At 56.7% G+C, this 55,792-nt stretch carries 39 protein-coding genes, 1 tRNA gene and 1 other RNA gene; 20 read left to right on the top strand and 21 right to left on the bottom strand.

Annotated features, from left to right (window positions below):
* On the top strand, positions 1-220 hold a 220-nt coding region (locus tag Q0X47_RS05995), incomplete at its 5' end, for a hypothetical protein (RefSeq protein ID WP_297723879.1).
* 322 nt (positions 221-542) lie between these two features.
* Complete coding sequence (locus tag Q0X47_RS05990; RefSeq protein ID WP_297723877.1) at positions 543-803, top strand: CopG family transcriptional regulator; 261 nt, start codon at positions 543-545, stop codon at positions 801-803.
* A 278-nt stretch (positions 804-1,081) separates the two neighbouring features.
* Here Q0X47_RS05990 and Q0X47_RS05985 read toward each other — a convergent pair whose 3' ends face one another.
* Together Q0X47_RS05985 and Q0X47_RS05980 are read right to left on the bottom strand one after the other, a co-directional pair.
* Positions 1,082-1,567: a prolyl-tRNA synthetase associated domain-containing protein gene (locus tag Q0X47_RS05985; protein WP_297723875.1), complete on the bottom strand. Its 486-nt coding sequence runs from the start codon at positions 1,565-1,567 to the stop codon at positions 1,082-1,084.
* Positions 1,568-1,657: 90 nt separating this feature from the next.
* Complete coding sequence (locus Q0X47_RS05980) at positions 1,658-1,843, bottom strand: hydrolase (RefSeq protein WP_297723873.1); 186 nt, start codon at positions 1,841-1,843, stop codon at positions 1,658-1,660.
* Between the two features lie 748 nt (positions 1,844-2,591).
* Here Q0X47_RS05980 and Q0X47_RS05975 point away from each other — a divergent pair.
* The 3 genes from Q0X47_RS05975 to Q0X47_RS05965 all read left to right on the top strand — a co-directional run bounded on the left by Q0X47_RS05975 (position 2,592) and on the right by Q0X47_RS05965 (position 19,454).
* Positions 2,592-17,732: a VaFE repeat-containing surface-anchored protein gene (locus Q0X47_RS05975; protein ID WP_297723872.1), complete on the top strand. Its 15,141-nt coding sequence runs from the start codon at positions 2,592-2,594 to the stop codon at positions 17,730-17,732.
* Positions 17,733-17,997: 265 nt separating this feature from the next.
* A complete protein-coding gene (locus Q0X47_RS05970; protein WP_297723870.1) occupies positions 17,998-18,603 on the top strand; it encodes a type IV toxin-antitoxin system AbiEi family antitoxin domain-containing protein in 606 nt (201 codons plus the stop codon).
* Positions 18,600-19,454, top strand: a complete 855-nt coding sequence (locus tag Q0X47_RS05965) for a nucleotidyl transferase AbiEii/AbiGii toxin family protein (RefSeq protein ID WP_297723869.1) — start codon at positions 18,600-18,602, stop codon at positions 19,452-19,454. The genes Q0X47_RS05970 and Q0X47_RS05965 overlap by 4 nt, the downstream gene beginning before the upstream one ends.
* Positions 19,455-19,738: 284 nt before the next feature.
* Here Q0X47_RS05965 and Q0X47_RS05960 read toward each other — a convergent pair whose 3' ends face one another.
* Both Q0X47_RS05960 and Q0X47_RS05955 read right to left on the bottom strand, forming a co-directional pair.
* On the bottom strand, positions 19,739-20,641 hold the full coding sequence (locus Q0X47_RS05960; protein ID WP_297723868.1) for a rhomboid family intramembrane serine protease: 903 nt from the start codon (positions 20,639-20,641) through the stop codon (positions 19,739-19,741).
* A 47-nt stretch (positions 20,642-20,688) separates the two neighbouring features.
* Positions 20,689-21,210, bottom strand: a complete 522-nt coding sequence (locus tag Q0X47_RS05955) for a peptidylprolyl isomerase (protein WP_296180250.1) — start codon at positions 21,208-21,210, stop codon at positions 20,689-20,691.
* 189 nt (positions 21,211-21,399) lie between these two features.
* Between Q0X47_RS05955 and Q0X47_RS05950 the strand changes: the two genes are divergently transcribed.
* On the top strand, positions 21,400-21,831 hold the full coding sequence (locus Q0X47_RS05950) for an acyltransferase (protein ID WP_296180247.1): 432 nt from the start codon (positions 21,400-21,402) through the stop codon (positions 21,829-21,831).
* A 139-nt stretch (positions 21,832-21,970) separates the two neighbouring features.
* On the opposite strand, the gene Q0X47_RS05945 is transcribed toward Q0X47_RS05950, so the two are convergent.
* Positions 21,971-22,243 (bottom strand): cell division protein CrgA, encoded by a 273-nt coding sequence (locus tag Q0X47_RS05945; RefSeq protein WP_297723867.1) that lies wholly within the window; start codon positions 22,241-22,243, stop codon positions 21,971-21,973.
* 113 nt (positions 22,244-22,356) lie between these two features.
* Between Q0X47_RS05945 and Q0X47_RS05940 the strand changes: the two genes are divergently transcribed.
* Genes Q0X47_RS05940 through galE form a run of 3 tightly spaced genes read left to right on the top strand, consistent with a single transcriptional unit; the run spans position 22,357 to position 25,079 of the window.
* Positions 22,357-23,826 carry a class E sortase gene (locus Q0X47_RS05940; protein WP_297723865.1) on the top strand — a complete coding sequence of 490 codons (1,470 nt, stop codon included), beginning with the start codon at positions 22,357-22,359 and terminating at the stop codon, positions 23,824-23,826.
* 17 nt (positions 23,827-23,843) lie between these two features.
* Positions 23,844-23,999 (top strand): hypothetical protein, encoded by a 156-nt coding sequence (locus Q0X47_RS05935; protein ID WP_282922427.1) that lies wholly within the window; start codon positions 23,844-23,846, stop codon positions 23,997-23,999.
* Positions 24,000-24,053: 54 nt separating this feature from the next.
* Positions 24,054-25,079, top strand: coding sequence for a UDP-glucose 4-epimerase GalE (gene galE / locus Q0X47_RS05930; protein ID WP_297723863.1), 1,026 nt, complete (start codon positions 24,054-24,056; stop codon positions 25,077-25,079).
* A 132-nt stretch (positions 25,080-25,211) separates the two neighbouring features.
* On the opposite strand, the gene Q0X47_RS05925 is transcribed toward galE, so the two are convergent.
* Together Q0X47_RS05925 and Q0X47_RS05920 are read right to left on the bottom strand one after the other, a co-directional pair.
* Positions 25,212-25,409 carry a hypothetical protein gene (locus Q0X47_RS05925; protein WP_297723861.1) on the bottom strand — a complete coding sequence of 66 codons (198 nt, stop codon included), beginning with the start codon at positions 25,407-25,409 and terminating at the stop codon, positions 25,212-25,214.
* A gap of 30 nt (positions 25,410-25,439) precedes the next feature.
* Positions 25,440-26,906: an NAD(P)/FAD-dependent oxidoreductase gene (locus Q0X47_RS05920; protein WP_297723859.1), complete on the bottom strand. Its 1,467-nt coding sequence runs from the start codon at positions 26,904-26,906 to the stop codon at positions 25,440-25,442.
* 236 nt (positions 26,907-27,142) lie between these two features.
* On the opposite strand from Q0X47_RS05920, the gene Q0X47_RS05915 reads away from it, so the two are divergent.
* From Q0X47_RS05915 to Q0X47_RS05880, 8 genes are all read left to right on the top strand, one after another.
* Positions 27,143-27,955, top strand: a complete 813-nt coding sequence (locus Q0X47_RS05915) for a hypothetical protein (RefSeq protein WP_297723857.1) — start codon at positions 27,143-27,145, stop codon at positions 27,953-27,955.
* A gap of 5 nt (positions 27,956-27,960) precedes the next feature.
* Positions 27,961-28,056, top strand: an RNA gene (gene ffs, locus Q0X47_RS05910) — signal recognition particle sRNA small type.
* A gap of 86 nt (positions 28,057-28,142) precedes the next feature.
* Complete coding sequence (locus tag Q0X47_RS05905; RefSeq protein WP_297723881.1) at positions 28,143-29,882, top strand: OmpA family protein; 1,740 nt, start codon at positions 28,143-28,145, stop codon at positions 29,880-29,882.
* Positions 29,883-30,067: 185 nt separating this feature from the next.
* The gene (locus Q0X47_RS05900) at positions 30,068-32,386 is read left to right on the top strand and encodes a DNA polymerase III subunit gamma and tau (protein WP_297723856.1); all 2,319 of its coding nucleotides are present in this window, start codon (positions 30,068-30,070) and stop codon (positions 32,384-32,386) included.
* The gene (recR, locus tag Q0X47_RS05895; protein WP_297723854.1) at positions 32,386-32,988 is read left to right on the top strand and encodes a recombination mediator RecR; all 603 of its coding nucleotides are present in this window, start codon (positions 32,386-32,388) and stop codon (positions 32,986-32,988) included. Before Q0X47_RS05900 ends, recR begins: the two co-directional genes overlap by 1 nt.
* 211 nt (positions 32,989-33,199) lie before the next feature.
* Positions 33,200-34,534, top strand: a complete 1,335-nt coding sequence (locus Q0X47_RS05890) for an aspartate kinase (RefSeq protein WP_297723852.1) — start codon at positions 33,200-33,202, stop codon at positions 34,532-34,534.
* Positions 34,531-35,580: an aspartate-semialdehyde dehydrogenase gene (locus Q0X47_RS05885; protein ID WP_297723850.1), complete on the top strand. Its 1,050-nt coding sequence runs from the start codon at positions 34,531-34,533 to the stop codon at positions 35,578-35,580. Before Q0X47_RS05890 ends, Q0X47_RS05885 begins: the two co-directional genes overlap by 4 nt.
* A gap of 82 nt (positions 35,581-35,662) precedes the next feature.
* Positions 35,663-36,022 (top strand): thioredoxin domain-containing protein, encoded by a 360-nt coding sequence (locus Q0X47_RS05880; protein ID WP_297723848.1) that lies wholly within the window; start codon positions 35,663-35,665, stop codon positions 36,020-36,022.
* A gap of 95 nt (positions 36,023-36,117) precedes the next feature.
* Here the strand turns inward: Q0X47_RS05880 and Q0X47_RS05875 are convergent, their stop codons facing one another.
* Positions 36,118-37,452, bottom strand: a complete 1,335-nt coding sequence (locus Q0X47_RS05875; protein ID WP_297723846.1) for a hypothetical protein — start codon at positions 37,450-37,452, stop codon at positions 36,118-36,120.
* A gap of 299 nt (positions 37,453-37,751) precedes the next feature.
* On the opposite strand from Q0X47_RS05875, the gene Q0X47_RS05870 reads away from it, so the two are divergent.
* The gene (locus Q0X47_RS05870; protein ID WP_297723845.1) at positions 37,752-38,762 is read left to right on the top strand and encodes a hypothetical protein; all 1,011 of its coding nucleotides are present in this window, start codon (positions 37,752-37,754) and stop codon (positions 38,760-38,762) included.
* Between the two features lie 45 nt (positions 38,763-38,807).
* Here Q0X47_RS05870 and pknB read toward each other — a convergent pair whose 3' ends face one another.
* The 13 genes from pknB to Q0X47_RS05805 form a co-directional block, all read right to left on the bottom strand.
* Positions 38,808-40,658 (bottom strand): Stk1 family PASTA domain-containing Ser/Thr kinase, encoded by a 1,851-nt coding sequence (pknB, locus tag Q0X47_RS05865; protein WP_297723843.1) that lies wholly within the window; start codon positions 40,656-40,658, stop codon positions 38,808-38,810.
* Positions 40,645-42,123, bottom strand: a complete 1,479-nt coding sequence (locus Q0X47_RS05860; RefSeq protein ID WP_297723841.1) for a serine/threonine protein kinase — start codon at positions 42,121-42,123, stop codon at positions 40,645-40,647. Before Q0X47_RS05860 ends, pknB begins: the two co-directional genes overlap by 14 nt.
* The gene (locus Q0X47_RS05855) at positions 42,120-43,580 is read right to left on the bottom strand and encodes a penicillin-binding protein 2 (protein ID WP_297723839.1); all 1,461 of its coding nucleotides are present in this window, start codon (positions 43,578-43,580) and stop codon (positions 42,120-42,122) included. The genes Q0X47_RS05860 and Q0X47_RS05855 overlap by 4 nt, the downstream gene beginning before the upstream one ends.
* Complete coding sequence (locus Q0X47_RS05850) at positions 43,577-45,067, bottom strand: FtsW/RodA/SpoVE family cell cycle protein (RefSeq protein ID WP_297723837.1); 1,491 nt, start codon at positions 45,065-45,067, stop codon at positions 43,577-43,579. The genes Q0X47_RS05855 and Q0X47_RS05850 overlap by 4 nt, the downstream gene beginning before the upstream one ends.
* Complete coding sequence (locus Q0X47_RS05845; RefSeq protein ID WP_297723836.1) at positions 45,067-46,389, bottom strand: PP2C family serine/threonine-protein phosphatase; 1,323 nt, start codon at positions 46,387-46,389, stop codon at positions 45,067-45,069. Before Q0X47_RS05845 ends, Q0X47_RS05850 begins: the two co-directional genes overlap by 1 nt.
* On the bottom strand, positions 46,389-46,853 hold the full coding sequence (locus Q0X47_RS05840; RefSeq protein WP_297723834.1) for an FHA domain-containing protein: 465 nt from the start codon (positions 46,851-46,853) through the stop codon (positions 46,389-46,391). The genes Q0X47_RS05845 and Q0X47_RS05840 overlap by 1 nt, the downstream gene beginning before the upstream one ends.
* Before the next feature lie 16 nt (positions 46,854-46,869).
* On the bottom strand, positions 46,870-47,718 hold the full coding sequence (locus tag Q0X47_RS05835; protein WP_297723832.1) for an FhaA domain-containing protein: 849 nt from the start codon (positions 47,716-47,718) through the stop codon (positions 46,870-46,872).
* A 100-nt stretch (positions 47,719-47,818) separates the two neighbouring features.
* Positions 47,819-48,592 (bottom strand): methionine ABC transporter permease, encoded by a 774-nt coding sequence (locus Q0X47_RS05830; protein ID WP_297723830.1) that lies wholly within the window; start codon positions 48,590-48,592, stop codon positions 47,819-47,821.
* A 1-nt stretch (position 48,593) separates the two neighbouring features.
* The gene (locus Q0X47_RS05825; RefSeq protein ID WP_297723828.1) at positions 48,594-49,643 is read right to left on the bottom strand and encodes a methionine ABC transporter ATP-binding protein; all 1,050 of its coding nucleotides are present in this window, start codon (positions 49,641-49,643) and stop codon (positions 48,594-48,596) included.
* A 162-nt stretch (positions 49,644-49,805) separates the two neighbouring features.
* Positions 49,806-49,878, bottom strand: a tRNA-Arg gene (locus Q0X47_RS05820).
* Between the two features lie 116 nt (positions 49,879-49,994).
* Positions 49,995-50,741, bottom strand: a complete 747-nt coding sequence (locus tag Q0X47_RS05815; RefSeq protein WP_297723826.1) for a sulfite exporter TauE/SafE family protein — start codon at positions 50,739-50,741, stop codon at positions 49,995-49,997.
* A 141-nt stretch (positions 50,742-50,882) separates the two neighbouring features.
* The gene (locus Q0X47_RS05810) at positions 50,883-52,304 is read right to left on the bottom strand and encodes a gluconokinase (protein ID WP_297723824.1); all 1,422 of its coding nucleotides are present in this window, start codon (positions 52,302-52,304) and stop codon (positions 50,883-50,885) included.
* A 74-nt stretch (positions 52,305-52,378) separates the two neighbouring features.
* Positions 52,379-53,344: a phosphoglycerate dehydrogenase gene (locus Q0X47_RS05805; protein WP_297723822.1), complete on the bottom strand. Its 966-nt coding sequence runs from the start codon at positions 53,342-53,344 to the stop codon at positions 52,379-52,381.
* A 294-nt stretch (positions 53,345-53,638) separates the two neighbouring features.
* On the opposite strand from Q0X47_RS05805, the gene Q0X47_RS05800 reads away from it, so the two are divergent.
* On the top strand, positions 53,639-55,045 hold the full coding sequence (locus tag Q0X47_RS05800; RefSeq protein ID WP_297723820.1) for a GntP family permease: 1,407 nt from the start codon (positions 53,639-53,641) through the stop codon (positions 55,043-55,045).
* Positions 55,046-55,065: 20 nt separating this feature from the next.
* Positions 55,066-55,792: SDR family NAD(P)-dependent oxidoreductase (locus Q0X47_RS05795; protein ID WP_297723818.1), on the top strand; the 727-nt coding region annotated here is incomplete at its 3' end.

The raw sequence follows: 55,792 nt of genomic DNA, 5'->3' as shown, positions 1-55,792 counted from the left end.
CGAGATCCTGAGATGTCTCGTGGGCTCGGAGATGTGTATAAGAGACAGACCCGAACCCGCTATCTTGCGCAAATTCGCGGGGTATGCGGGGGGTACGCACTGGTATGTGCTGACGATGTCACAAGCGCGGTGGGTTGCGTTGGGACTTTCACAAGCGGGGTGGTTACAGCGTGGTGGCTGCGCCTGGGCTGGTGACATCACAAGTAACGCCTTACCGTGAAAATGCCTTGCACACTTATGAAATACATAATACGATATATATGTCGTACATAATAGTGGGCAGGAAATGCAGTGGAGATATACATAAACGCCCGGATTGCCCAACGCCACCCCGACATAACACCGGCGATGGTGCGCGAAGCCTGGAACACAACGTTGAGATGTATCCCCCGAGAGACCGACCCTGTGCAATGGGTGGGTGTAGGAATCGCTGATGGAAAACTCATTGAGTACATCGCGATTGAGAATGATAACGAAACTTGGCATGTGTTCCACGCTATGAGAGCAACCAGGAAAACATTGAGAGAGGTAGGGCTGGAAAAATGAATTGGACTGCAGCAAACGGTACGACCTACAGCGATGAACAAATCGAGCAATGGGCCACCGCCCAAGAGACCGAACCCGAGTACACGGGCTCGCATCTCGCTCCCTCCAAGCCCGGCAGGCCCGTTACAGTCGGAAAAAACGCCCAACCTTTCACAATTCGGTTGGACGAAGCCCGGAGAAACAAAATAACCGCCTTGGCCAAAAAATTGAACACCACTCCCAGCGGTCTGGTGCGCGACCTCATCGACGCTATGTAACCAGAGCCACCTCGTGCCGGGGTGTGCTGACGATGTCACAAGCGCGGTGGGTTGCGTTGGGACTTTCACAAGCGGGGTGGTTACAGCGTGGTGGCTGCGCCTGGGCTGGTGACGTAACAACGGGCTGGGCGCCCGCGTCGGCGGCCCGACTCGGCAAATAAAGTCCGCCAACTAGCGTGAACCTGCGTCACCTGGTGTGGACGGCCCGGCCAACCGTTCCAACTCGGCAAATAAAGTCCGCCAGCCGACTAAACCAAGCCGCGAACCCAGCGTGGGGATTACACCTCCACCAGATGATATGCAATCCCCAGCTCGTCATAGAGCCGGAGGAAATCCTGGGTTCCCATAAACAGGGTGGCGCGGTTGTCGCCCGGATGGAAGGTGAAAATTTCCTCCTGCATCATGGCTTTGTCCAGGTAGAGCTCGACCGAACGGTGGCCGGGATCAATCATTCCGAGGGGTGAAACGACTCCCGGCTCCAGGCCGAGGGTCTGAGCCAGCAGCTCTCCAGACCCGAACGACAGGCGGCTTTCCCCGACTTCGCCGGCAAAACCTTTCAGGTCAATCTGTTTAAACTCGTCTGTAATTAAAAGGTACGTGCGTGTCTTTTTTCGGTTGGTCAGGAACAGGCTCTTGGTGCGCACGCCTTCGTGGCCCTCGATATATTCGTCCGCCAACTCGATTGTCGTGGCCGGCGGGTGTTCCACCAGCTTGTATTCGACGTCGTGTTCCTGCAGGGTTTCCAGTATTTTGCTGCGTTCCATAGGTTCCTCCGTCTGGTGTTATGCCTGGTGAGAGGGCGAAAAAAATGACCCACCGGTTTGCGGCGGGTCTAAAGGCTTTTGCTCACTGTTCTAATCAGCGCTGACCTCTACCATGACCTGTTCGTAGTCGCCGTAGGAGATCTCTACGGGCTGTACTTGAGTGTTTCCGGTCAGTTTGGATTCGTGGTCGGCAGCCTGAGCAGGCAACAGGGTGCTCAAAGCCACCACCATGGCGAGCGCCACCGCGGCCATCATGCCCTTCTTTTGTGTCTGCATGGTTCCTCCAAATTCAATCCCGGCGGACCGTTGATTACCGGAAAGTCCAGCGTCAACGCCGCTACATACACAACTATACCCGATTTTCAGGAAATTACAAGTTGTTTTTCTAAATTCTTTCACCGGGATTTTTCGGGGATTCTTGTGGGTTTCTGGCCATATCAGAGGGTTTTCCCGTTTCATTATCTGAAACTGGGGCCTCGTGTAGGCTTAAGGAATCCTGGAAATGTCTGGTCGGGTTTGGGGGTCGCGGTGGCGGGGTTGTGGGATCCGGTGTTAGAGGTGTTTTCACAAGGTCGGTGCCGCCGCGCGGGTGCTCTGGGTCCGTTTTCGGGAGCAAAAGCGCCGGTGGGAGGCTTCATTCTCAGGTTCGAATTCGATTTTTAAGTTTATTTTCAGGTTCGCGAGAAAAACTGCGGAGATTTGCAGAAAACCGCCGTTTTTACTGTTTATTTGCAGTTTTGGAACCCCGGTTCGAGGTGACAAACTCAGCTTTGGATTCTTAGAGGGCGCTGAAAACTGCCGCTAATTTTCGCGAAATTTGCCCGGTTAAGCTGAGTTTTCCTAAAGCAATACTGGGGTTTACCGAACGACTCTGGAGTGATAGTCAGATTGTCAGCACAATCCTGGAAGTACTCTTGGAGATAGCTGGGAAACCTGGTATTCTTATCACTGTATATAAGCAGGTGAAGTGTCCCCAAAAACGGGTCAGACCGAAGAAATGGCTAACAAATGGAGGTATTTGAGCATGAGTGCTATAGCCAAGAAACCGCGGCAAAACCAGCCCGGAAAGCCCACTTTGGTGAGCTTTAAGCAACAGAGTAAAAAGAGCCGGAACTGGACCGCGGGGGTTATAGCTTCGGCTATCGCCGTGGCGTGGGCCGTTGGCGGCTTGGTTATGCCCTCCCTGGCGGCGACTCCGAGCGCCCAGGCTTCGGTTCATCCCACGGTGACCGTTTCACCGAATGCACAAATAGATATGCAGAAGGATAAAAGTAAACGGTTCATACTTGCTTACACTGGTCACTTGTTCTCGACCAAAGACCCGAAGGAAGCGGCGGAGCACTACGGCGAGACCGCCCAGGTCGGGGATTTCACGGCTCAGTACCTGCCCAAGGAATGTATTACCAAGGCCGATCGCATTTCGACTTGGGGCATACAGAAGGGCACCCCACAGTGGGATCGTGGCGATGGTCTGGAACAGGTAGCTCCTGACCGAGGCAAACTTTATGAGACGCCACTTGGCAAGGACATCGAAAAAGGTTTTGGTGCGTGGGTTATCTTCCCCGGTGGCTCCTCCACCACGCTGCCTTTTAATGCTTCTGGATCTTCCAACCAGGCGGCTACCTCCAGCCGTTCCGCTGTTTCCTCTGTTGACCCTGCTGCAGAGGAAGATACTCTCACTCTGAGCTTAGATCCAGTCGAAGGCGAGACGGCTGATACCGGCGCGACTCAGGCGCGTATTTTTGCTCAGACTTCCGACCCCTCCGGCGACCCGGCTACCTCCACCGAGTCCACCGGTTCGGCCACTACTCCGCAGCTGCCTGCCAGCCCTGAGGAATCCTCCCCAGCTCTAGAACTTTCTCCGGAATCTCCCGCGCCGGCTGCCGTAGGAGCGGACCGGGGTGCGAACCCTACTCCCACCCAGACGGCTACTTCCGGCGCGGTTCCTTTCGCTTACAAATTTGAGCCCAAGATGAAAGAAATTAAGCTCAAGTTTGATCCCAGCGTTGATAAAGACACCGCGATTGCCGCCTTTAATAAACAGGTTGATGACGCTAAAACCGATGTATTGAATCAACTTGACCAGTTTGTGGCTGCACATAACATCGACGCTGCCACCAAGGCAAAAATGGTGGATAACCTCGACGCCCAGTTCGACAAGCTACGTAAACAGGGTTTGGCTTGGTTCGAGGAACAGTACAGCAAGACACCCAGTGTCTCTAAGTTCCCCGGCATTCAGGCTTGTGAAGAAAACGGACCTATCGTCCCGCTCGGTTCCTTTGTCTTGGTTAAGGACTGGACGGCACACGTGAGACATGGTCAGACAGATGTTTGGAAATGGGCGAAAAAGTTCTTCAATGGTCAAGGTACAAAACAGCAGGATATTGAATTCCTGACTATTTACCCCAGCGACAAAACCAACTCATTTTCTGTAAACGGCGTTCCCAGTTTCTGTGTTGAACCCTTCTATGGATCTCCCGGCGGGCCCGCTAATGTTTATACTGACCCATCAAAATCAACAATCTATTGGGCAAAGGAACATCCCGAAAAGGCAGAAACGATTAAGGCTCTTGCCTGGCACTTTGCCAAGAATGGCCAACAACATTGGGGCAAATACCAGAACGCAATTTGGATGGTTATTTTTGGTATAACCGATAATGGCCGCGCCTGGGATGCGGACAGTAAGCAATGGGGTAATGCCGCTGATACCGATGTTAAGACGTTGATTCAGCAAGCTAAGGCGGCGTATGAGAATCGCCAGGATCCAAACGTAGTCAAGGCCTTGGAAACCATGCACCTCGACCAGGAGTCCCTGGAACCGGCTAATGACGGCACGTCCCTATTGACCGTGAAGTTGAAAGAATACGACCCAAACTCGGCTGCAGGTAAGGCTATTGGCGACAAGGTTTTCCTCAAGGTTGAGGGTGCTACAGATCAAAACGGTAAAGCCATCACCCAGATTAGCTTGAAGGACGCGGTCAATGGGGTGACCCTGAAGATTGCTAACCAGAAAGCGTTTAAGATCTCTTTCGCAGGTTCGGTTGAGAACGTCGAGGATCCTTACTTCGTTGATGCCCCGACAGGGGCTACCCAAGGTCAGGTAGCGGTTTTGACCAAGACCATCACTGTCTCCGGGGAACTGGAAGTGTCATGGACCTTTGTTCAAGAGCCGAAGCCTTCCATTTCCACCATCGCGAAGGTGAATGGCGCTGACTCGATGCCCGGTGGCGCGGAAACCGCCACGTTCTCCAAGGCAGATGAAGTCATCACCCTTACCGATGATGTGAAGTATAAAAACATTCCCGCCGATACCGGTTCGATTGCTAAGTACCTGATTGGCACCCTTAAGAAAGTTAGTGGCGGAGTCGCCACCACGGTATTCACCCAAACTGCCGACGCCAAGTTTAGCGGTGAGGGTATCGTGACAGGTCTGTTCGAACATAAGGTAAAGGCCTCTGAGGTTAAGCACGGGGATTACTTCTATTACGAAGAAGTCTTGGCGACTTCCGACCCGAAGTACGCCGGCGGTGGACAAGTTAATTCTGCCTATGGCAAGCTCAACATCATCGCCCAGCACGTTGGCGAGAACGCGGATCAGACCGTTAAAATCGTTAAGAACAAGGCCCAGCTGACCCTGTCAAAGGAAGTAGAAGGTCCTACCGATAAGGCCGAAGGCAACGTGACTTTCCGCGTCAGCTGTGACGACGGTACTACCGCGACCCTCTACGCTCCGGCTCGGGGTGGCGTGGCTAACACAAGCCCCGCTTGGGCAGGGTATCTAGCCAGCCCGATTGAGGTAACCCCCGGTACTACCTGCACCGTGGAGGAAACCTACCTGCCGGCTCCGGTCGATTTGGCTAGCGACCCGCGCTGGGTTGGGGGCAATGCTGAGATGGTAGGTAGCCCCGTGCCGGTCAACCTGAACGGCAAGACTATTGGCTCGAAAGCCAAGTTTAAGATGGGCGACGCTGGTGACATCAACCTGGCGGTGACCAACACCTATCAGGAACCAACCGGTGGCTTTAAAGTCTTTAAGTACGTCAACAGTGAGGGCAAGTTCGACGCCTACGCTGCAGCGAACGCTAACGGCGGCAAGTTCCACTTCACCTACACCTGTGATAAAGGTGTGGGCGGAAGTTTCGAGCTTCCCGAGGATTCTTCATCTGACGCGGATGGCAATCCGTGGAGCCACGATGTAAAGGACTTGCCGATTGGCGCCCGATGCAAAGTGACCGAAACGAAGCCGATGCCTCCCAGCGGCTATGACGTCACGATTTCCGCTGCGGACGCTTTGGTTAAACCTGTCCAGTCCAACACGGTGGCGCTCCGTCCGATTCGTAGCGATTTCACCAACCAGGTGTCGTTTATGAACCTGTACCTGCCCGCTGATGCATCCTTCAGCCTGCGGAAGATTGCCAGGTTTACCGATGGCAAGCTCATCAACGATGACTTTGTGTTGCATTACTCATGCTCGGATGAGTCTGGCAAGACCAAGCCAGTATCCGATGACGTGCCGGTGGCTGGTAACGGAGAAGCTGTCTCAGTCAAGGGTGTTAAACCCGGTATGACCTGTACCATCACCGAGCCGCGGAAACCCGCTATCGCAAAAGCCAATTTTAAGGATTTGTCTTTCGACCTCAGTGGTGCACAATACGATGTCAACAACTCTAAGCTCCTAAAATTTGACGTTCCACGCAACCCGAACGCGGTCGTGCTGGTGACAGCGACGAACGTTTACGAACAGAAGATGGGTTCGTTCAAGCTGACCAAGAAGGTCAAGGCTGACGGTGCGAACCCGCTGAAGGAATTCAAGTTCACTGTCACCTGTGGTCATGATGTGTCTAAATTCTCCCTGAAGGCTGGCGATACTTGGACCTCGTCCCAGTACCCGGTGGACACCGAGTGCACGATTCACGAAGACGACCCGTCCACCTCGGCTGCTACCAGCAAGGTCGAATATAAGGGTGCCACTTCGGCGAGTGGAAACGACGCTGTGGTAAAAATCAAGGAAGGCGCCGAGCCGAAAGTGGAGGTTGTGGCCACCAACACGGTTACGGCAAACTACGGCAAGTTCTCTGTCACCAAGACTGTTGACGGCGACGCCAAGGCTACCGCCACCGATTTCGCTTTTGATTACAAGTGTGACGATGATGCTAAGACCAAAGGTACCCTGAACGTGAAAGCTGGGGAAACCAAGCCCGTTGACAAGGACATCTTGGTCGGCACCACCTGCTACATCAAGGAAAATCCGGTAAAGATTGACGGTGTCACTGTCACCCCGTCTTGGGTGACGGACCTCGCCAACGCCACCGGCACTAACGCTGGCTTCAAGCAGTTCACCATTCCCAAACAAGAGAATGGCGAGGCTCAGGTGTTAAAGCTGGAAGCCAAGAACGAGCTGGAATACGACAAGGCGAGCTTCACCATTAAAAAGGTCGTCCAGGGCGGAGCTATCTTCGCACCCGATGCCACCTTTAAGTTCACCTACAGCTGTACAGCCCCGAACGGTAAGACCTACACTCAGGCCAAGCCGTTTGGCTCCCAGGCAAAGGCTGACTTCATCGAAGTAGAACCCGGTCAGGAATCGGCAGCGATTGTGGTGCCGAAGGACTCCAAGTGTTCCGTGGCTGAGCCGCAGGCTCAACTGGACGCCACCAACAAACAGCTGGTGAACAACCCGAACACGAACCCGTTGAAGTACGTGTCTACCTCGTTCGTTCCGGCAGGTAAAGATCTGGCGTCCGGTGAACAGACCGTGACCACGACTTTCCAGTTCGCTGCCACCAACGTTTACACCGAAAAGATGACCGGCTTTAAGTTCTATAAGGCCGCCCTCACCGGTAACAACACTGGCAACCACACCGAACAGTTCTTCTTCAACTACTCCTGCCAGACCCCGGCCGGAGCGGTTAAGAACGGTGTCGGTTACGACCTGAAAGCCGGCAGCGACCCGATTAAGGTCGAGAAACTCCCCGTAGGCACCAAGTGTGTCGTGTGGGAGAAACCGGCAGTGGCTCAGGCGAATGAAAAGGTCACGACCAAGTGGACAGTCGACTCAGCTGACCCGGTTGAAGGCAAGGAAGTCAAGCCTTTCGATACCAACGCGAAAGCCCAGCCCAACGGCGTGGCGTTCACCGTGGATAAGGAAGACGAAGCGCTGATGATTGGCGCCACCAACGACTTCACGGTGCCCGACACCAAGCTGGTGGTCAAAAAGACCGTCGTGGCTGGTGAGAACACCAACGTTGGCTCTAAGACGGTCAAGCTCTCAGCGACTTGTAACTACCCGACTGATCACAAAGACCACGTCATCATGGACGGCAAGACCTTTAAGGACGGCGACAGTGCCGAGTTCACCACTGATGTGAACGGTGCGAAGATTCCGGTCGGTGCGACCTGTACCATCACCGAATCTGACGCCAGCGCGAAGGTGGCCGGACACATCTGGACCGTGGAGATGAAAGAAGGTCAGAAAGTCCTTTCCGACAAGGCGACCGGCACGGTCACTTTGGATACCGAACAGGGCCGGACCGTTGAGGTAATCAACACTTACGAGCGCGAGCTGGGCAAGTTCAAGATTATCAAGAAGGTTGATGCCGCCAAGAACATCACGGTGAAGGAGTCCTACGACTTCAGCTACACCTGTGCTGACCCGAACGATGCCACTCAAAAGGTGACAGGCAAGGTGACTGGTGTCACCGATAAGGGCCACAAGTCCTCAGAGAACATCCCTGTCGGCTACAAGTGCCACATCACCGAGGATCAGGCCGGTGCAAAGACTGAGCAAGGCTCGACCCTGTCGGCTACCCTGTCGAAGAACGACTTTGTAGTCGAAAAGGACAATGTGGTTGACGTCACGGTGACCAACACCTACTCTGACGCGAACGGCAAGTTCAGCGTCAAGAAGGTGATTGACGCCGACTCCACCGCTTCGATTGTGAACGGTAAGTACAACTTCGAATACTGGTGTGTGACCTCGGACGGATCCGAGGTCGGGACGGCTGCTGCTCCTAACAAGTTCAGCATCAAGGCAGGTCAAACCTGGACTTCCGGGGATATTCCGACCGGTTCCAAGTGCTCCATCCGCGAGATTGCCCCGAGCGGTACCACCACTGGCATAGCTGCCGAAGTGTCCTGGTCCTTGAATGAATCTACGACTATTAAGGGCGTAGAGCCGACTCCTTACACTGCTGTCGGCGCTGAGGGTAACTTCGTGTTCGGTGCGGACGGCTCTACCGCCGGCAAGTTCACTATCGGCAAGGACGGTTCCACTACCGGCTTGACTGCTACGAACAAGCTGACGCACAAAGACGTCGAGCTGGTGTTAAAGAAGATTGCCGTTTCTAAACCTCACGGTGATTACAACGGTACGCACACTGTCGAGCACTTCAACGCACAGCAAAATACCGGATATAAGTTCATGACACGAGAATCCGTGTTTATGAAGGTTACCTGCGATGGCAAGCCTGTCAGTGATGACCAGCATAAAGACGGCGTTTGGGAGGTTCCCGCTAACGGCGATTCTGTAACTTTGCCGGTGAAGGTTCCTTACGGTGCTAAGTGTACTGTGGCCGAGTTGGATAAGAATTTCAACGACTACAATATGTTCTATTACCAGGGCTGGAACCACGATGTCGACATGAAAGCGACTTTCGATGAAGCCGGTGTTGAACCGGTCGAGGGTCACTACTCCTTCGACATGGTGCAAGATAATAAAGACAAGGCTGCCATAAGCTTTGAAGCGAAGGCAACAACTCAAGTCAGCGTCACCATGACGAACAAGTGGGACTGCTTCTATAACGTGGACACCACCTTAGTTCAAGAAGGTGTAGATGGTAAGCGAGAAGAAGGTAAGCCCCTTGAACTCAATATTAAGCAGACTGACAAGTACGTCACTCTTTCCGATACGGTAAAGGCCAGTAACCTACCCGCTGGTCACTACGTAGCGGTGGGTCGCCTGTTCGACACCTCCAAGGGTAAAGTCAAGAGCTTTAATGGTGGAGACCACATTACCTGGATAGATAAGAATGGCGTGAAGCAGCAGTACATGTGGCAGGAGTTCGATATTACGAACCAAAGTGCCGGTTACGGGACACAAACGTTCAAGTTTGACACTGCACACAATTCTGCCTACACGATTTCTGTGGATACCCTAAAGAAGTATCCCAAGGGTATTTCTGTGGCGGTAATGGTTTACCGTGATCCGAATTACCTGAATGACGGTGTACTCAATGTTTGCAACTCTAACTGCAACATGATTGCCGCTGAGCTTGATTTGCCAGGCAACCAGACCGTAATTCCCCAGTGGAGCCCCGAGATGAAGACCTCGGCGACCACGGCTAATGGGCAAAAGCTCTTGTCTGTTGTTGACAAGGCGACCAATAAGATAACCGATAAGGTTTGGGTCAAGAACGCCAAGGCTGAGGACGGTGTCGACTACGAACTCTACGGACGCGTAGTGTTGTCAACTGACCATTCTCAGGTAGTCGGTGAAGGTCGCGCGGATGCGAATGGTCTGACCAAGGGCGGTGTTGATGAATGGGTCGTAGGCAAGAACGGCAATATCGTTATTGACCAGACCAAGTTGCAAGAAGCCGTCGCTAGTGTCGACAACGGTGAACCGGTGTTCTATGTTCAGCAATACTTGGTTCCGAAGGGAACTCCGGCTGACCAAGTTGAGGCAAAGGCTATTGCCAAGCACGATGCTGATGTGATTTGCCAGCGCCTGTTCACCCCGTCAGTAAAGACCAACGCCACTGTCGGTAAGGCTGGCGGCACCCAAGCGGTTGGCCCCAAGACCACAGGGACTGTCAAGGTCGTCGATAAGGTCGAATACAAGAACCTCAATGGCGGCGCCAAGTACACCGTAACCGGTACCCTGCACTATCAGGCTAACGCTACGTTGGCTGACGGTACTCAGGTCACTAAGGAAGCTGAAGTACCAGGTGTCACGGTGAAGCCTGTCACCATTGACTTGACTCGAGAGTCCACGGATAAAACCTTCAGCGGCAGCGTCGACGTGACCTTTGAGGTTCCGGCTAAGGCTCTGCAAGGCCAAACTGTGGTGGTCTTTGAAGACCTCAAGAATGGCGATGTCGTCGTAGCGACTCACGCCGAGATTACCGATGAGGCTCAGACGGTTTACAGCCCGTCAATCGGTACGACCGCGAATGTGAAGGATGGTGCTCCTACCACCCAGAACATTAACGGTAAGGATGTCACGCGCAACGCGACTGTGGACATGACTAACGCCAAGCCGGTAACGGATTCCAAGACCAAGGAACTCTCCGGCGTAGTCGTGAACGATAAGGTTGCCTACAACTCCATCGCTCCGGGCAAGTACGTCATGTACGGCCAGCTGATGAAGATTAACGGCAATAACACCACGCAGGTTCAGACCACGTTCCAGACGCTGAGCATCGCCAAGGGTGCTCCCGCCAACGGCACGATGGATCTCACCTTCCCAGGTGTGAAGGTCGTGAGTGGTGAGAAGTACGTAGTGTTCGAGAAACTCTACAAGGCGAGCGACTTCGACCAGACGGCCGGAAAGCCCACCAACCCGGGGGCTACCGTTGCTGAACACGCTAACCCGGAGGACGAGGCTCAGACCGTTTACGTCCCCGGCGTCACTACTGACGCGAAGGACGGCGACGGCGACAAGTACGTCGATCCGACTCAGCCCATCAAGATCATTGATACCGTCACCGGTTCCGGCCTGATTCCGGGCAAGGAATACACCATCGACGGTGAGTTGATGATGGCCGACGCGAACGGCAATCCGGTTCACACCGGTGTGTTCAACAAGGACGGAGACGTCAAGGTTGTCGCCGACGCGAATGGCAAGTTCGCGAAGGATCTCACTTTCGAGATGAGCGTGGAGAAGGCCAAGGAGCTGGGTCTGTGGGTTGACGAAAACGGCCAGCCTACCCCGACGGGCAAGGACCTGGTGGTCTTTGAAAACCTGAAACTGAACGGCAAGCCCGTGGCTATCCACCACGACATCACCGATGAGGCTCAGACGGTTCACTCCGGCGGGATGGGTACCTCCGCGAAGGACTCCGACGGGAACCAGACCATGATTCCTGGTCAGAAGAACGCGGTCATCACCGATACCGTGACGTTCACCGGCAAGTTCGAGCCGAAGCACAACTACACCCTGGTTGGTGAGCTGCACTACGTCACCACTGACGCTAACGGTGTCAAGACTGACGCCGGCAAGGTGCCGGGTGTGACTGTAAAGCCGGTGCCGGTCACCTCTGACGCGAATGGCATCATTGGCAAGCAGACCATGAAGTTCACGGTTCCTGCTGACAGCATCGTAGAGGGCAAGGACCTGGTGGTCTTTGAAACCCTGCACGATGGCGACGCCAAGGGCAAGGTTGTGGTCAAGCACGCTAACCCGAAGGACCCGGCACAGACCATCAACGTGGTAAAGAACTCCATTACCACCACCGCTTATGATGGCGGCAAGGACGGTGAGGGTTCGGATACGAGCGATAAGAACCTCGACAATTCGCACGCCAAGGTCGTGATTTACGACTTGGTCGATTACGAGGGTCTGCAGGTAGGCAAGGAATACTCCGTTACCGGTGCCCTGCACTATCAGGCTGACGCCACTTTGGCTGACGGCACCCAGGTCAAGGCCGGGGATGCGATTGACGCCAAGCACGTCACGGTCACACCCGCGAAGTTCGTGGCTAAGACCCCGTCCTCGAAGGACAAGGGTGCTGTGAAGGCCATTGTGAAGTTCGAGGTGGACAAGGCCGCTCTGGCTACCGCCCCGGTGGTTGTGTTCGAAGACCTGATGGATGGTGACGTTACCGTTGCTACCCACCACGACATCAACGATGACTCGCAGGTTGTTTACAACCCGTCCTTGGCTACCGCCGCAACTGTGAATGGTGCCAAGCTGGTTCAACTCCAGAAGGATCAGAAGGACGTTACCGTTGACGACAAGGTGACCATTACGAACGCCGCTCCGGGTACTTACATCCTGAAGGGCAAGCTGATGGCTGAGGACGGCAAGACCGTCGTCGCGACCAGCGATGTTCCGAACGTCGAAGTCACTAAGGGCACGACTGATAAGAATGTGACCTTCACGATTCCGGCTGACAAGGTCAAGGCCGGCGCGAAGTTCGTGGTCTATGAGGAACTCGTGGACGCCAAGGGCGAAGTCGTCGCGGACCACAAGGATATGGCCTCTGAGGATCAGACCGTGCGGGTTGGCTCTCTGGAGACGACCGCTACCGATAAGGCTGACGGCGACAAGGTCGCTGATAACACCAAGGCAGTCACCATTGTTGACAAGGTTGACTACTCCGGTTTGAATCTGGATGCCAAGTACGCCGATGGTACGCCCAAGGCCTACCTGCTGTCCGGTCAGTTGATGGATAAGGAAACCAAGAAGCCTGTGCCTGGATTGGCTCCGGTGGAGCGAGTCATTGGCCCGGCAAACTCGGTTTACCGTGCGGATGGTCAGGCAGACCGTCCGGTCGAGAAGGTTATTACCTCCGGTACTGGCGTTGAGCTCCTGGAGTTCGAGGTTCCGGCGAACTTGATTCTGGGTAAGCCGGTCGTGGTCTTTGAGACCGTGTACCAAGAGGGCAAGGAATACCTGATCCACCACGACATCAACGATGACTCGCAGACTGTCTGGGCTCCGAAGCTCGCCACTAAGGCCAGAGCTGAGGGCGAACGTGGTCTGGTCCTCGCTGACGCTAAGTCGACGGTCAAGGACACCGTGACCTTCACCGGTATGAAGGTTGACGAAACCTACGTGGTCGTTGGCGAACTGTGGAACAAGACTCAAAACAAGTCCACCGGTATCAAGGTGACCTCTAAGTCGTTCAAGGCTGAAAAGGCAACCTGGACCGAGGACGACTTCATGACCTTCGAGATTCCGGCCGGTACTGTGGCCGAGAACGACGAGCTGGTCGTGTTTGAGACCCTGTACCTCGGCGATAAGGCAGACGGTCCGGCTGAGTCTACTCACGAAGACCCGAACGACCCGGCACAGACTGTTGGCTCCAGCGTGAAGCCCGACATTAAGACGGTGCTGAGCGTGGACGGCGAACGTGCTTGGGAGAAGAATCCGACTATCCCGACCATTCCGGTCGACTCGAAGCAGCTGGTTGATACGGTCAGCTACGTTGGTTTGACTCCGAATGCTCCCTACACCTTGAATGCGACCCTGATGGAAATCGGTCTGGACGGTAAGGTCAGCGATACCGGTATCACCGGCACCGCCACCTTCACCCCGACTGCGGCCAACGGCACGCAAAAGGTCGGTTACAACTCGTTCGACAAGGGCATCTTGAAGCCTGGATACAAGTATGTGGCTTACGAGACCCTGATTCGCAACGATAAGCCGAACGAACCTCCGTTGAAGCACGAGGATCCGAAAGATGGTAATCAGACGGTAAAGACCTCCTACAACCCGAGTATTGAAACCGACCTGACTCAGGACGGCACCCAGGTCATCGCGACCGATGCGGCTCTGGATCTGCAGGATAAGGTGCAGATGAAGGGTCTCATCAAGGGTGAGAAGTACGTGTTGGTTTCCCGCCTGGTGTACAACGCCGGTCAGCCTAACGAAACAGTTTTGGCAGATGGCCTAGAGAGGTTCACTGCTGAGAATGTGGACGTGAAGAAGGACATCAAGTTCAATGTGACGACCGATCAGCTGAAGGCTCCGATGAAAGCGGCCAAGGATGCTGGCAGCGAGTTGAAGCTGGTGGCGTACGAATACCTGACACGCGAATCCCTCGTGACAGGTGATGACGAAACCATCAAGGCTAACGTTGGCACCATCAAGTGGGATACTAACCACGCAGACCCGAACGATGGTCGCCAGACTGTGACGGTTGTGGACGTGCCACATATCGGCACCAAGCTGGAATACGAAGGCCAGAAGTTTGTTTGGGAAGGCGATAACGTCAAGCTGACGGACTTCGTCGAGTACTACAACTTGCTGCCTGAGACCGAGTACACCCTTAGCGGTGAACTCAAGGGTATCGCGGCTAACGGTACGGTCAGTGACACCGGTGTGGTTGGTACGGGCAAGTTCACCACCCCGAAGGCAACGAACGGCGCTACTCGCGTGAGCGGAACTATCAAGGATGGGACAGCCGCTACTGTCGAGTTCACCGTACCGTTGAGCGTCTTGAAGGCTAACGATAAGTTGGTAGCTTTCGAATCGCTGCAGCTGAAGGGCAAGCTCGTCGCGGAACACAAGAATCCGAAGGATGAGAACCAGACCGTGACGGTCAAGCATCCTGGCGTGGGCACCCTTGCCAGTGTTGACGACAACAAGTCAAACCTGACGGTTTGGGAAGGCGTCAACAAGGAAGGCAAGAAGGCTCCCGAAACCTACACGGTTCACGACGTAATCCGCATGGCGAACGTCGAGGAAGGCAAGACCTACGCTCTGGACGGTCAGGTCTACAGCAAGATTGCCTACGATGCGGGCAACACTGGTTCCTTGGCTACTAACGCGAAGACCGTAAAGGTCACCGCGAGCATGGCTGTGGACCCGAACGCTGACGAAATAGCCAAGTACGGTAAGGATGTCAAGGTTTACGAAACGACCATGGACATCACCGTCAAGGCTGCGGACATTAAGTCCGATGGCGACAAGCTGGTCGTGTTCGAGCAGCTCTGGGCGGAAGGCACGTATGAAAATGCTGACGGCGGCAAGGTGACCCCGAAGGGTGACCATAAGCCGGTGGCTACGCACAACGACATTACTGCTGATTCTCAGTCCATCACCGTGAACCGCCCTGAGTTCGGGTCCCTGACCCTGACCAAGGCTGTGACCGGATGGGATGAGAACACCGCGAATGTCGAACGCACCAACGCGAAGTACGTGTTCACGGTTACCTGTACCGAAAAGGGTTTGAATGACACGATTACCCTGCACGAAGGTGAATCAGCAACCATCGACGGTATTCCCGTGGGTGACAAGTGCACCATCAGCGAGAATGTCCAGAATGCTGAAGAGCAAGCCGGACTGAAGGACACCGTGAAGTTCACCGAGGCCAACGGCGTGACCGTTGAGTCCACGAAGAACGGCGAGGGTACAGTGATCGTCGGCGGCACGCCGAACGGTAAAAACCGCGTTGCAAACGTGACAGTGACCGCTGAAAACGTGTTCACCAACGAAGTCACCATCGGTACGCACACCACTGGTAAGTTCGGTAAGAAGGCCAGCAATGGCGACACGATTACCGACCTGGTGAGCTACCAGAACCTGCAGGGCGGCAAGTACCTGCTGCACACCTACTTCGTCGAATACGACAAGGCGGGCCAGGCTCACAAGATTGACTACGTCCCCTCTGAGGTGCGCGAAGTCACTGTTGAGGGCGGCTACGTCAAGGGTGGTCACAACGGTGCTTGGACCATCGATGTGAAGGTTCCGACCGAGCTGATTCAGGAACATAAGACGGTCGTCTTGTGGGAAGATCTGTATCGGATGCCGAAGGACGTTGATGCCTTTACAGCCAAGCTGGTTGGACTGCAGACCGGTGAGACGGCTTCGGGCTTGATTGCCTTCCACCATGAAGAGAATCTCGCTTCGGGTGCTGGCACTCAGTGGCTCGAGGTTTCCACCCACTTCGGTGGATTCCAGGTCACCAAGGTAATCAAGACGGCTGCGGATCTGCCCGCTGACGTGGTGGGTAAGATTCCGACAACCTGGAACTTTACCTACAAGGCTAAACTGCCGAAGGATAAGACCGCCAAGCAAGGAACTGCTCTGGAGGGTAGCTTCAACCTGACGGTTGACCCGAAGGATCCGAGCAAGGCTGTCAGCCCGCGGTTCGACGGCTTCCCGATGGGTACTGAGATAACCATTACGGAAACCGACGCCAAGGCGCAGATTCCGACCCAGGCAAAGTGGACGGTTGAGTGGAAGTCTGAAGGCTGGACTGATGGTTCCGAAGGTACCACCAAGACCTTCACCATCACCCCGGCTGCCACTGTGAGCGTCACCGCTCTCAACGAGTTCAGCTTGGTCACGCCGACCTTGGCGACCGTGGCTCGGACCGCTGATGATGGCAAGATGCTCAAGCCGAGTGAGGACACGGCTGTGGTTGATACCGTCACCTACACCAACCTGGTGGAAGGACGCGACTACTGGCTCAAGACCGAACTGGTTTACGTCGATGACACGGCTGACCCGAACGACAACAAGCCGGTGCTGGGTGCCGACGGCAACCCGCTGGTGAAGTGGACGAAGGTCACGGCTGAAACCGACAACAGCGAGTGGGTCGTTGACAAGGACAAGCCGATGGTGGTTCCTGCCGACGCTAACCCGGATGCTGACGTGGTATTCTTCGAATCTCTCTACGAGATGACGAAGGACGGCGCAGAGCCCAAGGCCAACGACAAGCCGATTGTGGAACACCGCGACAACGCTGATCCGAAACAGATCATCACTCGTCGTCCGACTCTGGACCTCCAGACCACGGCTGAGCTGTCCGGCGGCAAGGCGATTACCGCTGGTGAGGGCGCGACCGTGAACGACACGGTGACCTACAACGGCTTGAAGGCTGGTGCTGATTACACCTTGGTTGGTACCTTGGTCAAGAAGTCCGACGGCTCCATCGTTGGTTCGCCTGTGACCGTGGCCGGCTTGAAGGCAGAGGCTGACGGCTCCGGCAGCTGGAAGATGTCGATTCCGCTAACCGCGAAGGATACGCAAGGCTTGAGCAACGGCGAGAAGCTGGTCGTCTTTGAGAAGGCCTACGCTGGTAACCTGCCCAAGGCTGGTACGGCTCCGGCTGGCACCTACACCCCGGTTCTGGTTCACGAAGATCTCGAGGATGTTTCGCAGACCGTGAATGTGGTGAAGCCGACGACTCCGCCGCCGCCGTACACGCCTGGCACGCCAAGTACGCCTCCGGTAGAGTCCAAGACCACGACTCCGCCGCCGCCGGTGAAGTCTGAGACCACGACTCCGCCGCCGAGCACTCCGAGCAACCCGCCGAGTATCCCGGTTGCCCCGGCAACCACCCTGCCTCCGATGCACCCGAAGGTTCCACCAACATTGGCTCGGACCGGTGCGCAAGCAGCAATCTTCGGTGGCTTGTCCATCCTGATGATTGCGGCAGGTGCAGGGATTGGTCTGCTGGCAGCACGGCGCAAGCGCCAGTCTGACGCGCAGTAGGCGACATAAGCCCTAGGCTACTGAAACGGCGAGGTCTCACGACCTCGCCGTTTCAGCTTGTGTGCGGTTCTAAATCGGCGCTATACCTGCCGGAGTTGTGGCTAAAAGGGGGGAAATAGCGCCGTAGCTGCCAATAATGGCAGCTACGGCGCTATTTCCCCCTTATAAATCTGTTTCGGGGGGGCAATTATTAGCTAGATCGCTATCTTTGATTTTTGGACACAAATAAGGTATGTTTTGTGTCTAATAATCAAAAGGAGCGGCCTTGGGAAAAAGCAATGAGATAGTTCGGTTTATCGAGAGTGCCGGGGGTGTGGTCAGTGCGGCGCAGATTAAGAGCGCGGGCTTTCTGCCGGGTTCGATTTCTCATGCGTTGAAGTCTGGGGCTATAGACAGGCTTACGAGGGGTGTCTACTGTTTGCCCGAGGTTTTTGGTGACGAGTTTGCTGCCGTCTCATACCGGTGGAGGAAGTGTGTCATTTCGCATGGATGCGCGCTGTACCTCGCGGGTCTCTCCGACAGGATGCCTTACGCGCTTGATGTCACCGTACCGCACGGCTACAACCCGCGCGGTCTTACCGGCGAGCATCCCGACGTGAGGATTTACAGGGTCAATCCGGACGTTTACGAGCTGGGTATCACGGAGGTGAAGTCTCCCGGTGGTGCTATGGTGCGGGCGTACTGCGCGGAGCGGGCGGTGGCTGACCTAATCTCGCAGAGGTCCTCTGAGGGTGCCGATCCGCAACTCGTACGTGACGCGGTGGCGGGCTATTTCAAGAGACGTGATGCCGACCTTGAGGGTCTCGCGCGGATGTGCTGCGCGCTTGGAGTTGAGGATGCGTTCAGGATGTATCTGGAGGTGCTCAGATGATGAGAAGCGATACAAGCCTCAAGGGCAAAATCAAGGAGATGGCGAAGAAAGCCAACCTAAAACCACAGGAGCTTTTGCAGATGTACCTGTTCGAGCGCCTGCTGATTCGGCTCGAACAGAGCGACTACGCACAGATATTCGTCTTAAAGGGAGGCCTGCTCATCTCGTCAATGACGGGCATTTCCCAGAGAACGACCATGGACATGGACACCACGGTGATTGGCATGGACATGGACGAGCGGACAGTGAGTGAAGCCGTCTGCGCCATCTGTGCTATCGACGATGGCGATGGTATGGAGTTCTCCTTTGAACGAATCGAGCCAATACGTGAGGACGACGAGTACGCCAATTGGCGTGTCCATCTTCGTGTCAGACACGGCAAGATAGACGTGCCAATGAAGCTAGACATAACCACAGGTGACGAGATAGTCCCGGGACACGTCGAGTACCGCTACCCGCTCATGTTCGAGGAGGGGGTCGTGCGGGTGCTCACCTACCCACTCGAAACAGTGCTCGCAGAAAAACTGGAGACAGTGGTGTCCCGCGGAATCGCGAATACGCGCGGCCGCGATTTCTATGACATCCACACGCTGTTTCGTCTCAGGTCGGAAGACATCGATCAGAAATCTCTCCACCAGGCAGTCGCCGCCACCGCAACCAAGCGCGGCACAATCAACAGAATGGCCGGTTACTCGGCAGTCCTAAAGGAAGTCAGGGAATCCGACATCATGCGGGGAATCTGGAACTCATACGTCTCAGGGTCTCCCTATGCGGCAGGACTCGAGTTCGAAAATGCTATCGATTCGGCCCTTAAGCTCGCGAGATTCGCAGGGCTGGATGAGATGCGTTAGGAAAATATGCCAAGAATCAACAAAAATTGTACGAGTCAGGTTGAATCGGCGCTGTTGATGATGAACGGCGATAGCCTACGCTTGCCTCGGAATGACAGCTTGCTGAGACCCAGGTTTGTAGATGGCCCGCGAACTGGGTTTTTGTCCGCTGATGTAATGTTTTATGCCCCGATGTATCCGCCTCTACCAGCCGGAGTTGTGGCTAAACAGTGAAAATAGCGCCGTAGCTGCCAATAATGGCAGCTACGGCGCTATTTCCCCCCTATAAATCTGTTTTCGGGGGATTATTTTAAGAAACTGTAGATAGCCTCGTAGTTGAAATGGTAAAAAGCCCAGTTGCTCACTAACAGCACGGCGAAAACTCCGCCGTAAACCGCGAGGTCACGCAGCCGTGTGGTCGTGTTGGTCACTCGGCGCACCACGGGAGCGGCCGGAGCAGCCGGGGAATCCGCCCCGTCAGGAACCTTCGACCCGTCTGGCGCCGTGGCGTCGGAAGTCTCCTGGGCGTCCGGCGCATCCGGTGAACTGAGAGCGGTGCCTGGATTCTGCAGTGTCTCGGGCGCGTTGGCAGCAAAGTGAGTGTCTTCCGAGCCCGTGCCCCGAACTGCTACGTAGGTCGCGTTACGCAGTACCCAGCCGGTGTAGGCTCCCAGCACCAGACCCACCGCCAAGCCCCCCAGATGGGCCACCCAGGCGACGTTAGGAACCATGAACCCGATGACAAAGTTCAGCCCGATTAAGGTCGCCATTTCCGTCCAGGGCAGGCGCAGCACCTTTTGAATCGCCAGGACCATACCAAAGAACCCAAAGACCGCCCCGGACGCGCCCACCGTGGGGGTGATCCAGGCGTTCGGGTCGACAAAAACGGTCAGGCATTGCGCCATGAGCGCCCCGAAAGCGCTGATACCAAACGCAAGAGCCAGTTTCACGTGACCCACGACCGGTTCCAGCGCCCTGCCGACCACCAGCAAAGCCCAGGTGTTAAACGCAAGGTGAAACGGTGAGGGCACCGAATGCAGGAACGCCGCGGTGATGAAACGCCACGGCTCAAACAGGCCCAGGAGCGGCAGGAAAGCAAAGTTCTGAATGACTCCGGGAATAAACAGCTCGGCAACCCAGACGATGATTAAGGCAATACAAAGCCCCCAAGTCACGTAAGGCTTAGGGGCTGTTGCGGTGTTTTTCATGACTTAACAGTACATTCAAAACCACCGGAGTATCGGGTCAAACGGGTTTACTCCGTGATGTCGATGGACTCAATCATGACGTCCTCCAGGGGACGATCCGAGCGGTCCGTTTGGGTCGCGGCGATTTTGTCCACGACAGCGCGGGACGCATCGTCCAGGACGCGGCCAAAAATCGTGTGCTTGCCGTTGAGCCAAGTGGTCGGGGCGACCGTGATAAAGAACTGGGAACCGTTGGTGCCCTGACCGCCGCGCGTGCCGGCGTTAGCCATCGCCAACAGGTAAGGTTCGGTGAATCCCAAGGCCGGGTCGATTTCGTCGTCAAATACGTAGCCCGGGCCGCCTGTGCCGGTGCCGATGGGATCCCCGCCTTGAATCATGAAACCAGAGATGACCCGGTGAAACACCGTACCGTTGTAGAGCGGGTCCGTGGAGGTTTCCCCGGTAATCGGGTGAGTCCATTGACGCGCACCGGTCGCCAGGTCGGTGAAGTTCTTTACCGTGACCGGCGCGGATTGCGGATAAAGTTCCAGGCTGATGTCGCCTGCAGAAGTGTGAATTGTTGCTTGCATAGTTCTATCTTTTCATGCGCGCGGCCCAGGCGCAAAGCAATTTCAGGCACCCTCAACGCTAGCGGCGAGGCCCCGCTGTGAGCCGGTCAGGAAAAATGAACAGGCCTATTTCCTGCAAAAATTTCAAATAAGAGGCAAAATAGTACCAACCGTGTCCGTTCGGCTCGGTGTGAGTGAAAGAAGGATCCAATGCTGGATAACTTGTCGAAATGCATCGATATGGACTGCATGAAGCGAGCCGGGGAAGACATGGCACTGAATGCTGCTGAGGTTGCTGGAAAGGCTCGTGGAGCCGTCGGGGACTTTGGCACTAAGGTGAAAACAGACCTCCTGCCGCGGGCGCAAGCCGTAAACGAGGCAGTGTCGAGGGCGGTTGCCGGTGACGGTACTATTGCCGAAAAAGTTTCCAAAGCTAGTGAAGGAGTCAAGTCAGCTATGAACCCCAAAAAGAAGTGCCCGATTCGTCACCCCTGGTTGGCGACTATTCTGTTGACCGGAGCCGCCGCGGTGGCTGGGTTTATTTTGTACAGTCGCACCCGTCCTGTCGAGGATCCCTGGGCTGAGGAATCCTGGGAGGACATCGACGACGATGACTTGGTCGTTGTTGCCGACGACAAGTAAAAACAAACTTCAAAAAACCGACCGGCGGCTGATGTTGCCGGTCGGTTTTTTTGCACTCCCCCGAATTTGCTTTCGCTGTTACTGTTATTGCTCGGAAAACGAGCTGACGAGCAATAAAAAATTAAGCAGAAAAAAAGCCCTATTTCCACCACATCAGCATGATGAAACCGATCATGATGACGCCGAATCCCACCGCGATGTTCCAGTTGCCCAGCCCCAACAGATTAATCCCCGCAGTTTGCGCCAGGATATAGTGCAACACAATCCACAGCAGACCCACGCCCATAATAATCAGGGCCGCCGGAGCGTACCAGCTGGGGGAGCGTTTCATATCCTCAGTCCACGAGGGACGCAACTCGCTGTCAGACTTAACTACTTTCGAGGCGCGCTTGCGCTTTTTGGATTCGGGCACAATGACTCCTTGTGACAAAAGATTGCTTAACAGGTTAATGATAACCGTAAGCCAAAACCTTTGGAAATTGGTAAAATTTGGACGTTGGTTTATCCGCGCGTCAAGGGGTTGGAATGAGTGAAGAGCGTCCCGTACCACAGCGGTTTCCCTCGCGCCGCCAGCGCCGCGAGTCTCAGGAACCGTCTGCCGCACCGCTGTCGCCCGCGCCACTGTCTCGCGCGTCGAGCCAGCCTCCAGCGGCCCAGCCCCCCGCGGTTCAGCCTCCCATGGCGCAGCCTGCCGGGGTCCCTCCTTACGGGGCGCAGCCGTCCGCCCGACCGCCCCAGGTGTCTCCACAAGGGGTCACAAGGGCGGTTCCACCTGCAGGTTTCCAATCTGTTGCCGAAACTTCCGGTGCGGCTCGACCCGCGTTGCCCCAGCCTAACCGTCCGGTTCCTCCCGGCGTACCGGCGCGCAATGTGGCGAACCCGCCGATTCCGGGCTTAGCGAACCCCCCGGTGCCGAGCCTAGCGAATCACCAAGTACCCGGCACGGCGAACCCGGCGGTCCCCGCTTTTGCCCCCGCGCCTTCGCGCCCCCCGGCGGCCGCGACACGACCCGCAAACCCCGCGCTCACCCCTGGTGAACCCCCGGCAAAACCACAAACCCGCCCGCAAACCTCGAACCGTCCCCCGGAACAGGCCGCCGAGACAACTGAGCTCACCGAACCAATCGAGTCAGACGAAACAGCCGCGCCGGCAAAACGCCGGCGCACCCCCGTATCGGTCCTGGTGATGAGCGGGATTGGACAAACCATGCTGACGGTCGGGGTTGTTCTGGGACTGTTCGTTGTGTGGCAGCTCTACGTGACGACCTGGCAGGTACAAGGCGCGACGGCGGCCGCGGTACAGTCTTTCCAAAGCTCCACCGCGAACGACGCGACCGCCACGACCGAAGTACAGCGCACCGACCCGCCTCCTGGCGTCACCATTCCCGCGGTAGGCCAGACTTTTGCCACCCTGCACGTGCCGCGCTGGGACTCAATGGTTATCCCCATCATGCAGGGCACGAACGAAGCTGTGCTGGACACGGGCTATGCCGGACACTACACGGACACCCAAGGGCCGGGAGAGCTCGGCAACTTCGCCTTGGCCGCCCACCGGCGCTCTTACGGAAACTCGTTCCGCCGTGTCCATGAGCTGCAAACCGGCGACCCGCTGGTGGTCGAAACCTCCCAAGCCTGGCTGGTTTACCAGGTCACGTCAACCGAAATAGTCCTGCCATCACAAGGAGACGTGATTTACCCGGTTCCTCACGAAGCGAAAGACACCGTCCCGCATGAACGGCTCATGACCCTCACGACTTGCCACCCCGAATATGGCAACACCCAGCGATTCATCGTGTACTCCAAGTTTTCCTACTGGGTGCCGCGCACGCAGGGCCGGCCTTTCGCGCTCAAAGGGTTGGAGGCAATGAAACAGGCTGGTCAGGGCACCGCCCCGGAGGGTCCACAAGACGGGACCAATGCCCCGGCGGCTGACCCGAACGCGACTGCCAAGCCCGGCGACGCCAGCCCCGCGCCGGCTGAGGGCTTGGTCGGGTAGACAGAGAGGAAACCAGAATGTACAAATGGCTGTTTGCCGTGATGCCTGGCCCGAAGTGGCTGCGCTGCATCGAGATGGCGATTTTGGTGCTGGCGGTGGTGGCCGCGCTGTTCCAGTGGGGATTCCCTTGGGCGGTAGAGACTTTCAACCTCAACCCGAACACCGTGAACTAGCGCCTCAACCCGCCAACGCAGCGGGGACCCTTGTGAAAAAACGAAAGGAAAAAAATGAGCAATAAAACCATTCTGGTGGCCGGGGGAGCCGGATACATCGGTACACACACGCTGATTTGCCTCTATGAGGCGGGATACCGTGCGGTCTGCGTCGATAACCTGTATAACTCCAGCGCGGAAGCGATGACGCGCGTCTCAGAAATCGTGGGGGAAACAATCCCGTTCTATCAGCAAGACGTGCGTGACCTTGATGCTTTGCAACGTATTTTTGCGGCTCACCAGATTGACGGGGTCATTAACTTTGCCGGGCTTAAGGCCGTGGGTGAATCGGTGGCCAAGCCGGTGGAATACTACGACAACAACCTCAACGCGACCCTGTGCCTGGTGCGAGCCATGCGGGACCACGACTGTCACCTGATGATTTTTTCCTCTTCCGCCACCGTGTACGGAGCCGACGGGGTGTCCCCACTGAAAGAGACCATGCCGACCGGCACCGCGACGAACCCTTACGGTTGGTCCAAGCTGATGAACGAAATCATGCTGCGTGACGTGTGCCATGCCGACCCCGAGTTTTCCGCCGTGCTGCTACGCTACTTTAACCCCATCGGGGCGCATCCCTCCGGCCGGATTGGCGAGGATCCTAAGGGCATTCCGAACAATGTCATGCCCTACATCACCCAGGTCGCCGTCGGTAAGCTCGAAAAACTGCACGTGTTTGGCGACGACTACGACACTCCGGACGGAACCGGGGTGCGCGACTATATTCACGTCATGGACCTCGGGCGCGGGCATGTGGCCGCCATTGATTATGGGCTGAAACATCGGGGCGCGAAGGCGATAAACCTGGGTACCTCACAGGGGTATTCGGTGCTGGAGTTGCTGCATGCGATGGAGCGAGCCTGCGGCAAACCTATCCCTTACGTCATTGACGGGCGCCGACCGGGAGACATCGACACGGTTTACGCCGACGCGAGTTTGGCGCGGGAACTGCTGGGCTGGGAGGCCCGCCTAGGTTTGGACGATATGTGCCGAGATTCGTGGAATTGGCAGTCGCAAAACCCGAACGGCTACGCCGGCTGATGCGTTTTTCGGCCAGCTACTAAGAATGCTTGGGTGACTTGGTTGACTCGGGTGGCGTGGTTGACGTGTTTGACGTGCGGCGTGTTCGTCGGTTGAATCGTGTTGCTTCCGGGAAGAACTCGGAGGTATTTTTCAGTCCTGGGGACCGAACTTGGCAATCGTCACCAGGCGCAAAATCCGCCAGTTAAAGCTCGCAAAAGAAAACAGCTGGAGGAACGGGTTTTGGCGGCGACGCAAAGTCGCCGGGGAAGGGTTCGGGGCCGCCGCAATCCGTTCGGCGGTGGCCGGGCATAGTTCCTCAATCGTGGGAGACGCGCTAAAGTCAGTCATTATGAAAATCCTCTCTACGTGGGTCGGGGGCTACTCGGGGATAATCCACCAAAACGGCTTCCACTTCGCTTTATAGATAAAGCCCACGTGGAGCAGGAACTTGGTCCAATGCCCGAACAGGCCGATGCGTCCGAAACTCAGTTTGGGGTGGCGTCCGGCATTATCCGGGTACTTGTCATAGTTGGGCACGATGGGGAACATTACCATTGCGGCCGCGGAGCCTTTCTTAAAACCGGTGCCGGTCGAGGCTACGCAAGCCGCCCCCAACACCGCCATCGAGGCTTCATGCAGTTTCGCCTCGGGACCTTGGTTAATCAAGTCAACTATGCTCATGGCGACTTCTTTGCCAATTGAGCCCGACGGCATTCCGGTACGTGGCGGCGCCGGGGTGATGTTGGTGCCGTTGGGAGTCTGGTGCGGTTTAGAAATCCCGTGCGGGGGTGCAAAAGCAATTCCGGCGGCAAAAATGTTTTTATACAGCGGGGACTGGTAAGTCTTGGGCCAATCCTCGTGGGACCACTGCGCGGAGCTCTTCTTCGAATAGTCCGCGTCCACCTTCATGAATCCAGCCGGGTTGAACATTTCGGGAATCAACGTCCCGTCAGGTTTCTTGGCCTCCAGCGCGACCCCGGTAAACGGCGGGAGCAGCATGGCGAAATCAAAGGACAACTCGTGCATATTGCCGTCATAATCCTCGTAAGTCAGAGCGTGTGGGCGCACTTCGCGAACCCCCGCGCCGGTGATGGCTTTCACCCCGCGTTCCCGAAACAGCGATTCCGTCCACAACTGGGAGTCGGTAGAGTAGCCGTTGTCCTTAAACCGCATGCCGGCCATCCCAAAGTCGCCGAGCTTTTCCTCGTTGGTGAGGTAAACGACCTCGGTCTGGTCCCGAACCCCCGCTTGACGCAGGTCATATTCAGTGTTGAAACAGTACTCAAAAGCGGCGCCCTGGCAGGTACACCCGCCGTTGCCGGTTCCAATCACGAATCGCTTGGGCGTCCCGGTCTCTTTAATCTCTTGGACGATTTTCTGAAACTCGACCCCGGCCTGTTCGGCGTGGTCAGGAGTGCAAACCGAATACGTGTTGCCGCAATCCGGGCCCAAACCCGGAGTGGCGGCAAAGTTCAGCTTCGGGCCGGTCGCGTTGATGAGGTAGTCATAATGCACCAAAGCTCGCCGACCTTTGTTTTTGCCCCCCGTAAACTCTATCTCGACCTGGGGCTGCGCATCATCGCCGCGACCCTCGGGATAGATAACTTTCGCGGCCGCCTGATGAAAAATGACCCCCTTGCGCCTATAGAGCGGGGCGAGGGGGAACACCACTTCCTTCTTCTTCATTTTTCCGGTGCCCACCCAAATATTGGAGGGAACCCAGTTCCAGTTGGCGCGCGGGGAAATGACCACGACTTCATGATTGCGCCGCGACAACTTGCGACGCAGATGCATGGCGGCGGTATGACCGGAAATACCCGCACCTAACACGACAACTCTTGCCATAGTAATAACTTCCTTAATCTGTTGCGGTCCCTCAGCAGTGCCTCAGAAAATCGTTGAGCGGGCGGTAAGTCCGCGCCGAAAGCGGGACGTCCGACACTGCACGACCAAGGCTTATTATAGCTTGAAAATCAGTGTGGATTTACCGGCTTCGCCCCCGCTTGTGGTTTAGACTTGAAATTCAGAGAATCCCGAAGGTAAACCGGGGAAAACCGTGAGCAGCTGATGAGGAGCGAACCATGAGTGTGGCGGGTGAAAACGCTTTGGGCCTATCCAACGGTGAGGGCGGCACAAAAGTCTTTACCATTGGACCGACCTGGCGGGCTGTGGGCTTTGAGATGACCACTGAGCAACGAGCCGACGAAATTTTGGCCCAAGCGGCTGACCAATGCACCCCGGTGGTGGGGGACATGGAAAACGGCACGTTCCAATACGTGGATCGTTCCGGCGCGGTCGCCGTGTTTGACGTGGTTGCGGAAAAGATTGCGGATATCCACCAGGATTTCAACGCCAGCGCCGCAGTGGACGCGCGCTGGGTCGAGATGGCAGACCGTTTTGCTTTGGTTGACATAGTTGACGCACAAGGGGGGACGGAGCGTTCTGTGGGCAAGGCGTGCGTGGCGATGCGAGCCGGGCTGGGGCACGAGCCCGGACGTGCCAACGCCGGTAAACTGGGGATTTCCGCCCTAGCGCAGCGGGTCGAACTGTACGAAAACGTGGGGAGTTACGCGGCGAGTCAGACCGCCAAAATTTTCGGCGCGGCTCTAGAGGGACCGCAGCGCGCCCCGGAAGACACCCTGCCGACCTTTATTTCGACCGGGGCTGTTTCCGTTTTGCAAAAGCAGGGTGCACACGCCGGAGCCGTGCTGGCTGCGAAAGTTACAGCCGCAGAGATGCATTCCAACACCCTGACGGGGGAAAACTTCTGGGTTTTGGAGGTTGCGGCGGGATTCCCCCTCAGCGTGTGCGTGGCTGAAGGCGACATTGCGGGACGTCCCCGCCCCGGAATGGTCGTGGCTGGAGAATTCCTAATTCTGGCGGCCGCCAAGTAGAATAGTCTTGTTCCCCGCGTGACGGCATAGTCTGAACCTCCCCAGGGTCGGAAGACAGCAAGGATAAGGGCTCCCTGTCGGGTGCGCGGGGAACGTTTATTTTCCCGGCATCCGCGGATACTTTTACATGAAATTAACCGGTTGAAAACCGGGATTATACTTTAGCTTGTTAATCTGCAAATTGAGTGTGACTACTACGGAAAGCTGGCGATTCATGGTGAAACGTGGTTTGAGGACGCTGGTGGCGGCGACCTTCGTGGCGGCGCTGGCGTTGACGGGGTGTGTACACAGCGGGAAAGATACCCCAAAACCAGCCAAGACTGACTCTTCGGCCAGTAAAGAGGCGCCGCAAAGCTTACCAGGCGCAGTCGACCTGAAAGCTGACTTTGAGGCCGGTTCCATGTGGGCTCAGGTAGGCCCGCTGTATCGGCTGGATAACGGCAATTCGGCGCTGGCGCTCACGGTGGGCATCGATGACGTGAACTCTGCCATGGTGAGAGGCAGTGTCGGTACGGCTCTCACCACCCCGGATTACCCTGCGCAAAAGGAATATTCGGGGATGTATCTGTTGACGGACACCGAGGTTTTTGAACCCTGGCGCGACGACCAAGAACACGTTCCCTACGTCAAACAGGATGGGACCCAGAAGGGGAGCAGCAGTTTCAGCGGCAAGGAGGGGGATCCGATTTCCGAAAGCGTCCTGGTACCCTTCGGGGACATCGGCGATGATCCGGGCACAGTCGGGGTGGATTTGGGCCTCATCGGTTTCGCCTACGCTGTTCCGGTCCAAGACGCCGCCCAAGCCCCGAAGTCGTTGCAAAAAGCTTTGGATAGCCTGCCCGACAAGGCAGCAAAAGATAACCACGGGGAGTACTCGGCTTTCACCATAGTTCCGGGCATGGACGTGGCTTCGAGTTCAAAGAGCCTGGACGTGACTTTGGCTGCCGACGTATTCTTTGATTCCGGCAAATGGGACATTAAGCCCGAAGCCCAGGCGACCTTGGACGACTTGGCGAAAACGTTGGCGACACACGAGCCGGGTGAGGTAACTATCGTGGGTCACACCGATAACGTGCCGGATACGAACGTGGGCAACCAGGTGTTGAGTGAAAATCGGGCGAACGCGGTGAAGGCTGTGCTGGAAGGCAAATCGGAGTTGTCCGGCTTCACTTTCAGTGCTTCGGGCAAAGGCGAGACGCAACCGGCCGTGCCGAACACTGACGATGCTTCGCGGGCAAAGAACCGACGGGTGCAAGTTTCCATTAACACTCCGGTTAAAAAGGAAATACTCGAACTGCAGGCGACCAGCGCGGAAATGCCTGCCCCGTATGCCCAGGAATCTGATTGGCCCAAGGCAGTGCTTTACAATGTCAGCCGCAGTGAAGCCAGTAAGCCCCAGTATGTGCAAGTCTCCACCTCCGAGGCCGTGGCCTACCCGAACTACACCCTGGTGACATTCACGGTGGAAGCCGTTGACCAGGTTGTCTCTATGTCTTTGAACCTGGGCGGCTTTCATCGCCCGGAAGAGACGACTACCAATATCAGCTCTGTCTTCTACGGGCCTGATATTCTGCGCGGTTCGGCGCGTACCGTGCCGTTGGAATATCCGCGTATCGGAATTAACGGGGAAAATATACACGGAGTGGTGACGGGCGGAAGCCTAGGCGCCATTCCGCTGTTGAAACCAGGTGAAAAGTGGACTGTTCCGGTTCTGTACCCACCGGTTAACACCAAGACCATCACCATCGACGCCTCCAAGGAATACAACCATGTCAAGTACGGCTACCGGATTAACGACGTTCCGGTGAAACAGGCTGGTGAGACGTCCGACTCTCCTCAGGGTGCTAACAAGCCCACACCCCAGAAGAACCAGTCTGGTCACACCAAACAACCCAGCGGCTCTTCCACAGAATCTCAGACAGCGTAACCTAGAAATACTATTGCAGGCTCAGAAAATGGTGCCACCAAGCCCGCAGGGGCGAGCGAAGAACGCCAGAACTGGCGCTTTTGGCCAGCACCGCTGGGGCGGGTTTGGCGCTGGGTTTGATTCGGCCGAAATAACTGTGCGGAACTGAAAAATTTTCGCCACCGGGGCTCGGGTAGAGTAGAGACATGATGACTGCCCTGTATCGCCGCTATCGTCCCGACACTTTCGAGGACGTAATCGGTCAAGAACACGTAACTAAGGCGCTGCAGGCGGCTTTGGCGAATGGGCGGGTTAACCACGCTTACCTGTTCTCGGGGCCGCGGGGCTGCGGCAAGACGACCAGCGCTCGGATTTTGGCGCGTTGCCTGAACTGTGCCCAGGGGCCGACCGCTACCCCGTGTGGGACTTGTGATTCCTGCCGGGATTTGGCGACAGGCGGGCCGGGTTCCCTGGATGTCATCGAGATTGATGCGGCCTCACACGGCGGGGTGGACGACACTCGGGAGCTGCGCGATCGGGCGGCCTATGCTCCGGCGCGGGATCGGTTTAAGATTTTCATCATTGATGAGGCACACAACGTGTCTAAGGAAGGTTTCAACGCCCTGTTAAAGCTGGTAGAGGAGCCTCCGGACCACATTAAATTCATTTTTGCGACCACGAACCCCGAAAAGGTCATTTCTACCATTCGCTCCCGCACCCATCACTATCCGTTCCGGTTGGTTGCCCCGGAGGTATTGCGCGACTACATGGCGGATTTGTGCCGTTCCGAGGGCGTTACGGCCGAGGACGGGGTGCTGGGGTTGGTGGTGCGGGCCGGAGGCGGATCCGTGCGCGATTCTTTGTCCATCCTCGATCAGCTCATTGCTGGCGAGGCCGAGCCGAAGCTGCACTATGACCGGGCCGTGTCCCTGCTGGGCTACACCGATTCCGCTCTGTTGAGCGGGATGGTGGACGCTTTGGTGTCCGGCTCCGGTGCCGAGGCCTACGCGGTGGTGGATCGGATGATTCAAACTGGGCATGAACCGCGGCGTTTTGTCGAGGACCTGCTGCAATATTTGCGTGACCTGGTGGTGATGAAGCTCGCTGGGGCGGGAGCCGGGGCCGTGTTGGGTGATTTGCCTGAGGCCGAACTGGCGGCGATGCGTCCCCAAGTGGCGGCTCTCAGTCCGCGCACCCTCACGCGCTGTGCCGAACTTGTTGACGAGGGACTAACCGAGATGGTGGGGGCGACTTCCCCGCGTCTGGCATTGGAACTGTTGGTGGCGAAACTGCTGTTGGCTACTTCAGATGACGCAGCGTCTACCACTGCCGAGGGAGCGGTATCGACCGCGCGGGTGGCAGCGAAAGCTACCGGGTCTGGCTCTCGGGATAGCGGTGTTCCTGCCTCCCTGGTGGCGCCCGCGCCCGCTGAGACTCCTTCACAAGGGGTTCCCACCAGCGCCGTTGCGGGCTCGGCTGGTCCTGCCGCGAGGTCAGGCGCATCCGCGAGCCCGGACGCTTCCGCGTCTAAACCAGCGCCGGTTTCCCCTCCACAGCGCGGACAGGACACCGTTTCACAGCCCGAGCCAACTATGGCGTCTCGTGAGGAAAAATGGGAGTTCAAGCCTACCCCGTGGGACATTCCCGGTGGTAACACCGGCGGTACGGATCAGCCAGATAATCTAGGCCCAAGCGCTCAGTCCGGGCAAAAGCCTGCTCGACGCGATACCTCGGCAGACCAACCCGCTCCCGCCATGCCTCCCGCTCCCACCGCGACTTCTGCCCCCGCTCCCACCCAGGACGCTCAACCGGCCCAGTCCGGCACTGGCACAGATAGAGACTATGAAAAAATCCGTGCCAACTGGGGCAAAATCATGGCTCGTTTGAAGCAAAATCACGCCGCGACCGGGAACCTGTTGGAATCCCACGGCCAGCTGCAAGGAATGCGCGGCTCGACGGTAGAAATCGCTTTCCCGAATCCCGGATTGGTGCGAGCTTTCGGGGAACGCCACACTTCCGCCCTGGCCGGGGTCATTCAGGGATTCACCGGCCTCAATGTGGAAGTGCGCGGAGTGGTGGCTGGCTTCGGGGCGCCCGCTGCTCAACCCGCCCCCACACCAGAGCCGGCCGATGCTGAGCCGGAACCGCCCGCCCCCACACCAGAGCCGCCTGACCCGGCTATTTTTGAACCACCGGTAGCGCAGGACTGGCCCGAATCCTCTGCTCAACGTCAGCCTCAACCCGCTGGGCCCGCCCTCACACCGGAGCCGGCCGATGCTGAGCCAGAATCGCCCGCTGTCACTCCGGAGGCACCCACCCCTGCGGTTCCCCCGGAGGAACCCACACCTGCAACCGCGACCACACCTCGTGACTCGAAAAAATCTGGTGAACCACGTAAACAGCCTGACCCGCAACTTTCGGGGGAAATGAAAGCGGGAATCCAGACCGCGCAAGCCATGTTGGGCGGAACCATCATTGATCCGAAAAACCCGCCCGGTTCCCCGTTGGCAAAGGCAGGTCGGTGATGAGCCAAATTTTCACCGATGCCCTGCAAGACCTCATCGATGCGCTGGGGAAAATGCCCGGAGTGGGGCCAAAATCCGCCCAACGCATTGCATTTTGGGTGCTTAGCGCGGATGAAGCCGACATTAAGAGACTCACCGAGGCGCTGACCAGCGTTAAGGAAAAGGTCCACTTTTGCGAGGTTTGCGGCAATATCACCGAACATCCGGTATGCGTGATTTGCCAGGATTCCCGCCGAGATCAGTCGCTTATCTGCGTGGTGGAACAAGCTACCGACATTGTTTCCCTGGAACGTACCCGGATGTATCGCGGGCTTTATCACGTTCTGGGCGGCGCTTTGGATCCCATCAACGGGGTCGGCCCCGATCAGCTGCGGATTGCCGGGCTGATGACGCGCCTGCAGGATTCCGCCATCAAGGAAGTCATCATCGCCACCGACCCCAATACGGAAGGCGAAGCGACCGCGGCATACCTGGCGCGAATGCTCTCTGCCATGGGAATTCCCGTCTCGCGTCTGGCCTCCGGTCTGCCGGTGGGAGGCGACCTGGAATATGCTGACGAAGTGACACTAGGGCGCGCCCTGGAAGGCCGACGCCGCCTGTAGAAACCTCGATTCGCTCAAACTGTCTGCCCAAAAACTGCCCACCCACAATCTCCCGCCGCACAGCCACCTGCTCCAAACCGCTTGTCGGGAAAACCCGATTCGCCTCCCGGCGGCGAATTCACGAGTTTCGGGCATAATCGCTATAATCGAGACGTCAGCAGTAAAGGTGCCGCGGCCCTCACTGCCGCGTGTCGGCTTAAGGGAGGTTTTCATGGCGCTGGTTGTGCAAAAGTACGGCGGCTCGTCTGTATCGGACGCAGCGGCCATGAAGCGTGTCGCTAAGCGTATTGTTGCCACCAAACGAGCAGGTCACAAAGTTGTGGTAGTGGTTTCCGCGATGGGAGACACCACCGACGACCTGCTGGATTTGGCCGGTTCCGTCACGCAGAAAGCCCCCCAGCGGGAAATGGATATGCTGCTGTCTGCCGGGGAACGGATTTCGATGTCCCTGTTGGCGATGGCCGTGAACGAACTCGGTGAAACCGCCATATCCTATACAGGCCAGCAAGCCGGGGTACTGACCGACAATCACTATGGCAAGGCACATATCGTTTCGATTGTTCCAGAACGGGTAGCCCGCTCTATTCATGATGGCAACATCGCGATTGTGGCGGGATTCCAGGGCGTGAACGAACGTAAAGACGTGACTACACTGGGCCGTGGCGGTTCAGACACCACCGCGGTGGCGTTAGCGGCTTCCCTTCACGCCGATGTGTGTGAAATCTATACCGATGTGGACGGTATGTTCACGGCAGACCCACGTATCGTCTCTAAGGCAAAACAAATTTCGTCCACAACTTTTGAAGAAACCTTGGAAATGGCTGCCCACGGCGCAAAAATCCTGCATCTTCGGGCTGTCGAGTTTGCGCGGCGCTACCACGTGCCCCTCCACGTGCGTTCTTCCTTTTCGGACAAATTAGGCACCTGGATCTCCGATGGCCCGGCTCATCCCGAGCTAAAGGGATTGGTGCCCGACAGTGCTTTGACATTTGACCCTGAAGCCCAGCTCATGAAGGAGACCCCCGTGGAGGAACCGATTATTTCCGGCCTCGCGCATGACCGCAGCGAGGACAAGATTACCTTGGTGGGAGTGCCCGACGAACCGGGTCGAGCCGCCCACATTTTTGAGATTATTGCGAGGGCCGGCGCCAACATCGACATGATTGTGCAAAACGTGTCGACGGTGCAGCCAGGCGCTACCGACTTGACAATCACTCTACCCCACGCCGATGCTGCGGACACAGTAAAGGCGCTAGAAGGTGCGAAGGCGGAAGGAGGTTTTCTAAAGGTCGTCCACACCGGCAACGTGGGAAAGTTGTCGCTCGTGGGCGCCGGAATGCGAACCAATCCGGGTGTTTCTGCAAAACTTTTTGGGACTCTTTCCAAAGCGGGAATCAACATTGACATGATTTCCACTTCGGAAATCCGCTTGAGCGTCCTGGTCAGCGAGGATCAGCTGGACGAAGCCGTACGTGCGGTTCACAGCGCGTTCGGTCTCGATGCTGAACAGGTTGAAGCCGTGGTTTATGGAGGTACGGGACGATGAGCCAGGACAATCTTTGTGTAGCCGTCGTGGGTGCGACCGGTCAGGTCGGCCGGGTCATGCGGACTCTACTCACGGAACGGAACTTTCCCGCCTCCCGTTTTCGTTTCTTTTCTTCAGCCCGATCGGCGGGTACTGTGGTTGACTTTCGTGGTCAGCAGGTCGTGGTGGAGGACACCGCGACAGCGGACTTTTCCGGGGTGGATCTCGCTATCTTTAGTGCCGGTGCCGCCGCCTCGCGCGAATTTGCTCCGAAATTTGTTCAGGCAGGAGCTGTCGTGGTTGACAATTCCAGCGCCTGGCGCAAAGACCCGGAATGCCCCTTAGTTGTCAGTGAAGTCAACCCCCAAGACTTGAAAAACCGACCGAAAGGCATTATCGCCAACCCGAACTGCACCACCATGGCGGCCATGCCGCCTTTGAAAGTACTGCACAACCTCGCGGGGTTGACCCGGTTGACAATTTCGAGCTATCAGGCGGTGTCTGGATCGGGACTGAAAGGCGTGCGCGAACTGGAACGCATGGTAAAAGCCGTGGGAGACGTCTCTAACCTGGACAAACTCGTTCTCGACGGCAAAGCCATTGCCTGGCCCTCCCCGGAAACCTACGTGGCTCCCATCGGCTTCAACGTGGTGCCTTTTGCTGGTAAATACGTAGACGACGGCAGTCTCGAAACCGATGAGGAACAAAAACTGCGCAACGAATCACGTCGTATCCTGGGCATACCTGACTTGCGGGTGTCGGGCACTTGTGTGCGGGTTCCGGTGCTGACCTCCCACACCCTCACCATTCACGCCGAATTTACCCACCCCATTACTGTTGAACAGGCCAAACAGGCATTAGACGGTGCCCCTGGGGTGGTGCTGCAAGACGTGCCGACCCCGCTCGATGCTGCCGGGATTGATCCCTCCTTGGTAGGTCGCATCCGTCAAGACCAGGCGGTTGCGGATAACCGGGGCTTAATCATGGTGGTCTGCGGCGATAACCTGCGCAAAGGGGCGGCGCTCAATGCGGTGCAGCTGGCTGAACTGGTCGCCGCTGACCTCTAGAATAAAGTTAAATATTTGAAGATAATAAACTTAGAGTCCTATCTCTCTGTGCTAAACTCATTGCAGGAAGGAGCACCGACTCATGGCAGTAAATATTGTCACTCAAGAGAACATGGCTCAGGCCATGAGTGAGAACGATATTGTGGTGCTCGAATTCTGGGCTCCGTGGTGCAGTCCATGCCGCCTATTTACCCCGGTTTTTGAACAGGCTTCCTTGCGTAACCAGGACGTTTTCTTTGGCACCGTCAACACCGAGGAACAAAAACCGTTGGTGAGTGCGGCGGGCATTGTTTCCATCCCGACGCTGATGATTTTCCGCCAGTCAGTTCTTGTGTTCCGTGAGGCCGGTTTGCTCCAAGGCACTCAGCTGGACGAACTGCTGCACCAGGTTCGGAACTTAGATATGGCTCAGGTCGCAGCCGGACACGGGGCAGTACGATAACCCCGATAAAACCTGCACTTCACCCCCGGTTCCGCCGGGGGTAAAGCATATTTCGCGGCCTACAAACCTAGGGACGGCAATCAGTAAGACGCTGCTTACTTATCCCACTGCGGAGGAATGTACTTGCCTTTCCCGAAACGTGCCGCCAAGTCGCTGCCCACCACGATGCCGTCGCCTGCGGTGGTGTTCCAGCACACCACGCGGTTGCCGGAATTACTGGCGTGGCAGGCAAAAATCCCGTTCGTCACCGTTTCGTTGGCAGCCAAAGTCCCTTCTGTGGCGGTGTCGATAGGTTCGATACACGCATACTCGTGGTTGCGGCTGTGCGAGGCGTAAAGCGCATCGCTGTATCCCGAATTCGGGGCTTGCGCAGAACAATAGTAAGGATCCGTGGAGTTAGCGAAACACTGTACTTGTGACTTGCCGAAAATGCAGCGAACATTGCCATCAGCAGTGGTAAAACTATTGAGTATCTTGGCATTTGCGGGGGGAGCCAACGGATTCGTGGGTGTGGGCGTGGGCGTAGGCGAAGCGCTGGCGCTCGCGCTGTCATCAGGGACAACCTGTTTTATGGTCTGGCCGGGGTGGGGTCCCGGAACCTCAATAATCTTGGTGGGGCCGGTGTAGCCTTCCGGCAAGCTAGTTTGTACCAGCTCTTGGGGAGTGGCGCTGACACTCGGGGTGGGTTCGGCCGCGTTGGCACTGAGTGAAACTGGTTTTTCAGCTTGGCTGGTGAGCCCCCAGACAACCAGCATAATCACGACCAGCCAAATCAATAACCCGAAAATCATCCACAGCCACAACCGGTTGAACCGATGTCTGGCGGTCATCGCAGGACTGGGAAGCCGGGCACCAATCTTTTCGGTAGTAGAGAGAGCCGGAGCTGCGGGGTAGCTGGCCGTGTAATCCTGAGGAGCGGCGGTTCGTGCCCGGTTTATCGCCGCCATTTCGGCCGCGGCCGTGGCGGCTGAAGTCGCACCGTCCTGGTGTAACTCCACTTCACCAGCGGAAAGGTCCGGATTTTCAACGACGGGCGAATCCGATGTTCCGGTGGGCTGAGGTTCCTCAGAAGCTGGCGGTTCCGTCAGTTGGTAAGTTTCGGGCTGCGGGTCTGTCGCCGGCTTGCTCGGTGGAGATACTTGGGGTTCTGGGTGGACTGGCGGTTCTGAGACGGGCTTGGCTGAGGACAAACAATCCATCGCGTAGTTTTTCAGTTCGCCTCGCTGCACCAGTTTGGCGCGTTTCGCTAAGGCCGCATTAATCTGTGTATCTTGCAGTTCACCTAACCAATCCAACAGGTCAGGATAGGTTGAGGGGTTCAAAGCTAGTACAGGGCGCAGCTCCGGAGCGTCTTGCGCGATAGTCTGCAGACGAACCAGGGGGGTATCGGGATTGATAGCCTCAAGTTCTTCCTTAGATAATTCGTCCATGAGTACACCGGCCTTGACCTCTGAAATGGATATTACCTCCCATTATACCCATATTCCTAGCATTTTCCAAGGTAACCTTAAGGTTTGTCCATGCAAAGGGGTCTGAATCCTGCACACATGGGCGGGAAACCCTCCCGGAACACGGTCAGCGCCCGGCTTAGCGGGGCATGTGTCAGGTTTCCCTACCTATCAACGGGGTGATTTTTGGTGTTAAAGCCCGATTCCGGAGCCGGGATATTATTCCGAACTATTACCGGGTTAGACTAGAGTTAGCTAGTTTTGGCGGTGAGAGGTGAGTGATGGTGGGAAATACGCAAAAACCCGTTGCGCAGCAGGGCCGTACCCCCAACCGGGCACGCCCTAATCCTCAGATTCTGCCCGCGGAACAAATCGCCAAAGCCCGCCGCCGCTGGACCATAGCCATCATCGTGTCTGCTGTCATTTTGGTGGCGCTCGTTATCGGCTTGGTCGCGATGTGGGTGCTGAGCGGCGATTCCCAAGGAGCGCGTTCGGCTTGTGCGAAAGCCAGCCAGGATTTAACCAAACAGTACACTTCGCTGCAGCAGGTAGTGTCCGACGCGGAAAATACTTTAACCGCGGTTGATTCCTCTCAAGTCAAAGACCCCGCGATGCTTGATGACATTCAGGCGAAAGTTCGGCAGGCCAGTAAAGAAGTGAAACCTCTGGAATGTACCGGTAAGGATGTCGCCAAGAAAACCTCCACCATGATGGCTCAGGCTGAAGCGTTGAAAAAGCAGCAAACTGAGCTGGAGGCTGCGCTGCGAGAAATTCAGGAAGCTGAAAATCTCAACAGTCTGACGGTAGCCCAGAAAGCCTTGGCAGATAAGATTGCCCAGGCGGAAAAACTGGCGCAAACCGCTGCGGATATAGAAGCTAATACCGAACCCAGAGCATCTCTAGCGGCTCAGATTGAGGACGCGAAACGCCTTTTGAACCAAGTTAACTCCCTGTCAACCGTGCCAGACGATAAGGTCGATGGTCTCAACGAATCGATGCGTGCCTCCGTGGATCGTCTGGATGAGGACATCACCGCGGTCACCAAAGCTATAGATGACAAACGTTTAGAACAGGCCCGGAAAGAATCCGAAGAACAGTTGCTGCGTCAACAGCAGCAGATGGAGCAGGAACAGCGCGCTCAGCAAGGCGGTGCGACCTGCGAGGTTGGCCAGATGATAGTTGATGCCAACGGCAATAAGTTCTATTGCCGCACCGTCTTGGACCCCGCTACCGGAACCGGCAAAACAACCTGGGTTGGAGAACCAGCGGAACAACCGCAGCCCGGCAACTAATCGACGCTAGCGAAATCACGCCCTCCCCGGGTACGGCAACCCGCCTCACGTGCCGGGCGATTCCGGGGCGTGTGAAGGCTCCATAGGTGCGGTCGGGGCATCAGTCGGAACTTCTGGCTTAGTCGTGGGTTCTTTCGGGGCAATCGCCACCACCGCGGTCATAGAGGTATCCAGCCCAACCAACTGACCGGCCTTGTCCAAAGACAACACGGTGCCCGGAGCAGCTGTAGCATCTTCCTTTTCGGTTATCGTCAAACGCACCCGGTTGGCGTCCACAAACTGTTGCAAAGCCTCCTTGGTGCCTCCCACCAGGTCTTGAGGAATCCGGAAGTTACCGGAGGCCACTTCCAGGTCGACCGAGTCGCCCTTCTTAACCGCTTCGCCCTCGGCGGGGTTGGATTTAATGACTTTATCCTTGTCTATCGTGCCCGAATCAGAGGTCGTGATGCTGCCAATCTCTAAGCCTTCCGCCTCCAAAGCCTTCCGAGCCTGATCCTGAGTCAGCCCAGCCAGCGAGGGAACACTGGCATCGCCCGGGCCGGTAGAAAGCGAGACAAACACCTTGGAACCTTTGGCAACCTTCGTTCCCACCGCCGGATCGGATTTAACAAAAATACCCTCCGGAATGTCCTCGGAACTGACCCCGCGGCCCAGGCGGAACACCAGTCCCGCATCGTTAATCGCGGTGGAGGCTTCTTCCTGGTTCATGCCATCCAGAGAGGGAATCTCAACCATCTCATCGGTTGGCTTGTCTCCGCTGAAAACCAGCCAAAATCCGATGCCCAAAGCCGCCAAAATCGCCAGTAGCACAATGACAATAATCAGCGGTTTCTTATTGGTTTTACCGCGATGGTTCTGGGTCGAATCTGTGGCCTCCAAAGTTTGGGTGGTCTGTCCCGCAGGAGACATTGCGTTAGACCTAGCGGTTCCGTAGTTAGAGGGGTACCCCTGATTTACAGGCGGCAAGACAGTGGTCGCACCGGTGGTATCACCGACCAAAGGAGCTGTCCAGGTTGACGTGGCGGGAGCCGCCACGTTCCCTCCACGCAGAGAAGCCTGCAGGTCAGCGCGCATATGAGCGGCATCGGGATAGCGGTCTTCACGGTCTTTCGCCAACGCTTTCATCACCACGCGGTCCAGAGATTCCGGAATATCCGGGGCAATCGAGGAAGGTAGAGGCGGCAGCTGAGAAACGTGCTGGAACGCGACCGCCACAGCCGAATCGCCCTTGAACGGGGGCTGGCCAGTCAGCAGCTCGAACAGTAAACACCCCGCGGAATACAGGTCAGAACGGGCATCAACCTGTTCGCCGCGTGCCTGTTCGGGAGACAGATACTGGGCGGTGCCCACCACCGCATCGGTTTGCGTCATCGTGGCTTGGGAATCTGACAGGGCGCGAGCAATCCCAAAGTCCATCACCTTGATTTTCCCGGTCGTGGTAATCATCACATTGCCGGGCTTAATGTCGCGGTGCACCAAGTTTTGATGGTGAGCATACTCCAACGCGTCCAGGACACCGGAAACGATTTCGACCGCTTCCTCCAGCGGAACCGGATTCCCGTCCGTCAGCAGCTCCCGTACCGTGTGACCTTCCACGTACTCCATGACGATGTAGGGCACCTTTATCTCAGCGCCATCAGAAGCGGTGATGGTTTCCTCACCCGTGTCATAGACAGCCACGATAGAGGGATGGTTCAGGTTCGCCGCCGACTGGGCTTCGCGGCGGAAGCGGGCCTGAAAGACGGGGTCGCGCGCCAAGTCCTGACGCAAAATCTTAATCGCTACAATCCGGTTCAGGCGCGTGTCAGTACCGATATGGACTTCCGCCATACCGCCGCGTCCGATGAGCTGGCTAATTTCGTAGCGCCCGCCGATAATCCGGTCAGACTGACTCAAGGTTTTCCTCCTCTACTGGCGAGCTGGCTGGGGCTGCAACCGACGTTACGGTCAAGCCCGATTCAAGGTTACCGGTTGAGGCTCCGGTACGCAGGGTGGTTGCCAACCCAAAAATCAACGCTATCAACACCACAGCGGTGATGACTAATGCAACAACAAGTTTTCGTTTCGATCCCGACTCCGGCTGGGGCAGCGGTTCGTCTTCCAGGTAACGCATCATTTCCTCGTGACGCTCGGAAGGGATTGCCTGGGAACCTACCGGTATAGCGGCAGGTTGAGCCGGTTTTACCCGCTGAAAATTAGGTCGCAAGGGCGGGGCGGACGTCTCCGGGGCAAAAGCGGCAGGCGGGACCAAATCGGTCTGGTGCGGGCCAACTGCGGGAGCCGTCGCGTCAGGTTTGGCCGAGACCACACGAGGGGGCTGCGGTGCCGGGTCGACCGGCGCAGCAGGTGCTTTGGTGGGAGTGACCGGGGACGCCGCCGCAGGTTGGGTTGGAGAAGCAGATACGGCGGGTGCATTTGCGGACGGGGATTCCGATGACACATCTTTCGGGGTGTCCTCGACCGGTGCCACGGGCATCTGAGCGGTCGGGGGAGCGTCGGCCAAATTGCGTGAAAAACTCATGCGTGGGGTAAACGACAGCGGTACCGTGCCGTGCCACAGCGCCTGAATCGCCTCAGCGAGCTGTTTCGCCGATTGGGGACGCAGCCGCGGGTCTTTTTCCAACATTTGGTAAATCAACGCTGCCACTTGGGAATTTACCGTTTCGGGAAGGGGCGGAACCGGGTCTTTCACGTGTGACATCGCGATGTCTACCTGGGTGGGGCCCGTAAACGGACGTTTTCCAGCCAAGGCTTCGTAGGAGATGACACCCAGAGCATAAATATCACCCAAGGCGGTCGCGGTTTCACCCATCGCCTGTTCGGGAGGCAGATACTGGGCAGTACCCATCACCATCCCGGCCGCGGTCAGGGCCTCGGCGCGCGGAGCCAACGAAATCCCGAAGTCCGTCAGTTTCGCCACGCCCTTGTCGGAAACCAGAATATTCGAGGGTTTTACATCACGGTGTATGACGTGCGCCTCGTGGGAAGCCTGCAGGCCGTTCGCGATCTGGATCAGAATCGGGGCGAGCTGTTCCCAAGTCAGAACTTGGCCTCCCGCCAGAATGTCTGACAGGGGACGGCCCTCCACCAGCTCCATCACAATCCAGCCCTGGCCATCTGTTTCGCCCCAATCAAAAACGGCGGCGAGGTTAGGATGATGCAGGCGGGCGGCGTTGGTGGCTTCGGCACGCAAACGGGCCAGGAATGTTGCCTGACCGATGAGTTCCTCTTTTAACACTTTCACTGCGACGACGTTTTGGCTGCGTTTGTCCCAACCGCGCCAAATCACGCCCATTCCGCCGGTCGCCAGGATAGAAACCAGGCGGTAACGGTCGTTGAGCACCGTATTTGCCCCAATCATTGGCTCACTCCTGCCTGCAGAATGCTGCGTGCCAGCGGAGCAGCCACGGTACCCCCGGTACCGTACACGCCCTGCGGATCCTCCACCACAATCGCTACGGCAATGCGCGGGTCTTCTGCCGGGGCAAATCCTACAAACCACTGATCTAGGCCGCGCCCCACCCCTGTTTCGGCGGTTCCGGTTTTACCTGCGACATTCAGGCCGGGAATACCGGCAGCCTTGCCGGTTCCAGATTGCACGACTTCCACCATCATTTGGCGGATACTGGCGGCGATTTCCGGTGACACCGCCCGGCTCAAAACTTGTGGAGCATACTGTTTGAGGACCTGGAAATCGGAGGACAGTTCCTGATTAATCAGGTAAGGCGTCATGACTTTTCCGTCGTTAGCGACAGCGCTCGCCACCATCGCCATCTGTAGGGGCGTCACCCGCACGGACTGCTGGCCAATCGCGGCGTTCGCCAGGAAAGACGGCGCTTCCGGAGGAGGAAATTGGGACGCCACCCCGGTCAGAGGCACGTTCGGGACGGTGCCGAAACCAAAGGCTTTGGCTTGTGCCTGCAAAGGCTCGCCGCCCAACTGCATTCCCAATGCGGCAAACGGGGTGTTACAGGACATGGCAAAGGCTTTATGCAACGGCACTTGGCCGTTTCCGCAAGATTCTCCAGCAAAGTTGATGAGTTTCACGTTGGTGCCCGGCAAATCCAGAGAATCGGGGGCGTCCACAATCGTATCTGCGGCAACCGTCCCGTGAGACAGCAGAGCCGCGGTGGTCACAATCTTAAACGTCGAACCGGGGGGATAAAGTTCGCTAATTGCCCTGTTCAGAAGGGGTTTTTGCGGGTCGGCGACCAAAGCGTTGTAGGTACTTTGCAGGGCGTTGCCGTCCGGGCCGCTCAAAGCGTTGGGGTCAAAAGCGGGGGAGGATGCCATTCCCAGGATTTCTCCCGTTTTCGGGTTCAGTGCCACGGCGGCGCCGGTTTTCCCGGACAAAGCCGCGGTCATCGCGTCTTGGACTGCCGGATTGATGGTCAGTGATACGTTTCCAGCCTGCGGCTGGGCGCCGGTAAACAGGTCCTGCAGACGCTGCATCCATTGGGAATCCGCTTTGCCGGACAAGACCGGTTCGGCGGCCTTTTCCAGGTCCGTCATCTGGCCGCGAATCGCTGCCGGAAAATAACCCGTAATATGGGCGTACTTTGCGCCCTGGGGATAGTTCCGGGCGTAGGTCACGTCCGGTTCGGTTCCCACGGGCAGTGACTGAGCCAGTACCAGGGCGCCGTCTCCGGTCACAATCTTGCCGCGCTCCTGGTTCCAGTAGGCGTCGGTGACCCGCCGGTTCAGGGGGTGGGCATTCAGGGTCGGAGCAAAAATAAACTGCTGATAGGTTAACGCCCCCATCAACGCCACAATCATGACAATCAGGGCAACCGCTAAACGGCGAATCTGAGCGTTCACTGGGGCATCACCACCCGTTCGGTGGCGGCGTAGTCAAGAGGCCCCCCGCCGAGCCCAGCATCTCCCGAGTCACCGGTACCGGATGTCAACCGAAAACCGCCGGACCCATCAGAAGGGACTGGTCGACGTGCTGAATCGGAGATGCGCAGCAGAATCGCTACTGCCAACCAGTTGGCGACGGAAGAAACGCCCCCCGCGGCCAGGAACGGGGCAGTCAAACCGGTCGAGGGAATTAGGCGGGTCACGCCTCCCGCCACGATAAACAGCTGCGCCCCAATACCGAAAGCCAAAGCGGTGGCTAGCAGTTTCCCGAAACCGTCGCGCACCCCCATCGCGGCTCGCAATCCGCGCAGTACCAGAATCAGGTACAGCAGCATTACGGCTAACATACCGGTCAGACCGATTTCCTCAGCGATGGAGGACACGATGAAATCCGAGTTTGCCAAGGGAGTTTGACCCGGCCGACCCAAACCCCACCCGGTTCCGGTCAAGCCGCCGTAAGCCATGCCGAACAGGGCGTTGACCAGCTGCCAAGAACCGCCGACTCGATCCGGGTTGGCGACATCCAGGTCTAAAGCGTTCAGCCAGTTCGTCACCCGGTCTTGCACGTGAGAGAAGGACAGATAGGCCACGACGGCCATCGGTATCATCAACACCCCGCCAAAGATAATCCAAGACGGACGGTCCGTAGCGACATAGAGTACGGCCACAAAGATGGCGAACAGCAGCAGCGCCACCCCCAAGTCCTTTTGCAGCACCAACAGACCCATCACCGCTGCCCAGACGACCAGAATCGGCAGCAGGTCGCGCCATCGGGGCAGCTGAATGAATCCAATCTTTTTCCCAGCGATAGCCAGGGAATCCCGGCGGTATTCCAGATATCCGGCAAAGAAAATCGCCAGCAAAATCTTGGCAAATTCGTTAGGTTGAATCGTGAATCCCAAAATCCGCAAGGAAATATCGGCACCGTTGACGGTTTGACCCAGTCCCGGAATCTTGGTGGAAAGCATCAGCAAAATGGCGACAACCAGGGCGGGCCAGGCAAATTTTCGCAGGCTGCGATGATCCCGAAACGCCAGCAGGGTCAGGATTACCACCGCGATGGACCCGACCATGAAAATGACTTGGCGTTCGTTGTTGACCTGGGTCAACATGGCGTTACGCACCGCGGTGGAACCGGTGGTATCGGCGCGCTGCTGATAGTACAGGTCCAGGCGCGAAATCATCGCCAAACCAATCCCGTTTAACGCCACAGCTACCGGCATAATGACCGGATCGGCATAGGGCGCCAAAAATCGTATCGCCACGTGCAGCCCGATTCCCCCCACGGCGATAGCGATGCAATACCAGTACCAAACCTGGGGAGCCTCCGGATGAGAAACCATGATGGAAAGATAGGCTCCGACCCCGACCAAGATCGCCAGGATGAGCAAGACCAGTTCGGAGCGGCGTCCGGATCTGGCAGGATATTGCACAATGGTAGCCATTACTGGTTACCTCCCGCAATATTCGGGGATTCTTCGGTTGACGTGGTTGTCTCAGGTGTTGCCGGGGTCGGGGTCACAAGCTTCGGTGCGGGCTTTTTCGTTTCCTTCACCATTCCGGTGTCCCGCCACGACGCAATCAGCTCCCGAGCCTCCTCACGACTCCGCAGAGAAATGCTCTTTTCCAGGCGCTGCTGAATGACGGGAGCCAAATCGGAATCGCGTAGCCCCATCTCTTCGACAGGGTGGTACAAATCCCACGAGCCGATGGATTGGTCAATCCCCCTAAACAGGGTCACTTTGCCCTGGTTCACCCCCAAGAAGTACTGTTTTTGAGTCCAGCCATAGGAAAACCAGGCTCCGAGCCCCAAACCCGCCAAAATCACCAGCGTCAAAAATATGCCGATGAACCAGCCCCGCCGGGACATCTTGCGGGGATCTTTCGGGGTACGGGTGGCAAATTCATCCTGCTCCAGAGGTTTCCCGCGGCGCAGCATCGCGGCTTTCTCTGCGGGGGTGGCTTCGCTGATACTGGCTCCGGCAGGTCGAATGGAGGCGGCTCCCACAATCTGGGGGGCGGTAGCGGTCAGTTCCTCATCGGAATCCACCACATCGGCAATCACGCATGTCACATTGTCGGGGGCACCGCTTTTCAGCGCCAAACCAATGAGTTCTTCGCAGCAGCTCTCCGGCGTTTGCTCCTCAGCCAGAACGGTGGCGATGGTTTCGGCGGAAACCACTCCGCTCAACCCGTCCGAACACAGCAACCAGCGATCCCCCACCACGGCCGCACGCACGGACTCGTCCAAAGTCACGTCGCCTTGTGAATCCCCCAACACCCGCAACAACACGGAACGTTTCGGGTGGTGCGCGGCCTCCTCCGGGGTCAGCTCTCCAGATTCCACCAGGTACTGCACAAAAGAATGGTCTTTCGTCACCTGGGTCAACTCATTGTCCCGCAATAGGTAGGCTCGAGAGTCACCCACGTGAACCATCGCCATCTTGTTTCCGGAACGTAAAATCGCCACACAAGTGGTGCCCAGACCCTGCAACTCCTCGTGGCTGCCCGACAGCTCCACCAAATCTCGGTGAGCCTCCCCAATGGCGTCACGCAGCAGGTTCAACAAGTCGTCAGCAGCGTGGGAATCTGCGTCCAGCGGAGCCAAATGCGCCACCGCCACCGAAGAAGCAATGTCGCCTCCGGCGGGACCGCCCATTCCGTCAGCCAGCACCAACAGATGCGGCCCGGCATAGCCGGAATCCTGGTTGTTTTTGCGAACCAAGCCGACGTGAGAACGAGCCGCATAACGCAGTTGGATTGACATCAGCGCAGCTCCACTATGGTTTGCCCGAAGCGAACCGGGGTGTGTGCGCTGAGCGGGGTCGGGGAAGTAATCCGCACTCCTCCCACGACAGTCCCGTTGGTTGAGCCCAAATCCTCCACGAACCACTGGCCGTCTTGCGGATAAATCCGGGCGTGTTGAGCTGAAGCGTAATCGTCATCCAGCACCAAAGTTGAAGTCGGAGCGCGCCCCACAATGACCGGCCTGTCGGTGAGCTGCAGGGAAGACCCCGTCAATGGCCCTTCGGTCACCAAAAGCGTGGACACCTGGGCGTCACGCTTCCGCTGTTTACGGCCTTTGGCAGGTCGCATAGATTTGGCCTGGTCACGCCGCGTAACGACCGTACCGTAGATATCACGGCTCAAAACCAGGATGGAACCTCCCACCAGGAGCCACAGCAGCACCAGGTATCCCAGACGCAGTAAAGAAAAACTCAGTTCGTTCAACAGCTCGTCCCTAGCCTCACGATACTTGGGGTGGGGCGGCTTGGCGCCAGAAAATCATCTTGATGCGGCCCGCCGTCACCACGTTGCGATCTAAGAGTGTAGCTTCGTTGACGCGGTTTCCCTCTACAAAAGTTCCGTTCGTGGAGCCCAAATCGCGCAGGACGTAGTTGGTGCCGACCTGGACAATTTCAAAATGTTGATGGGACACCCCGGAATCACTCAAAGCGATGTCCACGTTGCGTCCCCGTCCCACCACGGTACGTTCTCCCACCAGTAGGTAAGTCTGTCCCCCGACCACTTCCAACAGAGGTTTTTGTTCGTGCTTCGCTAAAAGTTCGGATTCCTGCGGGTTAGTTGTGCCGCCGGAGTTAGCTGGGACGTCCGGAGCCGTGGATTCCACAGGTTTCCATTCCAGGCCCTCACTAGCGGGAGTCGGTGCAGGAGCCGGTTGCGGTTCGGGTTGGGAGGGCGGTGCTACAGGCTCGGCTGGGGTTCCGGGTTCCATGCCGGAAACCGGACGGGCCCCGGATACGGAGCGTGCCTTAACTTCCAGGCGGTGCTGTTCGGGGTTCAGTGGCGTAAATTCGACATAAACCGAACCGGTCAAGGAATAATTTTGCTCAGTCGCGTAGGCGTTGGCATCACGCACAAACTCTTGCAGCAAGGCTTCCTTACCCCACTGTTCGAAAGCGGCGTCAGTCTCGGGAGAAATAGAAATCTCGAAATAGTTTGGTGCCACGGTACGTTCACGAGACATCGGGATGGCGCCCCGATCCATGGCTTGGCGGATAGCCTGAGTCACATCTATAGGTTTGTCAGGGCCGGAACGATACACTTTGGATTTCACGCGGTCAAAGAACTCCAAAACCCCCTCCTTCCGATAATCACCAACAGTTAAGACAGTCTGGGACAATTCTAACGGTATAACCCACGTAATTCGTTATTGAACTATCAGACCAGGGATTTTAGCGGTGATCCGCAACCCGGGTAAAGAAGTCCCCGATGGCCTGCAGAATAATAACGATAATGCCGATCACAATCAGCGAAACCAACAAGGTGTCGGCTTGATAGCGCGAGTGGCCGTAATTAATGGCCAAAGAGCCCAAGCCTCCCCCGCCAAACGCCCCCGTAATCGCGGAATAACCAATGATGGTGATGACCAGCACGGTCGTGGATTGAATCAGGGCAGGAAGAGCCTCGCGGACTTGCACGCCCCACATGATTTGGCTGCGACTGGCACCCATCATTTGTGCCGCCTCAATCTTGCCGGAATCCACACCCATAATGTTGGATTCGACCAGGCGGGCAAAGAATGGCGTGGCGCCGACAATAAGCGGGACGCAGGCCGGCTGCCAGCCTATCGTGGTGCCTATCAGCAGGCGCGTAAACGGGAGAATGAATACTGCCAAAATCAGGAACGGCAGGGAACGTCCCAAGTTCACGATGAATCCCAAAATTTTGTTTACCGCAGCGTTGGGCATCAAGCCGGTTTTCGCCGTGGAAACCAGGAACAACCCCACCGGCAGGCCAAACAGCACCGTGAACAGGGTCGAAACGGCTGTCATCGCGAGGGTTTCAAGGGTGGCAGGAAGCATCTCTCGCGTGATGGCGGGGTTGTCAAACCAGGTCGGATCGCCAGGTCCGGCGGGAAGTATGGATTGGACTGACGAAGCAATCGAATTCACCTGGTTTACTAAATCTGCGTTGTGTGGCAGCAGGGTGGGCAGGAGTTCCAGCATTTTAGATTTCCTCCTCCAAGTTCAAAGCCTCCAAAGGTCTGACGCTCGCATACACACCCTTGGCACGCATCGCCGCAATCAGACCGTTCATGTTTTCAGCCGAAACCGCCAAAGCTAACCGTCCGACCTGGGTATTTCCTACAGTTTCAAATGTTCCGGCAGCGATATCCGCCCCCGCCGCGGCAACCATCGACATCACGGCAGAACCGGTAGGTTTGCCCGGATTCGAGTTGAAAGCAATGTCCACCAGCGCGGCCGGTTTACCGTTCAGCACCGGCTTGCTCTTGACTTGCGGTCGGGGAACCAGGTCCAGCGCTAAACGGCTTTCTGGCTCAGTTAAAATGTCCTCAACCGTGCCGGTTTGGATAATCTTGCCGTGTTCCAGCAGGGTGACGGAATCACAAATTTCACGTACTACCGCCATCTCGTGCGTAATAATCACCACGGTGACCCCCAAACTTTCGGAAAGGTCACGAATCAGGTGCAGAACCTGACTGGTGGTTTCCTGATCCAGCGCCGAAGTCGGTTCGTCACACAACAGAACCTGAGGACTGGTGGCCAAACCCCGAGCAATGCCGACCCGCTGCTTCTGACCCCCGGAAAGCTGGGATGGATAAGACGAGGCACGATCCTCTAAACCCACCAAACGCAGCAACTCCATGACTTTTTCCTTGCGGTTGCCGTGCGGTACACCAGCCAGATAGAGGGGGTAGGCGACATTTCCGGCCGCGGTGCGGGAATCCAGCAGGTTCGCGGCTTGGAACACCATCCCGATTTTGCGTCGCGCCTGACGCAGTTCCGTCTCACTCAAGGCGGTCATTTCTTGACCGTCAAGGGTGATGGAGCCGGTGGTGGGTTTTTCTAACGCCGTCAAGCAACGAATTAAGGTGGATTTACCGGCTCCGGATTGTCCCACGATACCGTGAATCGAACCTTTGGCTATCGTCAGGTCAATGTTATCCAAGGCATGAACGGTTCCGCCCGTCGCGGACTTTACATGATAGATTTTGCTAACCCCGCTCAGGGTAATCATCGGCTCGCTTGTTTTCATCGCCTTAAACCTTACCGGATTTTGTTGTAATCCCCGCAATAGCGTCCGTCTGGGGCTGGTTAGCGGCAGCCCGGCCAGCCAGCCCGAGGCTTGCGGAACAAAATGTGGGCGTTAAATGAGTTTTCCCCGGTCCGCTGGATCGCAGCGGATTCCGGGGAACAGCGCGCCCGAAGGGACTCGAACCCCCAACCTTCTGATCCGTAGTCAGATGCTCTATCCATTGAGCTACGAGCGCTGAGGTCATTAAGTCTAGCCCTAACCTGCACGATTCCCCAAATCGACACTCTCCAGGCAAAAAATCAAGAGGAATCTGGCTTCATTCAAAGCGATTCCAAGAGGCATTGGGCAGCTCTAGGGCAGGCCGGGGAGGAACACGCTGATGATGACTCGCAAAGCCCCAAACGTGGCTAGGGCCAGCGCCAAGTTGCGGGCCCACTGCGGCTTGACATATTTCTTCAGTAATCGCGAAATGACGGTGCCGACCAGGATAGCCCCCAAGATGGCGGCAATCGTGGGGGTGGGTAGGGAGGTGAGCACGGCGTTTTGACCGCCGAACCAGACTTTGCTGGCCACCACAATAATGTTGAAACACAGGAACAGTGGCTGCAAGGTGGCCGCGAACTCGCGCTGAGACCACCGGGTAGTTTGCGAGTAAGCGGCCATGACCGGCCCGGACTGAGCCACCAGGGCGCTCATCATGCCCCCGAGGAAACCGAAAATCAGAGACCCCGAAAAAACTGGTATCGCCCGAAAACGCGGGGCAAAAATGGAAAAGAACACCATGGCCAGCATGATGATTCCCACAAAAATGGAAAATACCCGATCCGGCACAAACCGCAGCGCCACCACGGTAGCGAACAAAGCTGGCAAGGCACTGAGCATCAGCAAGCGGAAACGATACCAGTTAATATCTCGAAAACCGGTCACGAACAGTAGTAACGTGACTAAACCGCCGCAAATGTTTCCCCACAGAATCCCGTAGTGAGCCCCGGCTGCCACCACCAAAACCGGGACGGCAATCATGCCGAAACCCATCCCAGCCAAGCCTTGCACGCAGGTACCCAGCAAGACGATTGCAGTCAAGAGTACCAATTCCATTACTTCACTATATCGCCTCGCCGCGAGGCTCCCAGCATGGAATACGTCGCCAAACTGTGTGAAAGCGAGTCATTTGCGCAATGGATTGCGCAAAATCGCACAGTTATCAGGGTGTGGAACCCAGTCGGGACCGGCCTAGCGTCACCGGTTGGCGTTATCGCTATAGGCCTCTAGGTAGCGTTGATATTTCTGGGCCGTGATTTCGGCGTATTCTTCCTGCGGGACGATTTCCTCACCCACTGGTGGTTCGTAATCCTCTAAGGATAGCGTGCTATCCAGCAGATACGCCCCCCATAGGGCGGCACCCATCATAGAGTTTTGTTTCACCAGACAGGGAGTCAGGGCGTGTCCGAATACGTTAGCTGCTAACTGGGACCAGATGCTGGTGTGGAGGATTCCCCCCGAAATGAGGATGCGCTCGGGTTCTCCGTTCAGTTTGGTTACAGCGTCGTAACACTGTTTAAGATTGAACAACACCCCTTCCAAAACGGCCTGGTAAGTCAGCTTGAAATCGTGTTTCGAGGTCAGACCTAAGAAACCGCCTTTGCGCTTGTCGCCCCAGCCGGGGTTACGTTCCCCAAAAATGAAAGGCAGAAAGACCGGAGTATCAGCAGCGTAATCCATCCCCGCTTCGAGTTCATCGTAAGTGGTGGGACGCAGCGACAAACCTTTAAACCAATCCACCGTGTTGCAGGCACCCGCCGTTGCAGCTCCGGAAATCCAGCTCTTGGGTCCGATGTAGCACCAGGTGGACATATCTGGGTGGAGCTGCGGCTGAGGGGACGTGACCCGCAAAGCACCGGACGTGCCTACCGACAGTGTCATTTGCCCTTCGCGCAAGGCACCCGAGCCAAGCTGATTTAGTGACCCATCGGACATGGCGGGAACCACGGGGATTCCAGCCGGTAACCCCAAACTGGCTGCAGCCTGGGCGGAAAGCGGCGCCTGATAGCTATTATCGACAATTTCCGGAAGCTGAGAAGGCTCGAGATTAATCACCTCTAACAGCTTGGGGTCGTATTCGCCGGTGGTGATATTAACCAGTCCGGAACCGGACGCCATACAGCGAGAAACTTTGATGTTCCCGGTCAAGCGATAGAAGTTATACGTGGCCTGGCCCATGGCGATGTAGGAAGAAATGTTGTATCCCTCTTCTTTGAGGAAGGCAAGTTTAAAGAAAGGATAGATAGCGTTGGGATAACCACCCGTGAGGTTATAGTATTCCCTGGTCAGTTGGGGTTTGTTGCGGAAAGCCTCGGCTTGGTCGGAAGCCTTGGTATTGGACCACTGCATGATGGGGGTCACCGGGTCCAGGTTCGGGTTAAACAATCCGATGGAATGCCACACCCCAGAGAGAACAATGATGTCGATGTTCTTGCGACCCTGCAGAAGTTTCTTGGCCGCCGCCAAGCTCGCTTCATAAACCACCATGGGATCATGCAGGGTCAAATCATTATCCATGGGCGGATAGAAAGCATTTTCAACCGTAAAATCGTTCTTGACCGTGTCATAGATCATCGCTTTGGCTGAACTGGTTGATGATTCGATAACTAAAACATTCATCGCGCACTCCTAAAGGCCACGGCTTATTTTCAGTATATCTGCAGTTACTTGCGCGGTGTTCAGATTGAGGAAACCTAGTTAGAAGCCAGATTAGTTACCGGTTTACCGGCTAAAGCGTGCAACAGATTGTCTACCGCACCCCTTGCCATGCGGATGCGGCTTTGGACAGTTTGGGCACCGCTGTGCGGGGTGGCGATGACGTTAGGGAAACGGAAAAGTTCGTGGTCGGGCGCGGGCGGTTCTTGCTCGTAAGCGTCCAAGGCGAGACCGGCGAACTGGCCCGCTTCCAGGGCCGCAGCGGCGGCAGACTCATCGATAATCCCCCCTCGTGAAGTGTTAATCAAAAACGTGCCGGGAGACATGAGACGGAACATTGCAGCATCAAACAGATGTTCAGTCTCCGGTGTGAGCGGCAGATGCAAAGAGATGAAATTGCTCTCACGCACCAGGTCAGGCAGCTCCATGCCTTGAACCGTCGGGTCGGTGTCGGGGTCGAAAAACGGGTCGTAAACCAGCACTTTCATTTCCAGGCCCGTGACCAGCCGGCGCAAAGCCCGCCCGATTGAGCCGTATCCCACAATCCCTAAAGTGGCTTGCGACAACTCGGTGCCCACCACGCGCAACCACTGTCCCTGCCGAGTCGTTTCATTCAACTGGGCGACGTGACGTGCCAGGGCAAACATACTGGTCAAGGCCATTTCGGCGACGGCGATGGAATTCGCTCCCGGAGTGTTGGTCACCACGACTCCGTTGTGGCCAGCAGTCTGCAGATCTACCCGATCAACCCCCACGCCGTAACGAGAAATGACCCGCAGGTCAGGGAGCTGATGCAAAACCGCGGCTGAAAAATCGTCCAAACCCGCCAAAATCCCCACGCAACCGCGTGCGGCTGCGACTAACGAATCAGCGTCTAAGGGCTTGCCTGACTGGTTATAAGCCACCTCGTAGCCGCTGTCTTCCAAAAGATTGCGGGCAAACTCCAACTCCGCAGAGGCAAAAGAGGTCGGCGTAACTAATAATTTTTGCAAATCTTTCTTCATGGTGTTCTCCGTGGCGAGTCAATAGCCCAGTCCCGGGCGGTGTCCAAAACCATCCTAGTTCCATATCGTTTTTCGTGGCTGGCCCGCGCAACTTTTTCGGGCGTATTGTCTAAAAAATCCCATTATCTGCACCTGTGCAGCTATTTCAACCAAAACCGCGGCGCGTTCCAGTAGACTTTGGGTACATATCTACCGCTGAGCGCTGGCCTACAGGGTTCTTGACGAGGACTTTTGGGGTGTTTCAGCGGACAACATACAAGTGAGAGTTTGCTCTATGTTCAAAGGAGAGTTTAGATGCAACCATTTGAGATTGAGGGATGGACCCAGACTATGGGGACATTACCGCTGCTCGGCATTGCTTTAGCTGCAATTGCCGCGATTTTGGTCCTGGTCATTGTATTCAGGCTCCATGCTTTCCTGACCTTGGTTTTGGTCAGCTTCCTCACGGCCTTAGCTACTGGTTTGCCTCTGGATTCAATCGTGGGGGCGATGAAAGATGGCTTTGGAGGCACCCTAGCCTCGGTCGCGCTGCTCGTTGGCTTAGGTGCCATGCTCGGCAAGATGGTCGAGCAATCGGGGGGCGCGAAGGTACTGGCGGACGCCATGATTAATCTTTTCGGTGAGAAACGTGCCCCCCTAGCGTTGGGCGTGGCCTCCCTGATTCTGGGCTTCCCCATCTTCTTTGATGCGGGCTTGATTGTGATGCTGCCGATTGTTTTCGCAGTGGCGAAACGGCTAAAAGGTTCCATCGTTCTCTACGCGATTCCTACTGCGGCTGCTTTCTCGGTCATGCACGTTTTCCTCCCGCCCCACCCCGGCCCTGTTGCCGCAGCCGACTACTTCCACGCCAATGTGGGTTTGGTGATGCTGCAAGGTTTTATCATCGTCATTCCGACTTTCATTCTCTCCGGTTATCTGTGGGCTAAATTCATTGCCCCCCGCGTCAAGGTGGAGGCTTCGCACGTGTTCGGTAACGTCTCGGATGATGAACTTCCTGATAATCCCCCTTCGGTAGGTACCATCATCGCGCTGCTGCTGCTGCCCGTACTGTTGATTTTCATGAACACCGGGTTCTCTACCCTGTCCAAAGTGGGAGTTATCAGCGGCGACGCCAGCTGGGTGAAGTTCCTCATCACTCTGGGTGAAACTCCCATAGCGCTGCTGATTTCGACGCTGGTTTCGATTGCGGTGCTTGGCGGCAAGATTACTAAGGACAAAACCGTATTGGAAAAGGTGGTTGATTCCGCTTTGGGACCAATCTGTTCCGTGGTGCTCATCACCGGCGCCGGCGGTATGTTCGGCGGGGTTTTGCGTGCTTCGGGAATCGGTGACGCGTTGGCTAAATCGATGGAAGATTTGGGCATTCCGCTCCTGCTGGCTGCCTACCTGATTGCGGTGGCTCTGCGTCTGGCACAAGGATCGGCCACAGTAGCGCTGGTCACGGCCGCTTCGCTGTTGGCTCCGGCGGTCGAACAGGCAGTGGCTGCCGGTCAGCTTTCGCCGTGGGGCGTGGTCTGCATCACCATGGCTGCTTCCGCGGGTTCGGTGTTTGCTTCACACGTCAACGATTCTGGTTTCTGGTTGGTTGGCCGATTGACGGGTATGGACGTAAAGACCACCCTGAAGGTGTGGACCATGCAGCAGCTTCTCGAATCAGTCATCGGTTTCGCTATTGCGGCGTTGCTTTTCGTCTTTGCCTAGAAAGCGAAGTCCACAAGATTATGTGTAATTGGTTCGATGTTTCTGGTCGAGCTGCCCTAGTAACCGGGTCCAACCGGGGACTAGGGCTGGCTCTGGCCACTGGTTTAGCAAAAGCTGGGGCGCGCGTCACTCTGCAAGGCCGGGATGCCACGAAAGTTTCCCAAGCAGCCCAGCAGTTATCTGAATCACTGGGGGCCCCGGTCGGACACCTGGTTTTTGATGTCACCGATGCCCAGGAGGCCGAGCAGGCCCTCAATGACTTTATGGATAGCCAAGGCACGCCAGACATTCTGGTCAACAACGCAGGTATCCAGCGTCGTCACCCCATCACCGAGTTCCCCACTGATGAATGGGACGCGGTCATCAGCACGAATCTCTCTTCCGTGTTCTACGTGACGAAACCGGTCGCGCAGCGCATGGTGGAACGCGGTAGTGGCAAAGTCATCATGGTTGGTTCCGTGCAGTCTCGGCTAGCGCGGCAAACCATTGCCCCATACTGCGCCTCTAAAGGCGGCGTAGCTATGTTTGCTCAAGGTCTCGCGGCGGATTTATCGCGCTACAACATTCAAGTCAATACGCTGTCTCCCGGATACTTTGCTACCGAGATGAACACTGACCTGTGGCAAGACCCGCAATTCGACGCTTGGCTAAAAGCCCGCACTCCAGCGGGACGATGGGGAAAGTTTGACGAGCTGATGGGGACACTCATCTATCTGTCCTCGGAAGCGTCGAATTTTGTCACCGGAC

The sequence above is a fragment of the uncultured Mobiluncus sp. genome (assembly GCF_947254095.1).
Lineage (GTDB): Bacteria > Actinomycetota > Actinomycetes > Actinomycetales > Actinomycetaceae > Mobiluncus.
The sequence above is the reverse complement of the archived record's forward strand: the minus strand, read 5'-3'. Positions and strand labels throughout refer to the sequence as shown.

What these genes read in the sequence shown, in the direction of transcription:
- Q0X47_RS05800 (WP_297723820.1), top strand. Translation starts at nt 53,639, where the DNA reads ATGCAACCATTTGAGATTGAGGGATGGACCCAGACTATGGGGACATTA.
- recR (WP_297723854.1), top strand. Translation starts at nt 32,386, where the DNA reads ATGAGCCAAATTTTCACCGATGCCCTGCAAGACCTCATCGATGCGCTG.
- Q0X47_RS05860 (WP_297723841.1), bottom strand. Translation starts at nt 42,123, where the DNA reads ATGATTGGGGCAAATACGGTGCTCAACGACCGTTACCGCCTGGTTTCT.
- Q0X47_RS05950 (WP_296180247.1), top strand. Translation starts at nt 21,400, where the DNA reads ATGCTGGATAACTTGTCGAAATGCATCGATATGGACTGCATGAAGCGA.
- Q0X47_RS05900 (WP_297723856.1), top strand. Translation starts at nt 30,068, where the DNA reads ATGATGACTGCCCTGTATCGCCGCTATCGTCCCGACACTTTCGAGGAC.
- Q0X47_RS05870 (WP_297723845.1), top strand. Translation starts at nt 37,752, where the DNA reads ATGGTGGGAAATACGCAAAAACCCGTTGCGCAGCAGGGCCGTACCCCC.
- Q0X47_RS05920 (WP_297723859.1), bottom strand. Translation starts at nt 26,906, where the DNA reads ATGGCAAGAGTTGTCGTGTTAGGTGCGGGTATTTCCGGTCATACCGCC.
- Q0X47_RS05885 (WP_297723850.1), top strand. Translation starts at nt 34,531, where the DNA reads ATGAGCCAGGACAATCTTTGTGTAGCCGTCGTGGGTGCGACCGGTCAG.
- Q0X47_RS05940 (WP_297723865.1), top strand. Translation starts at nt 22,357, where the DNA reads ATGAGTGAAGAGCGTCCCGTACCACAGCGGTTTCCCTCGCGCCGCCAG.
- Q0X47_RS05965 (WP_297723869.1), top strand. Translation starts at nt 18,600, where the DNA reads ATGATGAGAAGCGATACAAGCCTCAAGGGCAAAATCAAGGAGATGGCG.
- Q0X47_RS05980 (WP_297723873.1), bottom strand. Translation starts at nt 1,843, where the DNA reads ATGCAGACACAAAAGAAGGGCATGATGGCCGCGGTGGCGCTCGCCATG.
- Q0X47_RS05875 (WP_297723846.1), bottom strand. Translation starts at nt 37,452, where the DNA reads ATGGACGAATTATCTAAGGAAGAACTTGAGGCTATCAATCCCGATACC.
- Q0X47_RS05810 (WP_297723824.1), bottom strand. Translation starts at nt 52,304, where the DNA reads ATGAATGTTTTAGTTATCGAATCATCAACCAGTTCAGCCAAAGCGATG.
- Q0X47_RS05990 (WP_297723877.1), top strand. Translation starts at nt 543, where the DNA reads ATGAATTGGACTGCAGCAAACGGTACGACCTACAGCGATGAACAAATC.
- Q0X47_RS05815 (WP_297723826.1), bottom strand. Translation starts at nt 50,741, where the DNA reads ATGGAATTGGTACTCTTGACTGCAATCGTCTTGCTGGGTACCTGCGTG.
- Q0X47_RS05955 (WP_296180250.1), bottom strand. Translation starts at nt 21,210, where the DNA reads ATGCAAGCAACAATTCACACTTCTGCAGGCGACATCAGCCTGGAACTT.
- Q0X47_RS05850 (WP_297723837.1), bottom strand. Translation starts at nt 45,067, where the DNA reads ATGGCTACCATTGTGCAATATCCTGCCAGATCCGGACGCCGCTCCGAA.
- Q0X47_RS05830 (WP_297723830.1), bottom strand. Translation starts at nt 48,592, where the DNA reads ATGCTGGAACTCCTGCCCACCCTGCTGCCACACAACGCAGATTTAGTA.
- galE (WP_297723863.1), top strand. Translation starts at nt 24,054, where the DNA reads ATGAGCAATAAAACCATTCTGGTGGCCGGGGGAGCCGGATACATCGGT.
- Q0X47_RS05890 (WP_297723852.1), top strand. Translation starts at nt 33,200, where the DNA reads ATGGCGCTGGTTGTGCAAAAGTACGGCGGCTCGTCTGTATCGGACGCA.
- Q0X47_RS05805 (WP_297723822.1), bottom strand. Translation starts at nt 53,344, where the DNA reads ATGAAGAAAGATTTGCAAAAATTATTAGTTACGCCGACCTCTTTTGCC.
- Q0X47_RS05825 (WP_297723828.1), bottom strand. Translation starts at nt 49,643, where the DNA reads ATGAAAACAAGCGAGCCGATGATTACCCTGAGCGGGGTTAGCAAAATC.
- Q0X47_RS05975 (WP_297723872.1), top strand. Translation starts at nt 2,592, where the DNA reads ATGAGTGCTATAGCCAAGAAACCGCGGCAAAACCAGCCCGGAAAGCCC.
- Q0X47_RS05880 (WP_297723848.1), top strand. Translation starts at nt 35,663, where the DNA reads ATGGCAGTAAATATTGTCACTCAAGAGAACATGGCTCAGGCCATGAGT.
- Q0X47_RS05925 (WP_297723861.1), bottom strand. Translation starts at nt 25,409, where the DNA reads ATGACTGACTTTAGCGCGTCTCCCACGATTGAGGAACTATGCCCGGCC.
- Q0X47_RS05985 (WP_297723875.1), bottom strand. Translation starts at nt 1,567, where the DNA reads ATGGAACGCAGCAAAATACTGGAAACCCTGCAGGAACACGACGTCGAA.
- Q0X47_RS05915 (WP_297723857.1), top strand. Translation starts at nt 27,143, where the DNA reads ATGAGTGTGGCGGGTGAAAACGCTTTGGGCCTATCCAACGGTGAGGGC.
- Q0X47_RS05935 (WP_282922427.1), top strand. Translation starts at nt 23,844, where the DNA reads ATGTACAAATGGCTGTTTGCCGTGATGCCTGGCCCGAAGTGGCTGCGC.
- Q0X47_RS05960 (WP_297723868.1), bottom strand. Translation starts at nt 20,641, where the DNA reads ATGAAAAACACCGCAACAGCCCCTAAGCCTTACGTGACTTGGGGGCTT.
- Q0X47_RS05845 (WP_297723836.1), bottom strand. Translation starts at nt 46,389, where the DNA reads ATGTCAATCCAACTGCGTTATGCGGCTCGTTCTCACGTCGGCTTGGTT.